The sequence below is a fragment of the Shewanella schlegeliana genome (genome assembly GCF_016765635.1).
Taxonomy (GTDB): Bacteria; Pseudomonadota; Gammaproteobacteria; order Enterobacterales; family Shewanellaceae; genus Shewanella; species Shewanella schlegeliana.
The window spans coordinates 56467-114137 of the sequence record NZ_JAESVD010000014.1; the positions used below are offsets into that span (position 1 = coordinate 56467).

The 57671-nt window shown below is 45.0% G+C and carries 54 protein-coding genes, 1 pseudogene and 1 riboswitch (1 of these 56 running past the window's edge); of the genes and pseudogenes, 31 read left to right on the forward strand and 24 right to left on the reverse strand.

Annotated elements, in window-relative coordinates; all coding sequences use genetic code 11:
• Nucleotides 1-257: the 3' end of a lipid IV(A) 3-deoxy-D-manno-octulosonic acid transferase gene (gene waaA, locus JMA39_RS19360; protein ID WP_202723530.1), read on the forward strand. The gene continues 1009 nt to the left of window position 1, outside the view; 257 of the gene's 1266 nt are visible here — the last part of the coding sequence; its start codon lies off the left edge, out of view; it ends in the stop codon at nucleotides 255-257.
• Between the two features lie 76 nt (nucleotides 258-333).
• Here waaA and JMA39_RS19365 read toward each other — a convergent pair whose 3' ends face one another.
• Entirely contained in the window at nucleotides 334-1065 is a 732-nt protein-coding gene (locus JMA39_RS19365; RefSeq protein WP_202723531.1) for a 3-deoxy-D-manno-octulosonic acid kinase, read from the reverse strand.
• 85 nt (nucleotides 1066-1150) lie between these two features.
• On the opposite strand from JMA39_RS19365, the gene JMA39_RS19370 reads away from it, so the two are divergent.
• The 4 genes from JMA39_RS19370 to JMA39_RS19385 all read left to right on the forward strand — a co-directional run bounded on the left by JMA39_RS19370 (nucleotide 1151) and on the right by JMA39_RS19385 (nucleotide 5592).
• Nucleotides 1151-2245 carry a glycosyltransferase family 9 protein gene (locus tag JMA39_RS19370; protein ID WP_202723532.1) on the forward strand — a complete coding sequence of 365 codons (1095 nt, stop codon included), beginning with the start codon at nucleotides 1151-1153 and terminating at the stop codon, nucleotides 2243-2245.
• Between the two features lie 148 nt (nucleotides 2246-2393).
• Nucleotides 2394-3398: a hypothetical protein gene (locus JMA39_RS19375; RefSeq protein WP_237732935.1), complete on the forward strand. Its 1005-nt coding sequence runs from the start codon at nucleotides 2394-2396 to the stop codon at nucleotides 3396-3398.
• Nucleotides 3399-4502, forward strand: coding sequence for a glycosyltransferase (locus JMA39_RS19380; RefSeq protein WP_202723534.1), 1104 nt, complete (start codon nucleotides 3399-3401; stop codon nucleotides 4500-4502).
• Nucleotides 4503-4542: 40 nt separating this feature from the next.
• Nucleotides 4543-5592 carry a hypothetical protein gene (locus tag JMA39_RS19385; RefSeq protein ID WP_237732936.1) on the forward strand — a complete coding sequence of 350 codons (1050 nt, stop codon included), beginning with the start codon at nucleotides 4543-4545 and terminating at the stop codon, nucleotides 5590-5592.
• A gap of 55 nt (nucleotides 5593-5647) precedes the next feature.
• Here the strand turns inward: JMA39_RS19385 and JMA39_RS19390 are convergent, their stop codons facing one another.
• The 4 genes from JMA39_RS19390 to JMA39_RS19405 form a co-directional block, all read right to left on the reverse strand.
• Nucleotides 5648-6622: a WavE lipopolysaccharide synthesis family protein gene (locus tag JMA39_RS19390; RefSeq protein WP_202723535.1), complete on the reverse strand. Its 975-nt coding sequence runs from the start codon at nucleotides 6620-6622 to the stop codon at nucleotides 5648-5650.
• Nucleotides 6623-6687: 65 nt separating this feature from the next.
• Nucleotides 6688-7407: a glycosyltransferase family 2 protein gene (locus JMA39_RS19395; protein ID WP_202723536.1), complete on the reverse strand. Its 720-nt coding sequence runs from the start codon at nucleotides 7405-7407 to the stop codon at nucleotides 6688-6690.
• A complete protein-coding gene (locus tag JMA39_RS19400; RefSeq protein ID WP_202723538.1) occupies nucleotides 7404-8987 on the reverse strand; it encodes a capsular biosynthesis protein in 1584 nt (527 codons plus the stop codon). The genes JMA39_RS19395 and JMA39_RS19400 overlap by 4 nt, the downstream gene beginning before the upstream one ends.
• Nucleotides 8978-9358 (reverse strand): HAD-IIIC family phosphatase, encoded by a 381-nt coding sequence (locus JMA39_RS19405; RefSeq protein WP_202723540.1) that lies wholly within the window; start codon nucleotides 9356-9358, stop codon nucleotides 8978-8980. The genes JMA39_RS19400 and JMA39_RS19405 overlap by 10 nt, the downstream gene beginning before the upstream one ends.
• Nucleotides 9359-9537: 179 nt before the next feature.
• Between JMA39_RS19405 and JMA39_RS19410 the strand changes: the two genes are divergently transcribed.
• The gene (locus tag JMA39_RS19410; RefSeq protein ID WP_202723541.1) at nucleotides 9538-9699 is read left to right on the forward strand and encodes a DUF2986 domain-containing protein; all 162 of its coding nucleotides are present in this window, start codon (nucleotides 9538-9540) and stop codon (nucleotides 9697-9699) included.
• A 151-nt stretch (nucleotides 9700-9850) separates the two neighbouring features.
• Entirely contained in the window at nucleotides 9851-11074 is a 1224-nt protein-coding gene (gene gltS, locus JMA39_RS19415) for a sodium/glutamate symporter (protein ID WP_202723543.1), read from the forward strand.
• Between the two features lie 154 nt (nucleotides 11075-11228).
• Here the strand turns inward: gltS and JMA39_RS19420 are convergent, their stop codons facing one another.
• On the reverse strand, nucleotides 11229-12095 hold the full coding sequence (locus JMA39_RS19420; RefSeq protein ID WP_202723545.1) for a DUF333 domain-containing protein: 867 nt from the start codon (nucleotides 12093-12095) through the stop codon (nucleotides 11229-11231).
• A 425-nt stretch (nucleotides 12096-12520) separates the two neighbouring features.
• Here JMA39_RS19420 and JMA39_RS19425 point away from each other — a divergent pair, with 425 nt between their 5' ends.
• Both JMA39_RS19425 and JMA39_RS19430 read left to right on the forward strand, forming a co-directional pair.
• Nucleotides 12521-14035 carry a catalase gene (locus JMA39_RS19425; protein ID WP_202723547.1) on the forward strand — a complete coding sequence of 505 codons (1515 nt, stop codon included), beginning with the start codon at nucleotides 12521-12523 and terminating at the stop codon, nucleotides 14033-14035.
• A gap of 204 nt (nucleotides 14036-14239) precedes the next feature.
• Complete coding sequence (locus tag JMA39_RS19430; protein WP_202723548.1) at nucleotides 14240-14791, forward strand: ankyrin repeat domain-containing protein; 552 nt, start codon at nucleotides 14240-14242, stop codon at nucleotides 14789-14791.
• 104 nt (nucleotides 14792-14895) lie between these two features.
• Here JMA39_RS19430 and moeB read toward each other — a convergent pair whose 3' ends face one another.
• Together moeB and moeA are read right to left on the reverse strand one after the other, a co-directional pair.
• Nucleotides 14896-15666, reverse strand: a complete 771-nt coding sequence (moeB, locus tag JMA39_RS19435) for a molybdopterin-synthase adenylyltransferase MoeB (RefSeq protein ID WP_202723549.1) — start codon at nucleotides 15664-15666, stop codon at nucleotides 14896-14898.
• Between the two features lie 34 nt (nucleotides 15667-15700).
• Entirely contained in the window at nucleotides 15701-16945 is a 1245-nt protein-coding gene (gene moeA / locus JMA39_RS19440; RefSeq protein WP_202723550.1) for a molybdopterin molybdotransferase MoeA, read from the reverse strand.
• 348 nt (nucleotides 16946-17293) lie between these two features.
• On the opposite strand from moeA, the gene ftnA reads away from it, so the two are divergent.
• Nucleotides 17294-17821 (forward strand): non-heme ferritin, encoded by a 528-nt coding sequence (ftnA, locus tag JMA39_RS19445; RefSeq protein ID WP_202723552.1) that lies wholly within the window; start codon nucleotides 17294-17296, stop codon nucleotides 17819-17821.
• 376 nt (nucleotides 17822-18197) lie between these two features.
• On the opposite strand, the gene JMA39_RS19450 is transcribed toward ftnA, so the two are convergent.
• Nucleotides 18198-21416, reverse strand: a complete 3219-nt coding sequence (locus tag JMA39_RS19450; RefSeq protein WP_202723554.1) for an EAL domain-containing protein — start codon at nucleotides 21414-21416, stop codon at nucleotides 18198-18200.
• 287 nt (nucleotides 21417-21703) lie between these two features.
• Nucleotides 21704-22342 (reverse strand): 3,4-dihydroxy-2-butanone-4-phosphate synthase, encoded by a 639-nt coding sequence (ribB, locus tag JMA39_RS19455; RefSeq protein WP_202723555.1) that lies wholly within the window; start codon nucleotides 22340-22342, stop codon nucleotides 21704-21706.
• Nucleotides 22343-22507: 165 nt separating this feature from the next.
• A riboswitch (FMN riboswitch) is annotated at nucleotides 22508-22775 on the reverse strand.
• Between the two features lie 188 nt (nucleotides 22776-22963).
• On the opposite strand from ribB, the gene JMA39_RS19460 reads away from it, so the two are divergent.
• Together JMA39_RS19460 and JMA39_RS19465 are read left to right on the forward strand one after the other, a co-directional pair.
• A complete protein-coding gene (locus JMA39_RS19460) occupies nucleotides 22964-25135 on the forward strand; it encodes a S9 family peptidase (RefSeq protein WP_373316358.1) in 2172 nt (723 codons plus the stop codon).
• A gap of 47 nt (nucleotides 25136-25182) precedes the next feature.
• Nucleotides 25183-25434, forward strand: a pseudogene (locus JMA39_RS19465) (GIY-YIG nuclease family protein); the annotation flags it as partial.
• Nucleotides 25435-25499: 65 nt separating this feature from the next.
• Here the strand turns inward: JMA39_RS19465 and lepB are convergent.
• Both lepB and JMA39_RS19475 read right to left on the reverse strand, forming a co-directional pair.
• A complete protein-coding gene (gene lepB, locus JMA39_RS19470; RefSeq protein WP_202723559.1) occupies nucleotides 25500-26159 on the reverse strand; it encodes a signal peptidase I in 660 nt (219 codons plus the stop codon).
• Nucleotides 26160-26308: 149 nt separating this feature from the next.
• Complete coding sequence (locus JMA39_RS19475) at nucleotides 26309-27064, reverse strand: DUF4097 family beta strand repeat-containing protein (RefSeq protein WP_202723561.1); 756 nt, start codon at nucleotides 27062-27064, stop codon at nucleotides 26309-26311.
• Between the two features lie 315 nt (nucleotides 27065-27379).
• Here JMA39_RS19475 and JMA39_RS19480 point away from each other — a divergent pair, with 315 nt between their 5' ends.
• Nucleotides 27380-28183 (forward strand): class I SAM-dependent methyltransferase, encoded by an 804-nt coding sequence (locus JMA39_RS19480; protein ID WP_202723562.1) that lies wholly within the window; start codon nucleotides 27380-27382, stop codon nucleotides 28181-28183.
• Nucleotides 28184-28264: 81 nt separating this feature from the next.
• Here JMA39_RS19480 and JMA39_RS19485 read toward each other — a convergent pair whose 3' ends face one another.
• From JMA39_RS19485 to hslR, 6 genes are all read right to left on the reverse strand, one after another.
• Nucleotides 28265-30106, reverse strand: a complete 1842-nt coding sequence (locus JMA39_RS19485) for a M14 family metallopeptidase (RefSeq protein WP_202723563.1) — start codon at nucleotides 30104-30106, stop codon at nucleotides 28265-28267.
• A gap of 217 nt (nucleotides 30107-30323) precedes the next feature.
• A complete protein-coding gene (locus JMA39_RS19490; RefSeq protein ID WP_012279224.1) occupies nucleotides 30324-30533 on the reverse strand; it encodes a helix-turn-helix transcriptional regulator in 210 nt (69 codons plus the stop codon).
• Entirely contained in the window at nucleotides 30530-30952 is a 423-nt protein-coding gene (locus JMA39_RS19495) for a hypothetical protein (RefSeq protein ID WP_202723564.1), read from the reverse strand. The genes JMA39_RS19490 and JMA39_RS19495 overlap by 4 nt, the downstream gene beginning before the upstream one ends.
• Nucleotides 30953-31259: 307 nt before the next feature.
• Entirely contained in the window at nucleotides 31260-32801 is a 1542-nt protein-coding gene (locus JMA39_RS19500; protein WP_202723593.1) for a phosphoenolpyruvate carboxykinase, read from the reverse strand.
• Nucleotides 32802-33032: 231 nt separating this feature from the next.
• Nucleotides 33033-33893 carry an Hsp33 family molecular chaperone HslO gene (gene hslO, locus JMA39_RS19505; protein WP_202723594.1) on the reverse strand — a complete coding sequence of 287 codons (861 nt, stop codon included), beginning with the start codon at nucleotides 33891-33893 and terminating at the stop codon, nucleotides 33033-33035.
• A gap of 28 nt (nucleotides 33894-33921) precedes the next feature.
• Nucleotides 33922-34320 (reverse strand): ribosome-associated heat shock protein Hsp15, encoded by a 399-nt coding sequence (gene hslR / locus JMA39_RS19510; protein WP_202723565.1) that lies wholly within the window; start codon nucleotides 34318-34320, stop codon nucleotides 33922-33924.
• A gap of 273 nt (nucleotides 34321-34593) precedes the next feature.
• On the opposite strand from hslR, the gene gspC reads away from it, so the two are divergent.
• From gspC to JMA39_RS19570, 12 genes are all read left to right on the forward strand, one after another.
• A complete protein-coding gene (gene gspC, locus JMA39_RS19515) occupies nucleotides 34594-35511 on the forward strand; it encodes a type II secretion system protein GspC (RefSeq protein ID WP_202723566.1) in 918 nt (305 codons plus the stop codon).
• A gap of 80 nt (nucleotides 35512-35591) precedes the next feature.
• Entirely contained in the window at nucleotides 35592-37739 is a 2148-nt protein-coding gene (gene gspD / locus JMA39_RS19520; RefSeq protein ID WP_202723567.1) for a type II secretion system secretin GspD, read from the forward strand.
• Nucleotides 37732-39303 carry a type II secretion system ATPase GspE gene (gene gspE / locus JMA39_RS19525; protein ID WP_202723568.1) on the forward strand — a complete coding sequence of 524 codons (1572 nt, stop codon included), beginning with the start codon at nucleotides 37732-37734 and terminating at the stop codon, nucleotides 39301-39303. The genes gspD and gspE overlap by 8 nt, the downstream gene beginning before the upstream one ends.
• 3 nt (nucleotides 39304-39306) lie before the next feature.
• Nucleotides 39307-40530 (forward strand): type II secretion system inner membrane protein GspF, encoded by a 1224-nt coding sequence (gspF, locus tag JMA39_RS19530; protein WP_202723569.1) that lies wholly within the window; start codon nucleotides 39307-39309, stop codon nucleotides 40528-40530.
• 64 nt (nucleotides 40531-40594) lie between these two features.
• A complete protein-coding gene (gene gspG, locus JMA39_RS19535; RefSeq protein WP_202723570.1) occupies nucleotides 40595-41029 on the forward strand; it encodes a type II secretion system major pseudopilin GspG in 435 nt (144 codons plus the stop codon).
• Nucleotides 40992-41624, forward strand: a complete 633-nt coding sequence (gene gspH / locus JMA39_RS19540; protein ID WP_202723571.1) for a type II secretion system minor pseudopilin GspH — start codon at nucleotides 40992-40994, stop codon at nucleotides 41622-41624. The genes gspG and gspH overlap by 38 nt, the downstream gene beginning before the upstream one ends.
• The gene (gene gspI, locus JMA39_RS19545; protein WP_202723572.1) at nucleotides 41621-41998 is read left to right on the forward strand and encodes a type II secretion system minor pseudopilin GspI; all 378 of its coding nucleotides are present in this window, start codon (nucleotides 41621-41623) and stop codon (nucleotides 41996-41998) included. Before gspH ends, gspI begins: the two co-directional genes overlap by 4 nt.
• Nucleotides 41979-42728, forward strand: a complete 750-nt coding sequence (gspJ, locus tag JMA39_RS19550; RefSeq protein ID WP_202723573.1) for a type II secretion system minor pseudopilin GspJ — start codon at nucleotides 41979-41981, stop codon at nucleotides 42726-42728. The genes gspI and gspJ overlap by 20 nt, the downstream gene beginning before the upstream one ends.
• Before the next feature lie 2 nt (nucleotides 42729-42730).
• Entirely contained in the window at nucleotides 42731-43711 is a 981-nt protein-coding gene (gene gspK, locus JMA39_RS19555; RefSeq protein ID WP_202723574.1) for a type II secretion system minor pseudopilin GspK, read from the forward strand.
• Nucleotides 43712-43757: 46 nt separating this feature from the next.
• A complete protein-coding gene (gene gspL, locus JMA39_RS19560; RefSeq protein ID WP_202723575.1) occupies nucleotides 43758-44948 on the forward strand; it encodes a type II secretion system protein GspL in 1191 nt (396 codons plus the stop codon).
• 1 nt (nucleotide 44949) lies between these two features.
• On the forward strand, nucleotides 44950-45426 hold the full coding sequence (locus tag JMA39_RS19565) for a type II secretion system protein M (protein WP_202723576.1): 477 nt from the start codon (nucleotides 44950-44952) through the stop codon (nucleotides 45424-45426).
• Between the two features lie 9 nt (nucleotides 45427-45435).
• The gene (locus JMA39_RS19570; protein ID WP_202723577.1) at nucleotides 45436-46194 is read left to right on the forward strand and encodes a type II secretion system protein N; all 759 of its coding nucleotides are present in this window, start codon (nucleotides 45436-45438) and stop codon (nucleotides 46192-46194) included.
• Nucleotides 46195-46250: 56 nt separating this feature from the next.
• Here the strand turns inward: JMA39_RS19570 and yrfG are convergent, their stop codons facing one another.
• On the reverse strand, nucleotides 46251-46919 hold the full coding sequence (yrfG, locus tag JMA39_RS19575) for a GMP/IMP nucleotidase (protein WP_202723578.1): 669 nt from the start codon (nucleotides 46917-46919) through the stop codon (nucleotides 46251-46253).
• Between the two features lie 87 nt (nucleotides 46920-47006).
• Between yrfG and nudE the strand changes: the two genes are divergently transcribed.
• The 4 genes from nudE to JMA39_RS19595 are packed head-to-tail and all read left to right on the forward strand — an operon-like array spanning nucleotide 47007 to nucleotide 50563.
• Nucleotides 47007-47561, forward strand: coding sequence for an ADP compounds hydrolase NudE (gene nudE / locus JMA39_RS19580; protein WP_202723579.1), 555 nt, complete (start codon nucleotides 47007-47009; stop codon nucleotides 47559-47561).
• A gap of 44 nt (nucleotides 47562-47605) precedes the next feature.
• Complete coding sequence (gene cysQ / locus JMA39_RS19585; protein WP_202723580.1) at nucleotides 47606-48418, forward strand: 3'(2'),5'-bisphosphate nucleotidase CysQ; 813 nt, start codon at nucleotides 47606-47608, stop codon at nucleotides 48416-48418.
• Nucleotides 48411-48872, forward strand: coding sequence for a GNAT family N-acetyltransferase (locus JMA39_RS19590; protein ID WP_202723581.1), 462 nt, complete (start codon nucleotides 48411-48413; stop codon nucleotides 48870-48872). Before cysQ ends, JMA39_RS19590 begins: the two co-directional genes overlap by 8 nt.
• A 5-nt stretch (nucleotides 48873-48877) precedes the next feature.
• A complete protein-coding gene (locus JMA39_RS19595) occupies nucleotides 48878-50563 on the forward strand; it encodes an MFS transporter (RefSeq protein WP_202723582.1) in 1686 nt (561 codons plus the stop codon).
• Nucleotides 50564-50581: 18 nt separating this feature from the next.
• Here the strand turns inward: JMA39_RS19595 and mnmH are convergent, their stop codons facing one another.
• From mnmH to JMA39_RS19610, 3 genes are all read right to left on the reverse strand, one after another.
• Nucleotides 50582-51679, reverse strand: a complete 1098-nt coding sequence (gene mnmH / locus JMA39_RS19600) for a tRNA 2-selenouridine(34) synthase MnmH (protein ID WP_202723583.1) — start codon at nucleotides 51677-51679, stop codon at nucleotides 50582-50584.
• Nucleotides 51679-52719 (reverse strand): selenide, water dikinase SelD, encoded by a 1041-nt coding sequence (gene selD / locus JMA39_RS19605; protein ID WP_202723584.1) that lies wholly within the window; start codon nucleotides 52717-52719, stop codon nucleotides 51679-51681. Before selD ends, mnmH begins: the two co-directional genes overlap by 1 nt.
• Before the next feature lie 191 nt (nucleotides 52720-52910).
• Nucleotides 52911-54017 (reverse strand): fatty acid desaturase, encoded by a 1107-nt coding sequence (locus tag JMA39_RS19610; protein ID WP_202723585.1) that lies wholly within the window; start codon nucleotides 54015-54017, stop codon nucleotides 52911-52913.
• A 139-nt stretch (nucleotides 54018-54156) separates the two neighbouring features.
• Between JMA39_RS19610 and fabR the strand changes: the two genes are divergently transcribed.
• Nucleotides 54157-54771 carry an HTH-type transcriptional repressor FabR gene (gene fabR, locus JMA39_RS19615; RefSeq protein WP_202723586.1) on the forward strand — a complete coding sequence of 205 codons (615 nt, stop codon included), beginning with the start codon at nucleotides 54157-54159 and terminating at the stop codon, nucleotides 54769-54771.
• Nucleotides 54772-54834: 63 nt separating this feature from the next.
• Here fabR and trmA read toward each other — a convergent pair whose 3' ends face one another.
• Nucleotides 54835-55932, reverse strand: a complete 1098-nt coding sequence (gene trmA / locus JMA39_RS19620) for a tRNA (uridine(54)-C5)-methyltransferase TrmA (protein WP_202723587.1) — start codon at nucleotides 55930-55932, stop codon at nucleotides 54835-54837.
• Nucleotides 55933-56128: 196 nt separating this feature from the next.
• Here trmA and murI point away from each other — a divergent pair, with 196 nt between their 5' ends.
• A complete protein-coding gene (gene murI, locus JMA39_RS19625) occupies nucleotides 56129-56959 on the forward strand; it encodes a glutamate racemase (RefSeq protein ID WP_202723588.1) in 831 nt (276 codons plus the stop codon).
• 10 nt (nucleotides 56960-56969) lie between these two features.
• Here the strand turns inward: murI and JMA39_RS19630 are convergent, their stop codons facing one another.
• Nucleotides 56970-57428 (reverse strand): RNA recognition motif domain-containing protein, encoded by a 459-nt coding sequence (locus JMA39_RS19630; RefSeq protein ID WP_202723589.1) that lies wholly within the window; start codon nucleotides 57426-57428, stop codon nucleotides 56970-56972.
• Nucleotides 57429-57671 lie beyond the last annotated feature (243 nt).

A 57671-nucleotide genomic window follows, 5' to 3' on the forward strand; every position in this document is an offset into this window, starting at 1 on the left:
AGCCTGCAGCTATGGGGCTACCTGTGATGGTGGGGCCGCATTATCGTGATTTTAATGAGATCACCGAGCTACTGGCATCGGCGGGTGGGTTGCAGGTTGTGGATTCTGGCCAGGCGCTAGCCAACAATTTGATCCGGTTGTTTGATGATAAAGAGGCTTATCGCCAAGCGAGCATCGCGGCAAAAAGTGTCGTTGAGCAAAACCGTGGTTCACTCACTAAACAGTTAGCTGTGGTGGAATCGTTTATTAACGGTTAGCGTCAATTTCGCTCAGGTAAAACATAAAAAGGTCTGCAGAATGTGCAGACCTTTTTTGTTAGAGGAGTTCTGAAAACTACCGATTGAGCTTGGCTTGATAGGCCTGATGCAGTTGCTGCCAATTATCTTCATTAAATGCCAAGGTCGGTAGCTTAGCTAGCTCCTTTCTGAAAGAGCGTAGTAGGCGGCTCATATTAGCCTGCTGCCATTGCGGGTTGGTTTGTCTCAGCTCGCCACGGTCAAAATCAATCAGGTAAAACTTATCTGCGCAGATAAGGATGTTTTTCGCATTGAGATCTGCGTGATAAACGCCGTGGTTGTGGAACTGGGCAATGGTTTCGCCCAGTGTTTGCCACAGGGCTTCGGACATAGCCGATTTGCTTAATCTGGCGACTAAATCTTCCGCCCCTTCTACCCGCTCTATGATTAAGTCTGCCCGATAGAACAGACCAGAGCGCTCAACATTGGCGGCGATCGGTTTAGGTACGGCAAAACCTTGATTAAATAAGGTTTCCAACAACGCTAATTCCGCCACTGCACGGGTTTTTTCTAAACCTGTAAATAGGTATTGGTCACGGCTAATCTTTTCTATCAAACCACCACGATAGTAGTGGCGAAGCACCCATTGGTTTTGTTCACTAGCAACACAGCTGGCATCGACGAACCAGGTGGTATAGCGCCCTTTAGATGAGCCTGTAATGGCAGATTGCTGACGCCAAAAATCGGCACCAAACCAGTTAGGTTCGATATCAGACGGCGTATGTTGGCAATAAGCGATGCTGCCTTTGGCTGTTTTTTTAAACTTCATAGGTAGAATTGTAAGCTAAAGCGTGGAACCTGCAGGCATTCTACATTAAGATCGGTAGATTGCGCTAAATAACCTTCGAGCACTAATGAGCTTATCTACTTCAAGTGACAACCAGAATCCTAAATCGAGCAGCATAGACTTAAGCAATGCAGAGTCTCTATGCCTATTAAGGCTGTCTGCAATTGGTGATGTTTGCCATGCTGTTGCCATGGTTCAGGCAATTCAACGTCGCTATCCACAGCTTAAGATCACTTGGATTTTAGGTAAGGTGGAGTATCAATTATTAAAGCACCTTGAGGGTGTTGAGTTTGTTATTTTCGATAAGTCGCAAGGTTGGCGTAGTTACTTTAACCTTAAGCGTGCGCTAAAAGGGCGCAAGTTTGATGTGTTGCTGCATATGCAGATTGCCTTACGGGCGACCATAGCTTCATTAGCTATCTCGGCCAAGGTGCGGATAGGCTTCGATCGCTTTAGAGCGAAGGAGGGGCAATGGTTGGTGACAAATTACCATATTGAACCTCAGGCAACGCCACATGTGTTGGAAGGTTTTATGGGCTTTGCCAAGGCTGTGGGAGTGATAGATTTGACTCCAAGCTGGAATATTCCAGTGCCAGCTGCAGATACCGAGTTTGCTAAGGCGCTCATCCCCGATGGTAGTCGAGTATTGGTGATCTGCGCCGCCGCTAGTAAAGCAGAGCGTAATTGGTTACCTGACCGCTACGCCGCCGTCGCTGACTATGCGGTAGCAAAGGGGTACCGTGTTATCTTATGTGGTGGCCCAACACCACTTGAGCGTGAACTTGCTGAGAATATACAGGCAGCGGCTAAATCAGAGTTAGAAAACCAAGTGGGCAAAACCTCATTGCTGCAACTGTTGGCAGTGCTTAAACAGGCGAGTGTAGTATTGGCACCAGATACTGGTCCCGCGCATATGGCGGTAACTCAAGGTACGCCAGTGATCGGTTTATATGCTCACTCAAATCCTGGACGCACAGGACCTTATACTTGCTTAGATTCTGTGGTTAGCGTTTACGGTGAAGTGATTGCGCAGCAGAAGCAAGGTGAGATCCCTTGGGGCACACGCGCTAAGGGCGAGGATTTGATGGCATTGATTGAAGTTGATGCAGTAATAAATGAGTTTGAGCAAGCTCATACAGCCATACAGAATAGGGCTAAGTAGTTTTCCGATACACTGAACTGACAGTGTTTGGATGGATCTAGTTATTTAAGCTATTTACGGCTGATTTGATAAGAGAGTTGATGATATGGCACCTGCGCCAGTTTTTCTTTTTATTCCTGTGTCCTCTAAAGAAGGGATTGGGGAGTATATGCGGTCACTGATTATTGCAAATGGCGTAAAAAACCATTGGCCAGATGCAGTGATACATTTTGCCTTAAGTAAGCATGCCCCATATGCCCAGTCATGCCCGTTTAATACCTTTATTTTAGAAGACTCTGCAACCAAGCAGGTGAAGGCTGTCAATAATATAATCTCGGAGCTTAAGCCTGATATTGTTGTCTTTGATGCTTCAGGCAGAAAGGCACAGCTTAAACATGCACATAAGGTTGGTGCCAAGGTTATATTTATCAGTCAGCATAAGAAAAAGCGAAGTCGTGGCTTAAAGATAGGTCGCAGCTTAGTGACCGATAGTCACTGGGTTGTGCAGCCTGAGTTTGCTATTGCTCCATTATCGCTATTTGAACGATTTAAACTTTGGTTAATAGGAAAACCTTTACCTCTTGTTACTGGCCCTATTTTTACCAATCCAAGTGCAATGGAAAAAAATAAGCTATTAACAGAATATAACTTGGTTGACGAACCCTTTATTTTATTTAGCGCTGGCTCTGGCGGGCATAAGTGTAGTTACGGGTATGCTGCTGATTTATTTCTTGATGTCGCTGTCGATACAAAGCGTCGCCACGGGATCAAGCCTGTAGTTGTTCTTGGTGATAATTATCCAAAAGAGTTACCAAATATCGAAGGCGTTATCTGTATTCGTTCACTAGATAATGCGGATTTCATTAATCTAGTGAGTAGCGCAAAAGCTGCAGTATTAAGTGGTGGCGGAACTCTATTGCAAGCTGTCGCTATGCATATTCCAACACTCGCAATTGCAGTTGCTAAGGACCAGCCCCCGAGAGTTAAGGCTTGTCTTGAACGTGAGGTTATTCTGTCGACGAGCTTAAATTATGACGAAATGTGTAAAGGTGTGAGTGCATTATTAGCCCCAGAAACATTAGCTAGACTGATGAATAAAACTAAGCAAATGAAGAGTGTTAATGGCTTAGAGGTCTGCATTACTGATATAACTCGTTTGCTGGAGGATAAATAAATGTCTAAGAAACGGATTGCAATTATTATTGACAGCTTAGCTGGTGGCGGGGCTGAGAAAGTCATGTTGACGCTAGCTAACGAATTAATTAAGCAAGGTCATGAACCACACCTTTTAGTGCTATTTGAAAATTGTCAGCATCATATTGAAAAGAATATTCCTGTCCATTTCTGCTTTGATAAAAAGAAAGATAAACATCTTGGCAGTTTCTGGAATACGAAGCGTTATGCTCGACGCTTAGATTGTTGGATAAAAGGCCTAGAGGGAGAGGTTGGCGATTTTGATCTGTTTATCTCAAACCTTGATAAAGCTAACTTACTCATGTCGCACTCAAAGGTGAGTCCTCTATATTTTGTAGTTCACTCGTCAATTGAAGAGCCGTTAAAGCGAACGAAAAAACTTGGTCCTATCGCCTATTTTAAGATGCTACGGGCAAAAAAAGCGCTCAATGGTAAACATTTAATTACCGTTTCTGAGGGGATTAAGCAGGAAATTGAGCGTGTTGGACGTATCGTACCAGCATCTATTACGACAATTTATAATCCTTGCGATCTAGAGGAAGTTAGAGACCTATCTCAAGAATCGACCGCAACACTACCAAAAGGTGACTACTTAATTCACGTTGGTAGATTTGCAAAACCGAAACGGCATGATGTTTTATTTCAAGCGCTTAAGCTTATGGATAATAATTTGCCGCTAGTTTTATTGTGCAACAATGTAAAAAAAGCCACAAAAATAGCTAAAAAATATGGGGTGCTTGATCGGGTTATCATGCCGGGGTTTCAACAGAACCCATATCCTTGGATCAAAGGCGCAAAAGTACTTGTTCTGAGCTCTGATTATGAGGGGTTAGGAATGGTTCTAATCGAATCTTTGGTTTGCCAAACACCAGTTGTCAGTACCGATTGTGAGCATGGTCCAAATGAGATACTGACGGGAGATTTGGCCCGTTTTCTAGTGCCTCGTCGTGACCCTGAATCTTTAGCGCTAAAAGTTGACGAAGCGCTAGACAGTTATCCGCAAATTACTGATATTGATCTACTGAAACAAGTTGATGCTCATCAAGTCTGTTTGGCTTACTTAGATTTAATTAACCAAAAGTGATTATAGATGACTGGTATAGCTATATTAAAAAGGTGTTTTAATGGATTTGTCTGCGCCTAAGTTTTTGTTTCTTCCAGTCTCTTCTGCTGAAGGATGTGGGGAGTACATGCGCTCTCTTATTATTGCTGATGCCATTATGGATAAGTGGCCTGATGCAGTTATTCATTTTGCTATTAGTCAGCATGCTTCTTACTCGAAAGACTGTCCTTACTACACACACGTTTTAGAGGATACTCCAACAAAGCTTGTCGATGTGGTAAATGAGTTGATAAGTAACTTTAAGCCCAGCGTTGTCATCTTTGATGCTTCTGGGCGGAAAGTGCAAATGCAACATGCAAAGTCTGTTGGCGCCAAAGTCATCTTCATTAGTCAGCATAGACGTAAAAGAGCTAGAGGTATGAAGATCGGTCGAGCCAAGGTGACAGATAGTCATTGGGTCGCTCAACCTGAATTTGTGATTGGGCCAATTAGTTGGTTAGATAGGAAGAAGTTGCAGTGGATTCGAAGTGCCGAACCGATAGTGATTGGTAGTGTCTTTAGCGCTCCTGATCCTATAAGGAAAAATACTCTTTTAGAAAAGTATGGACTACTAGACCAAAGCTATATTCTGTTTAATGCTGGTTCTGGAGGACATCAAACGGTAAAAGGGTTTACAGCAGATACCTTTTGGTCCGAAGCTGAGCGAGTTGCCTCAAAAACAGGATTGAAGTGTGTGATGGTTTTTGGTCCAAATTATCCGAGCCCCATACCTACGTCTGACTCAGTGATTTCGATTAAGAGCCTGGAAAATAAGGACTTCATTTGCTTGCTTGAAGGTGCAAAAGGAAGCGTATTGGGCGGCGGAGATACTCTTCTTCAGGCTATTAGTTTGAGGAAGCCTGTTGTTGCGATTGCAGTCTCAAAGGATCAGCCTAAACGTATTAAGGCGTGTCAAAAGCTGGATTTTGTTTTCTCATGCTCGATTGATGACGAAATATCTACAACAACAATTAAGATGCTAGAGTCAGTTGAAAACTCAGATTCAACTTCTTTTTGTGAGTCTGATGGATTATCGCTGGTGATTAAAGATCTCTCTCGTTTGCTTGCTTAGCGATCTTTAGCATATCTAACAATAGAGAGCACATTAATGTGCTCTCTATAAGCCTTTACTTTTTAATCTGAGTTAGCTGATGTTTTATATAGCTAAAAGGTAGCTTACACATTCGTTTCCACCCGATAGTCTTAAATATATCAAATTTCGAGATAGCAATGCTTGGATCGCAATATTGCTTATAGAGTAATAGCCAATCTTGGTGGCATATCTCATTTGGGCGCTTACTTTTAGGAATAAAACGTTGTATAAGCCCCAAGCCTATTTGTTCCGGTTCTAACACCACTAAATTAGAGGCAATAAATCGCTCCCAATAGGCAAGTAATTCAGGGGAGTTTTGGTGGCGGTGCTGTAGATAGGGAACGGTGCTATCAAGTTTTCTTAGCCAAGCATTACAATAGATCTGTTCTGCATGAGGGCCGACTTTCGGGGCTCCACGATATTGTGGGGAGCCTGCTTTTGTCGGGTCGAACTCTCTATCTGGGAAAAGCGGGATATCCCATATTTTTAGTAGGTCTTCGGTTAAACCAAAGTGAAAGAAATCGCTGGGCAGCATAACGATTTTCTGCCCATCGGCATAACGACGAAAATAACTCGTATTAGTGACAACCTTTTGTGTAAATAATTTACTTGCATCATTTCGAGCAGGAAAAGCTTGCTGGGCTGCAACAAAGTCATTACTGGTAAGAAAGTTATCAGAACGTATTTTTACTGCATAAGGTGTCGTTACCTGCTTAAGCCCTTCAGCGCTTGAAACTATTTGACGATTAAAGTTTAGTTTTCCAGGCTCACCTTTTGCGTTATAAGACACAATTGTTGCGCCAGGATCTTTATTTAACAGTAAAATATCAGGGTTTAGGCCGTGGCAGTCTTGCCCTTCCCAAGTTGATAGGATTATCGTCGCACCTGGTAGATGTGTTCTTATGCTCGCTATACATTTATGTGTGATTCCGGGCTCCTGTGAACGCCCTTGATAGGCTTGAACAGGTCCCTGTATAACTACGCTAATGTCTTTGAAATCTATACTCATATTTGCTTGGCTTAATGACAATGGATTGTGCTATCCCAAACGACTTAGAGCTCTAAGTCGTTTTACTATACGTTAATGAAGTCCAAGTACTCTTGAGGTACTCCGCAGAAGATCACTTCATCATGCTTAATTAAGTGATAACGAATATCTTTCCCTTCATTGATTAGGTAGTTATATAGAGGAGCGATGTAAAGCTCTTGTTTTTGCCATTCAGATACTGGTCTAGCAGCTTCTAATTTAAATATCCGTTTGAAATCTCCGGCATGGTTAAAGTGATAAAGTCCAGTGCTACAAAGATCAGATATAGGGTTTTTCTCCGCAGTTTCTACAACGCGGTCACTGGTAGCTGTTTCAGGTTTAGCATATGACCAATTACTCCCTTCTCCTTTAAAGACTTCAAGATAGCCATCGCATTCGTTAACGACTTTGGGAAAAATAAAGTCAGGTCTGAATGTGTCAATATTAAATATAGTAATAGGCAGGTGGTCTTCACAATCTTGAATGCCAAGGTACACAGTTTCAGCTTGGCCGCGAGTTTCAGCCTCTAACACTACGATGCGGTAGCTTTTTATCCCAAGAGCTTGGCAGCGAGACTCTACAAATTTAGGCGTGTCGTAATCACTACGCACAATGAAGAGGAATTCTGTCGTTTCAAAGTAAGCTTTGAAGCTTAAAACTGCATGGTCAAATAGGGGAATGCCATGAGCCGGAAGCATATATTTCGGCTCGTTATAACCCGCCTTAAAAAAGCGTGAACTTAAACCTGCCATTGGAATTACAATCATTGGATACTTCCTGTGTTTAATTGAATCTTGTCAAATAAGCGGTAAGCATTTCCGATAAAACCTAGCTGACGTTCTGGCTTATCACTGTGAAGCGGTAACATAGATAAAAACAGTTGGATTTGCATGGCATACAGCTCGTTTTCGGTGATCGCAAACTCTTCATTTATTAACTTAATAAAATCAGCAATGATTTGCTCTTGCCTTGGGGTTGAAGCGATACTAAAGGTTAAATCTTGATTCGTTAACTCGCTCTTAAAGTACCCCGCAATGATAGAATCGTAGAGGCCAATAACTGAATGTGCTAATTTGGCGATGTCATAGACAGTGTTACCATAGATCTCGACTTTTTCTGCTGCATTAATTCCTCTAGGATCGATGACTTTAATATTGCAGGTTCTAAAGTCATACAAAATATTGCTAAAACAAAAGTCTCCGTGCAACACATTCATTCTGCCAGTATCTGTCGGTAGGAAGTTAAGGCTTAACTGGGCTAATTGAGTCAAGCTAGGCTTTAATTTTCCATTAACTCTTAATGGACTATTTATATCTAGTTGCGCATCGGCAGCATAGGTTAGTAAACGCTGCTTAGTTTTGCTGGCAAAGAGTGCGTCTAGAGTTTGTTTATCTTTATCTTGATACTCGCTTGCGTGTTGCAGGAATTTGCAGCAGTTTTTTAAAATTTTTCGCCAGGCAAAAGCAGGTAACTGGCTGAAAACGTATAGCTCATTTAGCGCTGTCAGATGTAAATATTCAATGCTGTAACTAAAGCTATTTTCAGTCTCTTTAGTGGATAGAAGCTGTGGTACATAGCAACGCAATGGACCTGGAATCGTTTGATACCAGTTAGCCTCTGCTGAGAGCTTATTCTTCTTGTAACTGGTCTTTGTGACAACTTGTCCTGCAATGCACATTTCATTAAATGCTCGCTGGGTCGTCATCCGAGATTTCGATTGGTAGTAGGTGTGACTATGCCCAAAATCGTACCAATTTTGATAGATATGCGGAGCCATCCCTTTATCTTGGATGTAAGCATTGAGCCCCTGAATAAAATCCCACTTTTGGTTGATTATATGGCGAACGAGTGCTTTGGGAGCTGAGAAGCTAAAGAAACCATTTGAGATCAACTCACTACTTGGAGGCTGCTCTGATGAAAATGGACTTAACTTAGCAGTGTTAGGGTTATACTCAGCCCAATCATAATTGTCTTCCACTTGGCTTAAGCCAAGTTGATCCATTTCAGAGGATAGCTGATCGAAAAGAGTGTCACCATGTAGGATAAAAAGTGGCTCACTATGTTCAAACTCTAGTAAATTTAAGGTGTAGACGATCGATTCACCAAGACTAAGGTGAGTCGGTAAATATAAGAGTTCAACACTTCTACTTGCTAAAGCATCTAGATCATATTGGCTTGGCGTGAAACCTTCAGGTAAAGTTAAAATAATTCTTTCACCGTGAGGAATAAGTGCGAGCTGGTGATGAAATAAACGTTTATTACCCACAGGCAAAAAGCTAGGGGGAAGTGGCCCAAATTCTGATTGCAATTCAGTCGCGATCAAAGCCGCAGAGGTAATTAAATACATGCTTTGTCTTCAGTTATGAGTTGTTCAATTTCATCCTGAGAGAGTCGAACAAATTCTGACGGCCTTATAGCTCTATCATCAATATAAAACCCTTCATGGCCACACCAGGGTTTGCCAACTAAAATTTCATCATAGGGGACACAGTGTTTATCTAACCATGCAGTAATGACAGGCAAAGTGTGGATATTTATTTTGCCGACATTACCCTCAAAGGTACGCATATTCCGAGCCGTTGATATCACGATTTCAAAGCCTTTCTCTTGATACTCTTTGAGTTTATCTATTACCTCTTGGCGAGGAGATACTTCAGCATAATCACGGGTGTCAGCCATAGTGAGTGTACCGTCAAGGTCTACGATTAGTCTTTTCATAAAAGTGAATAATTGATGAGTCTATAAACGGGATACCTTACACTTTTTACCGCGAGAAGTCATATTGTTACTAGATGGTGAGCAAGTATGTTGGAGTCTGATTGCTCTTTTTTATACACTCAATATTAGTCAAATTGGGTTATAATTTCGCAAATATAGTTTAGTTTAAATAGATATCTATGAATCGCACCAAGAAGATTACCAAGAAACACATGAACAAGCTTAAGAAAGCCAATGCTAAGCTCAATACGAGTAACAAGCCTAAGTACATTTCTAAGGCGGAGCGGGAGAGGTTGGCTGCACTCGAGGCGGCTGAGGCTGTGCAAATTAAGAGCGAATAGGTTCTTTATTGCGCAATGAGTCGCTTTTCATGATCCAGATGCCATAATTCCGACACGGCTAATATTATTTACCCTAATGAATATGACAGAATAGCCGGCTAATTTTGGTTTTGTAGGTTTTTTACTACAAAACCTAACGGATAGGAGTTTCATGAATACTGTATATTCAATCGGAGAACTAGAATCATTTTTGATCGCCATTTTGGTGTTGTTTATCGGCCACTCAGTTAATCGCCACGTTCGTTTTTTCAAAAAATACAATATCCCAGAGCCCATTATTGGTGGCTTGGTTGTTGCGGCAGTCATTACTGTTCTTCATTTTCAAAATATTACGCTAGCGTTTTCTTTGCCAATGCAAAATACGCTTATGCTGATGTTTTTCAGCACCGTGGGTCTTGCTGCCAGCTATAAGCTGCTGGCTCGTGGCGGTAGAAAAGTCTTTATTTTTCTTGGTATCGCCTCTATTTACATCATATTGCAGAATGCTGTGGGAGTGAGTTTGGCTGCAGCCCTTGGCCTAGAGCCGTTGATGGGGTTGGTTGCAGGCTCAATAACCCTTTCTGGTGGACATGGTACTGGTGCCGCTTGGTCACAAACATTTGCCGAGCAGTACAACATGAACACGCTAGAGTTCGCTATGGCCGCCGCAACATTTGGCTTAGTGATGGGGGGGATCATTGGCGGTCCCGTAGCACAGAGGCTTATTGATAAGAATAAGCTGGAATCTTCTTACGGTATTGGTGGTAATCATCATAAAGACCACCCAGATCTCGTTACCTATGATCAGTTAGAGATTGATAATGTCACCGCTAAGAGTGTGTTAGAAACGCTGTTTATCATCATGCTATGTGTGGCAGGGGCTAAGTGGGTTGGCCAATTGGTTGCTAGTTTTGATATCAGCTGGTTGAAGATGCCTGATTTTGTTTATGCGCTGTTTCTTGGAGTGATGATCACCAATTTCACCGAGATGACCCGTGGTTACAAGATGAATAATGAGTGTGTCGACATCTTAGGTACGGTTGCGTTATCTCTGTTCCTTGCTATGGCGTTAATGAGCTTAAAGTTATGGGAAATTTTTGATCTCGCAATTCCACTGTTGATTATCTTAATGGTACAGACCGTAGTTTTAGCCTGCTTTGCTTACTTTGTTACCTTCAAAGTCATGGGCTCAAACTATGACGCCGCTGTGATGGCTGGCGGACACTGTGGTTTTGGCATGGGAGCAACGCCAACCGCTGTGATGAATATGGGCGCATTGGTTTCTCGTAATGGGCCCTCACCGCAAGCCTTTATGGTAGTTCCGATTGTCGGTGCTTTCTTTATCGATATCGTTAACCTAGTGGTATTGCAGGGCTATATAAAGTTTATCTTGTAGTGGGCAGTATTTATTAGAACAAGGCACGCATCTGCGTGCCTTTTTTGTTAGCTGTAATCTTGCTTATACTGCCCTCTATCTACTTTGATTGTTGCCAATAAAAGGTGGTGTATGAAGTGAGCCGTAAGCACTGGTGTTAAAGTTTAACCCTGTTTTAGTCGATAGCTTTATGATCTCGATGATACAGAGCCCATTGGTCGACTTTTTCACCACTAGGCAAGGTACAGATCCCTGTCGCTAAATCTACTTTCCCCTCGAGTGATAAGCAGTATTCTGCAGCAGGATTAGGGGCGTCTAAGATCCCAGCTTCACTTTTAGAATCTTTCTGATGCTGGCTGAACAATGACCATTGCTCAATTTTTTCACCGTTAGGTAGAGTACAGATCCCTGACATTGGGTCTACCTCTCCATTTAGTGATAAACAGTATTCTGTCGCAGGGTTAGGAATGTACGTAGTTTCAACTGCTTGCTGATGATTTTGACGATACAGTTTCCACTGTTCAATTTGTTCCCCACTGGGTAAAGTACACATGCCTGTAGCGACATTGAGCTGACCTTGTTGCGCTAAACAAAATTCTGAGGCGGGATTTGGGGCGCCAACTGAGTCTGCTGCTATTTTGTTGTCACGACGAAATAAGATCCATTGTTCTACTTTTTCGCCATTAGCCAAAGTACAGATGCTGGTAGCTAAATCGACTTTACCACCTTGCGCTATGCAATTTTCACTAGCAGGGTTGGTTAACTGCTGTTTAGTTTTTGCTAGGCTTTGCTTGGTCGAACTCCTATACAGGGTCCACTCTTCAACGCGTTTACCATTAGGCAGGTTACAGTAGCCGACCAGTCCGCTTTCATCATTCTCTATGACGATATCGCCACCGAGTGAAATACAAAACATTGATGCTGGGTTAGCGAGTGTTGCAGCATCTTTTTGGTTGAGATGTGGCTCTGGTTCTTTAGGATTACAAGCGCTTAATAATAAGGCTGTAGTAATCACTAAACTCATTATTAGGGGACTTTTCATATCTAATCATTCTCCACAGAGTTAATTTAGCTAAGGTTGACACTAATCGATATAAGAAGATGGTTAACTCAGAGCTATTTTTTGATGCTTAATTCATGGCGAATGAGTAAAGGCATACAGATCCCTTATGAACTCATGGAGCACAGAAGTTAGCAGTAAAAATACTTCTTTAGCATCTCAGCTATCGCGTTAGCGAGTTGATACATATTGTAACTATTAGTAACTATACTCTTCATTGGCTAAGCGTAAAGAAACATTTTTGCTGGGTAATTCATCTAATTTAGGGTTAATTAGCAGTATTTAACACTTGTGTAATAGGTTTTTACGATTTATTCAATCGATAAAGACCATTTCTTTTAATTGTGATTATCGCTCACACTGTTTTTAGGCAGAAAGAGCGTGCGTTGTTAATTAAGAGAATACTCATGGAAATAGTAAAAAAGGCAGGTTTAGCCCTATCGTTGAGCTTGGTCGTTGTTAATGCACAGGCTGACACGTTAACTCGTGACAATGGTGCTCCGGTAGGAGATAACCAAAATTCAATCACGGCTGGTAGTAATGGCAGTGTACTTCTACAAGATGTCCAGTTGATCCAAAAGCTACAAAGATTTGCGCGCGAGCGGATCCCTGAGCGTGTAGTTCACGCCAGAGGTACTGGTGTACATGGGGAGTTTATTGCTAGTAGTGATTTGAGTGAGTTAACACAGGCCGCACCGTTTGCTGACAAAGGCAAAATTACTCCCGTCTTCGTACGCTTTTCAACAGTTATTCATTCAAAAGGTTCGCCAGAAACTCTACGGGACCCTAGAGGTTTTGCGACTCGTTTTTACTCAGATCAAGGTAATTGGGATCTCGTAGGGAACAACTTGCCGGTGTTCTTTATTCGTGATGCGATAAAGTTTCCAGATATGGTGCACTCACTTAAGCCATCACCTATTACTAACCTACAGGACCCAAACCGCTTTTTTGATTTCTTTAGCCATGAAGCCACGGCGACAAATATGCTGACTTGGGTTTATACCAACTTAGGTACTCCTGCTAGTTACCGAAAAATGGACGGTTGGGGAGTGCATGCATATAAATTTATTAATGATGAGCATCAGGTTAAATACGTAAAGTTTCACTGGAAAAGCCAGCAAGGTGTTGAAGGGCTAAGGCCTGATGAAGTTATTAAAACTCAAGGTCAGAATTTTAACCATCTAACAGACGACCTTTATAGCGAGATTAACAAGGGTAACTTTCCAAAATGGGATCTTATGGTCAAGGTATTGAACCCAGAGGATTTGAACAAGTTTGATTACAACCCACTTGATGCAACAAAAATGTGGCTTGATGTGCCAGAGACTAAAGTGGGAACCATGACGCTTAATCGCGTCCCGGCAAACTTCTTTCAGGAAACAGAACAGGCGGCATTTGCACCTTCAAACTTAATACCCGGCATTGAACCTTCGGAAGATAAGTTGCTTCAGGGACGTATTTTTTCCTATGCCGATACTCAGCTTTATCGTTTAGGTGCCAACTTGTCTCAATTGCCAATTAACCAGCCTAACGTGGCAGTGGCAAATCATAATCAAGAAGGGGCAGCTAATTATGGTCATACAAGCTCTGATGTGAATTATCAACCTAGCACAAAGCTCCCATTAGCTGAGGATCATCGTTATCGAGCCGTGCAAACACCCCTATCGGGCACAGTTCAGCAAGCGGTTATTGCTAAACAAGATAATTTCACTCAGGCGGGCGTGCTTTACCGTAGTTTGACTAAACAAGATAAGCGCGATCTTATTACCAATTTATCTGCTGACTTAGGCAAGGTGACAGACAGTCATGTTAAGCATCAAATGTTGAGTTATTTCTATCAAGCAGATAAGGACTTTGGTAAAGGTTTAACGCAAGCTGTGGCGGGTGATTTAAATGAAGTGAAAAAACGCGCCAATATGTAGCTAGTAACTAACTCTATAGGTTAACGCTTAATGGGCTGGCGTTAACTGTTCCCGAGTCAGTCTCTTGATTAGGTTCCTCGAGTAAGTCCCGTAAGGCGTGTTTTTGCTCTTTTCTGCCCAGGTTAGAGTGCGCCTTACGGGCAACCTAAACTTCAACTGAAAGTCCTAAACAGAAAACGTTAATTCGTTATCGAGGTCGAGCTCATGCAGCGTACTTTTTCATTGAAACAAACCATTCCCCTATTGTGGCTGGCTCTAGTAGTGAGCATTTTAACAGCTATATTCTGCACCAATAACGCTCAGGCTAACTCGCCTGAAATCGAAAATTCAGATAAGCGCCTTGGGTTACAAGTTAACAGCCAAACCGAACAAATGCGGCTATTGGTCGACTATTTCTTTGCTGCAGCAAGAACGGGTGATATTGAGGTGTTAAATCACTTTATCGAAGCGGGCTTTCCCATCGATCAGCGTAATAATCAAAGTTACAGTGCGCTGATGGTTGCTGCATACAATGGCCAAGCACAGGCAACCTCTGTTTTACTTGAGCATGGGGCGAATGCCTGCCTTCAAGATAAGCGTGGTAATACCGCGATGATGGGGGCTGTAATTAAGGCTGAGTTCGGGATTGTAAAACAGCTATACAGTCAGGAGTGTGATGCAGAGTTGACCAATAAATCGGGGATTACTTTGCAGGAATTTGCTCAATATTGGGGGCAAAGCAGTAAGTTAAGGGAAGCGAGCTTAGCGGCAAAGTAATACTGATTGGTACTCTTAAAAAACAAACGCAACCATAGGGTTGCGTTTGTTAGTTTATCGGCAAGCACATATGATTGCGACAAGAGTACGATAACAGGAATTGACTAGCTACAGACAGAACAACTCGGTAGCTTTGGTAGTTTCATTTCTCGAAACTCCATGGTCATCGCATCGATCATCAGGATGCGTCCTGCTAGAGTCTGTCCCATATTAGCAATCACCTTGGTGGCTTCGACTGCTTGCAAACAACCGATCATGCCAACTACAGGCGCTAAGATCCCTGACTCGACACAGCTAAGCTGTTGCTCGCCAAAAAGCTTACTGAAGCAGTGGTAGCAGGGCGTATCGCCTTGGTAATCAAATACCGTGACCATGCCTTCCATACGAATTGCCGCAGCCGAAATTAGTGGTTTTTTATGCTTAAAGCAGCTTTGGTTTAGCTGTTCTCGCACGGCAACATTGTCGGTGCAATCCATCACGATAGAGTGTTGCTCAACGAGGGCATCGATTTCATGATCATCGAGTACCGCATTGATTGTCTCTATCTGAATGTGCGGGTTGAGTGTGGTTAAGCTCTGCTTAGCCGAGTCTACCTTAGCTTGGCCGACGTTAGCGTCTTGATGTAAGACCTGTCTCTGTAGATTTGAAATCTCAACGGTATCAAAATCCACTAAGGTCATCGAGCCTGCACCTGCAACCGCCAGATATTGGCTCGCAGCGCAGCCTAAACCGCCAGCACCGATAATGAGCACTTTAGCTTGTTTGAGTTTTTCCTGGCCTTCAAAGTCCATCGACTTGATCGATATTTGGCGGCTATAACGCAATATTTCTGCATCAGATAAAATTTCATCTGTTGCTGCTTGTTCGGTCGACATCAATTTGGTCTCATATATTTAGGCTGTGCAGAGCTTAGCAAAGCACGCTATTAAAAGGCTCAACGCTAACTTGGCTGCCATCGCTTAAGCCATCGCAATCTTGAGCTAAAATAATGAAGCAGTTAGCTAGGGTCATCGATGTCAGCATGCCAGAACCTTGGCCGCCTGTGACCGCAACTTCGGCTTCACCTTGTGCGTTATAACTTAAGATTGCACGTTGGTATTCGACTCGACCTGGGAACTTACGAATCTCACCCTTGAGTGTGGCTTTCAGTGTCACAGGCTTAACCTGAGGCAGACCTTGCATCTTATTGAGTAGCGGCCATACAAGTTTGTAGAAAGTCACCATCGATGAGACTGGGTTACCTGGCAGTCCACAGAAGACGGCATCACCTAGGTGGCCAAAGGCAAACGGTTTACCTGGCTTGATGGCTAGTTTCCAGAAGGTGATTTGACCTTCTTCATCTAAAATTTGTTTGGTGTAGTCAGCATCACCAACAGACACACCACCAGAAGTTAGTACCATATCGGCACATTCTGATGCCGTTTTAAAGGCTTGACGAATGGCTTCTTTATCGTCTTCGATAACACCAAGATCGATCCATTCAATATTACCGCGGCTCAGTAAACCTTGGATGCTATAGCGGTTAGAGTCGTAGATCTGCCCCGGACCTAATTCGCTGCCTACTGGGCGCAGTTCGTCACCCGTAGAGAAGAAAGCAACTTTAACGATACGCTTAACACGTAACTGGCTTACACCGATTGTTGCCAGTACGCCCATTTCTGCAGCGCCAATTAATGTGCCTGCTGTTAATACCTTAGTTCCACTGGTGAGCTCTTCACCACAATAGCGCACATTAGCCCCAAGTGCTTTAGGGGCTTCAATGGTGATCAGCTCACCATCAACAGTGACTTTTTCCTGCATCTGTACAGTGTCATAGCCGCTCGGTACGGGGGCACCTGTCATGATGCGAATACAGCCACCCTTGACACATTTACCTGTAAAAGGGTGACCCGCGAAAGATTGACCAATTAACTTTAGTGGTGCGCCTGCCTCTAAGTCTGCATAGTTGAAGGCATAACCATCCATTGCTGAGTTATCGAAAGGAGGAAGATCGATATGAGAGGCAAGATCTTCAGCGAGTACTCGGCCTAAAGCGTGCGGTAGTGTCACGACTTCTGAGTCTGTGATGGGGTTTACTTGTTCTAATAATTTAACGATAGCCTGATCGGGATGCATTAGGCTAGGTTGCGAACATGGATCTGCATGAGTCTGCATCTATCTATCCTTGAGACGTGAATCGGAACGTTAAGTAAAAACGAATATAGCGCATTATGCCATGGTGAACGTAGATGGCTATGATCTGCGCGGCAGTTTTTAAACACAGTTAAAATAGAGTCGCAATTAATAATAAACATCTAACGACTACTAATAGGAGGAACTCTATCCTTTAAGGTTGATCTAGCTGGTTTTTTTGTTAAAAACAATCGTAGCCACGGTAACTTAAAATCCTGTAAATGAAAACCATTATTATTTATTTAACAATCACTTAAGTAAATTTTATTGCAATTGTTAGCTAGCTTGATAACAATAACCGCCACAAACTGAAAGTCCTAAGGAATTGATATGTTAGCCCAGAAGATGATTGACCAGTTAAATGACCAGATCAATATGGAGTTCTTCTCCTCTAATCTGTATCTACAGATGAGCGCATGGTGCGAAGACAAAGGCTTTGAAGGTGCAGCTAAGTTTATGCGTGCTCACGCCGAAGAGGAAATGGGCCACATGCATCGTTTGTTTACCTATGTGAGTGAAACGGGTGGTATGCCACTTCTAGGCACTATCGAGGCTCCACAAGCTGAGTTTCCGTCACTATTGGCACTATTTGAATATACCTATGAACATGAACAGCTGATCACCAAAAAGATCAATGAGCTGGCGCATGCGGCTTTCACTAATCAAGATTACTCAACCTTTAACTTCCTGCAGTGGTATGTGTCAGAGCAACATGAGGAAGAGAAGCTATTTAAATCTATCGTCGATAAAATCCGCCTAGTGGGTGAAGATGGCAAGGCGTTGTTCTTCGTCGATAAGGATCTGGCGCAGATGGCGATTGAAGAGTCGGCGAGTGTGATGACCAGCGAAGCGGTTTAACGAGATTAGCCGATAAAGAAGAGCAGCTAACGCTGCTCTTTTTGTTTCTAACAATCTCCAGCCTAAACAGCGTTAAGCTCAGTTCCAATATTGAGAAAGTGAAATGGTTTTGCGTGTGTGCGTGCCTTAAAAGCGCGACTAGCTGTTCCTTCGATAGCGGTTTGGGCATTAAAGAACTTTGGGTATTCACAGCCTAAGTTATGTCTAACTGCCTCTAGCCTAAACAGCGTTAAGCTCAGTTCCAATATTGAGAAAGTGAAATGGTTTTGCGTGTGTGCGTGCCTTAAAAACGCGACTAGCTGTGCCTTCGGTAGCGGTTTGGACATTAAAGAACTTTGGGTATTCACAGCCTAAGTTATGTATAACAGCCTCTAGCCTAAACAGCGTTAAGCTCAGTTCCAACATTGAGAAAGTGAAATGGCTTTGCGTGCCTTAAAAACGCGACTAGCTGTGTCTTCGATAGCGGTTTAGACATTAAATAACCTTGGGCGTAATCACAGCCTAAGCTGTGTAAGAATTGCCACTGCTCTACGGTTTCAATTCCTTCTGCCACAAGTGGCATCTCTAGGCTTTGCGCCATCATCACGATCGCTTTGATCAACTTTGCATCAGATGGATTGCTTAGCACGTTATCGATAAAGCTCTTGTCGATCTTAATGACTGAAATGGGGCATTGAGTTAGGTAGCTGAGTGCTGAATAACCGGTACCAAAGTCATCGAGATAGATATCGATACCGAGCTGTTTGATATCCTCCAAGGTCTGTAGGCAGCGAGGTTTATCTTCGATCAACATGCTCTCGGTGATTTCGATATGTAGATCTTTTGCGGCGATACCATGTTTAGACAGAGCATCTTTAAGTACGTTATAAAAGCTGATATCTCGTGAGTTTAAACATTGGCGCCCCGACACATTAATAGCCATCTTGAGCATCAATCCCTGAGAATGCCATTCGGCAAGATCTGAAAGGGCTTGGTGTAGGATCCATTCGCCTAATGGCTCGATCAATCCGGCCTCTTCGGCGATAGGAATGAAGGCATGTGGCGAGATGGTGCCGAACTCTGGATCCTTCCATCGTACTAAGGCTTCGACACTGATGACGGCTCCGCTGCGCATATCAACGACAGGTTGATACTCAAGGTAAAACTCTGATTGCTTGACCGCTCTACGTAATCTCTGCTCGAGGTGCATTCGTTCCAGCATCTCAACGTTCATCTCGGGAGAAAAGTATTGATAATGGGCTCTGCCGTCACGTTTTGCTTGGTACATGGCTGTTTCAGAGTTATGCAGCAGCATCTCAATATCTTGGCCATCTTCAGGGTAAAACGCGATGCCAAGGCTAGAGGAGATATTGGTCTCTTTATTATCGATGATAAAAGGCTTAGATAGCGCATCACTCAGCTTCTGTGCTAATTGCTCGGTACTAATGCTGCCAGTTTGTGGGGCAATAATAACAAACTCATCACCGCCAATACGGGCGATAGAGTCCTCGGCTCCTAGTGCGGCTTCGAGTCGTGTGGCCGACTGTTTTAACACCTTGTTACCCGCGGCGTGACCGTGAAGCTCATTAATAAACTTAAATCTGTCTAAATCGATGAAGAAGATAGCGACTTGGCCATCGGTATTCTTCGCAGTATCGATAGCTTGCTGCAGCCTTGAGGAAAACAGGTGGCGGTTAGGCAGTTTGGTTAAAGAGTCAAAGTTGGTCTTATACCAGAGATCTTGTTCATACTGTTTATTATTACTGATATCGAGAAATAGCCCTATGTATTGGGTCACCTCATTCTTACTATTTTTAACCGCAGTAATTTTTAGGTACTCTGGATAGATTTTGCCATCCTTACGTTTATTCCAAATCTCTCCTTCCCAGCTGCTCTTACTGATTAGTGTTTGCCATAGCTTTTGGTAAAAACTCTGCGGGTGATGGTCTGAGTTTAAGATGCTAGGTGTCTTGCCTTTGACATCCTCTAAGCTATAACCAGTAATCTTGGTAAAGGCGGGGTTGACTAGTTCGATGCGGTTGTTAGCATCGGTGACGATAATCCCTTCTGCCGAGTGTCTAAAAACGGCAGAAGCTTGGTGTAGAGCGCGCCTAGACTTCATGCGCTCCGATACCATTTGGTTGACCGCTACTGCTATCTGCGCAAGTTCATCTTTGCCCTTAACTTCAAGATCTAATACTAGGCTTGGGTCTTTTGCTAGTTTTTCCACGTCATCAACTATGCCTCTCACTGAGTCGATGAGGTCATTGGCGATGTTTCTACCGACGAAATAGACAATACAGAAGAAGAGTAATCCGGCAAAAATGCTGATATAGAGATAAGAGAGGATCTGTTGCTTCTCAATCTCATTTTGACGAGCTATGTTTGCTGTCAGCTGAGTATTGAGCTGATGTAGGTTATCAATGCCTACGGTTGCCGCGTGCCACCAAGCTTCGCTATCGACCATGGGAGTTTGATGTTGTAACTGATACAAGCTGTCATGTAGGGCGATATCTTGGCCAAGTAGCGCTAATGTTGCCCCGGAAGCGGGTAGCTGGGTCAATTCGGCTTTTGCGACATACTCTTGGTAGTTTGTGGCGGTTTGCGCAATGCTTTTAACCAACACTTGCTGTGCAGGTGTTAGAGCATGGTGATTAATTAAATTATCTAACGCATTTTTTAAGGTGAAGTAATTTTCTCGAAAACTCGATAAATACGCAGGGTTGAGTGTCGTGAGGTAACCGTTAAAGTTATAGCTAAGACCACCATAGCCGATAAGGTCGTCGATAATTTCTGTTTGCTCTACCAGATTAACCTGTTGCTGCAGTTGCGTGCGGTAACTTGAGATTAGCTGCTGCGCAGGGCTATCCATCAATTTACCAAAGCTACTAAGGTTATCAGGGGTCATCACCGACATCGCATTGGCAATGACACCATCGAGTTGTGCTCTAACCTGTGCGATCTGTTTGAAGGCGTTAGGGTCTAATGTCTGCGCTGACAATAATTGGTTGACTAGCCCCCGTTCTTGACCTGCGAGCTCTTGAATTTTGAGCATGTTAATCAGATCGGACTGCACTAGTACTTGATATGAATTCTCGCTCTTAAAGCGTAACTGTGAGATAAAATTAATGAGTTTTTGGGTCAGTTGTGAGTAGAAACTGAAGTATTCAGGAGTATTTAATTCGATGACTTTCTGTCGAGCAATCTCTAGCTGCTGTCTTGCTAAACTGGCTTTCTGAATTTGATCTTGTAAGGCATGAAATAGTTCCGTGTCACTCTTTACTGTATTGATCGTTTCAACGAGAGCTGAGTTGAAAACTAACTCTTGGAACATTTTGTCAGTGGTTAGCCATTGCTGTTGCAGTTCAGCTTTAAAAAGGCGGCCATTACTACTGAGGTATCCTGCGGAGAGGCCACGTTCTTTTTGTAACTCGTAGATGACATTTTCTATCCCTAAGGTGATCTTGGTGGTGAGCACGTTTGCTGAAGCGTGTTGGTATTGCTTGATGAGAGTTGATGCGCTTAGTACTGCAAGTAATACCAATATAAACATAGGTAAAGATGCAGATAGGAATAATTTCTGTTTTAAGCTCAATCGACTTAACACGGGTAGCATTCGGCGATGATCCTCAGCAGGAGATAATGTGGACTCAGTAATGCAATGAAGCGAGATGAAGTAAAAAAGTGCTAAATAATAACCATAGAAATATGGGTACGTCTCAGTATGTTCACCAAAGTAACGCCTATGTCACGAATTTATCAAAATACAGCAAACATTTTCTAAATCAAAGGTTTTTATACTGTGTTCGTTATTCCAGATGGCTATAAGTAAGTGATTGGTAGTGACTGTTAACGAGTATGGGGAGCAGCCGCATATCACCGCGGCTGCTAGTTCAGGGGGATTTATTGTGTGTTGCGGTAGCTAACAATGTCTTCGATAGTCAGTACTGGCATATCATGTTGTTGAGCAAATTCGACAATTTCCGGTAACCGGGCCATGGTGCCATCGGCAAGGGTGACTTCACAAAGTACACCGTAGGGCTTAAGGCCTGCGAGCTTCATCAGATCGACGGTGCCTTCGGTATGGCCACGACGCTCCAATACGCCACCGGGGCGAGCACGCAATGGGTAAACATGGCCTGGGCGTGCTAAGTCATCGGGTTTAGCATTATCGGCGATTGCGGTTTTAATGGTAGTGACACGGTCGGCAGCAGAAACGCCAGTGGTTACACCTTGTTTGGCTTCGATGCTCACGGTAAAGGCGGTACCATATTGGCTATTGTTGTCGCTTACCATTGGGGGAAGCTGAAGCTGCTCGATGCGTTCATCGGTCAGACACAGGCAAACAATACCACTGCATTCGCGAATAAGCAGTGCCATCTGTTCGTTGGTGAGGGTTTCAGCTGCATAGATTAGATCGCCTTCATTTTCGCGATCTTCATCATCAACAACTAACACACCTTTGCCTTGGCAAAGTGCCGTTAATGCCGCATTAACACGTTCGATTGCATTGCCATAAGGGGCAAGTAAAGACTGATTCATGGATAACATCCTTAAAATACTACATTGGGTTGGCCAGAATCAGGGCGTACAGAAAATGGCACATATCTTCAGCCGAACCGGTCGACATAAGATAATGTGCATAATAAGAGCTGAGCAAAATCCACCACGAAGACTAGTCTGCTTCATGGATTGTTTGCTTAAATCTTATATTCTCTTTCATCCGGACTTAGCGTACTAACAATGTCGTTGAGTACCCATTACCGTCGGCTCTGGAGTAGGTGCAACCTTATGGCTGACAGGTGTCATTGATAAGGTCTGTTTACCAGATCTGCTGACCCTAGTTAATATTCGCAGCTATTTATATTGATATTTAATAGCGTAAACTAGGCGCTCGCGGGCTTTTATGAGGTGATGCTTTATCACTGCATAACTTACCGCCGGTGGGGAGTTACACCCCGCCCTGAGAATTATACTTGGCTGAATATGAATGAGTTGATTAACAAACCAGCCAAGTGGCGCAATATTGCGCCTATTTAAATTAAATGACAAGCTGAGACATCAAAATGGCGAGATAGGCCAAAACTGTCGGCTAAGTTATTAATGGATCGCCCCTAATCAAAGTACGGATAGCTTCGATTAAGATTGCACAAGGAATGTTAGATGAAAATGGCTCCCCTCATACTGAGCGCTGTACTGCTATTTGGATGTAATAATATGACCACCACCCAAGCTGTTAAACCTCCTCAAGCCGATAAAGTCCCACATAGCATGACACTCCACGGAGTAACACGTGTCGACGATTATTACTGGATGCGCGATGACGAGCGCAAAGCGCCAAAAGTGATCAGTCATTTAAACGCAGAAAATGCTTATACCAAACAAGAGTTCAAACCATTTAATGACCTTAAGCAGCATCTGTTTGATGAGCTGGTGGGGCGTCTAGATAAAGACGAATCGAGTGTGCCTTACTTCTGGCATCAGCATTGGTATTACCGCTATTACAAACAGGGATTCGAATACCCAGTCATCGCCCGTAAAACCGCGTTAGAGAGCGATAGTGAGCACATTCTGCTGGATGTAAATGAGCGTGCAGAGGGAAAGGACTTCTATGGTTTGGGCGGGGTGTCGGTGAGTCCCGATGAAACTAAGCTGGTGTTCGGTGAAGATCTACTTAGCCGGCGGATCTACACCCTGTACTTTAAAGACTTAACCTCAGGTGAGCTCATGGGCGATAAGCTTGAGGGGACCGATGGTAGCATCGTTTGGGCCAGTGACAATCAACACCTGTTCTATATTGCTAAAGATCCGCAGACACTGCTGGGCTATCGAGTGTTTCGCCACAAGTTAGGTACGGCGCAATCGGAAGATGTACTGGTATATGAAGAGCAAGACGATACCTTCTATATCAGCTTAGGCAAATCGCTAGATGAGTCGGTGATTGTCTTGCATGCCGAAAGCACTGTGACCAGCGAAGTTAGAATGCTAGATGCCAAGCTGCCCCTAGGCCAGTTTGAACCTGTGCTACCAAGAGAGGAGGGGCATGAGTACTCGGTGTCTAAGTTAGGCGACAGCTATTACATCCTCACAAATTGGCAGGCGAGTAATTTCCGTTTGATGAAGGTGGCAATTAGTCAGGCTGCCGATAAGAGCGCTTGGCAAGATGTTATCGCCCACGACCTGAACTCACGCATCGAAGATGTGCTGCTGCTTAGCGATTATATGGTAGTGCAAACCCGCGAGAGAGGCATTAGCCGCATTCGAGTCTATCCGCTTATTGGCCAAGCAGAGTTTGAGCTGGCTTTTAATGATCCCGCCTATGTGGTTGGCTTCGATATTAATGCTAACCAGCAGAGCGACAAGCTTAGAATTTATTACTCTAGCCCTACGACGCCAGAGTCTGTGTATGAATATGCACTGGCTAAGCCAAACGAGCGTAAACTGCTTAAGCAAGAAAAAGTGCTAGGTGAGTTTAATGCCGATGATTATCAAGCAGAGCGTCTGTTTATTGAGGCGCGCGATGGTAAAGAGGTCCCTGTGACCTTGGTCTATCGTAAAGATAAGTTTAACAAGGATGGCACCAATCCACTGTATCAATATGGCTATGGCTCATACGGCTATACCGTAGAGCCCGACTTTAGTTCATCGGTCTTGAGCCTACTGGATCGCGGTGTGGTATATGCTATCGCTCATGTGCGAGGCTCTGAGATGCTTGGCCGAGCCTGGTATGACGATGGCAGGATGCTTAATAAGCAAAATAGCTTCAATGACTTTATCGATGTCACCAAGGCGCTAACTGAGCAAGGCTATGGCGCTAAAGACAAGGTGGTGGCCGCTGGTGGCAGTGCGGGTGGTCTACTTATGGGGGGGGTTATCAATCAGGCGCCTGAGCGTTACTTTGCCGTGGCCGCCCATGTGCCGTTTGTCGATGTGGTTACCACCATGCTCGATGAGTCTATCCCCTTGACCACTAACGAGTATGACGAGTGGGGCAACCCAAATGAGAAAGTCTACTTCGACTACATGCTTAGCTATGCCCCTTACGATAATGTCAGGTCTCAGAACTATCCCCACTTGTTGGTGACAACAGGCTTGCATGATTCACAAGTGCAGTATTTCGAACCTGCTAAGTGGGTGGCTAAGCTGCGTGAGGTTAAGACTGACGACAATATGCTGCTGTTCGATACTGACATGGAAGCCGGGCATGGCGGTAAGAGTGGTCGCTATCGTCAGTATGATGATACGGCGAAAGAGTATGCTTTCTTCCTTGGCTTGTTAGGCTTAGATGATAAGGCAATTCAACCAAGCGATATAACAGAGAGTGCTAGTCGTTAATGGCCGATATTGTTCAAATACCGGAGACTAACAGCCCAGAGCCGACTTGGTTTCTGTATATGGTTCGTTGCGCTAACGGTCACCTCTATACCGGGGTGACCACAGATGTGGCTCGGCGTTTTGCCGAGCATCAGAGTGGTAGTGCTAAGTCGGCTAAATACCTACGAGGCAAAGGGCCGCTGACATTGGCCTACTCGGAAACCGTAGGCAGTCGCTCCGATGCGCTTAAGCGTGAGATAGCATTGAAGAGATGGCCTAGATCTAAGAAGCTCGCCTTGATAGAGGGGGTAGTCGAATAGTCACTAGCGCCACGCTATCTTGTACCTGTACTATTACAGCCACAGCGGCGCTCACTATCAGTTATTTAATCCGAGTATAGATTAGTGAAAAACCGCTCTTCTCGAGGAAGGTAGTGGTTTTCATAGTCCAGAGAGAATGCGACTCTGGTTGCTTTACCTCTGAGTTCACCCCTAGGGACAAAACCATACACCCGTGAATCGGCGCTGTTGCGGCGGTTATCGCCCATGACCAGATAGTGCCCCTCGGGGACGGTCACCGTTTCGAAGCTACTCAACTGAACGCTAGCATCCTTCTCAATACGGATGCTATGGGATAAGCCATTCAGGTTTTCTGTGGCGATTAACTCCCGCTGATCACTCGTTACCAGTGAGTAATCTAACGCTTTGCCATTAATAACTAGGATTTCATTGTTTAAGCCGACAGTATCGCCAGGTAGCCCGACAACACGTTTGATTAAGCGACTGTCTGCGGCTTTTGATTCAAAAATGACAATCTCTCCCCGTTCTGGCTCGCCGGTAGTTAGCAGTGATATCTGAGTAAAGGGTACCCGTAAGTCATAGGCCATCTTATCCACTACAATGCGGTCACCCTCTTTAATCGTGGGTTGCATTGAGCCAGTCGGTACTGTGTACCAGTCCGCGATAGCACTTCTGCAAACAGACATTAAAATAATGAATAGCACTAGCTGGCGATTATCTTTCCAAAGTAGTTTCACTTTATTCATAAAGCACTCTTATTCAATTAGTTGGGCAGGGCACTGTTGCCGTTAGTACTCTTGCTGTCACTATATCTGACCGCTAGGCACACTAGTCGACAACAAGCCCTGCGCCGGGAAGGTGTTTACTCTGTCGAGGTATCTTTATAGCGGTAGAACTAGTGCATGCTGACTGAGCCGTTGATGTTATCTATGCTTAAATCACCTGAACCGGATTCGATAATGCTTAAACCCAGAGTGTTATCGACATCGATATCACCAGAACCATCATCAATCACCACATGGCCATTGACGTTGTTAACGCTTAAGTCGCCCGACCCGTCATCGATGTGGGTATCGCCGCCAATACCGGATAGGGTGATAGAACCCGAGCCATCTTCTAGGGTGAGTTTGCCTGTGGTGTTGCTGACCTCGACAGAGCCAGAGCCATCTTGGATATTGATGTCGTGACCGCCCTTGATCCACAAATCGCCAGAGCCATCGTCTAAGGTAATATTCGCCTGAACATTGTTGATCTCTATGTCGCCAGAGCCATCATCGATATCTAGCATCATGCTGCTGGGAACTTGAATGGTGAGATCGATATAGGGTGAGCGTTGAAAATTAATGCTGCTATCGAACTCGGCAGTCAGTGTGGCTTTAGAGCCGTTTTGCTTGAGACTGAGATTACTTTCGATATCGCCATAGGTGTAGATATCGGCGGTAACCATGATTTGTGAAAGCCCTTCGACGCCTTGAATGTTGAGATCGCCAGCGCCAGTCTCGGCAACTAAGCTTTCAATGTGAGTAGCATCAATTTGTAATTGTTTCTTCTGGTGGTTTAGTGGTCCCGCGCTGGTGCCGTTAACATTGATGATGCAGCCGGAAAGCGAAATGGCAATGACGGTGGCAAGTAGAGTCGAGGTCGATTTCATTGGGTTAACTTCCTTTTATTATTTTGATCTTAAGGTCTAAGAGTCTCAAGATCTAAGTGCAGACTTAACAAAGCTGCTTTTAATGTTTATCTGTCTCTGAATAAGCAGTAACCATGCCAACAAGGTATCTAATTGTTTTAAATGTGTTATCTTTGTGTTGCGTCCTGTTTTGGGTGGTAAATTAACTCAATTACTATGATGAAAGCACAACTATTAGTTAATTTACTCAATGGCTTGGCTGAAAGTGCAGAACCTAGAACCTTCTAATTACACGAGCCTAGAATCTAGAATATAAAATCAAGTAGGGAAACAGAGATGGATTATTTATCGGTTAACCAGCAAGGTTGGGATCGACGTGTACAGACTCATGTGACATCTAAGTTTTATGATGTAGCTGGTTTTCTTAAGGGAGCGAGTTCACTGCAAGAGATAGAGCTAGCTCACTTAGAGGTGAATGGTAAAAGCCTATTGCATCTGCAGTGTCATTTTGGCTTGGATACCTTGTCATGGGCACGCATGGGCGCCGAAGTAACGGGTGTTGATCTATCACCTGCGGCCATCACACAAGCTGGCTCGCTGGCCGAGCAAGCAGAGCTGAACGCAGAGTTTATCTGCGGCGATGTTTATAGTGTGACAGACAGTGTAGCGCAGCAGTTTGATCTGGTTTTTACCTCCTACGGTGCGATTGTTTGGCTACCGGATCTGGATAAGTGGGCACAAGTTATCGCGAGTAAGCTGGTGGCTGGTGGCCAGTTTTATATGGTGGAATTCCATCCCGCTCAGGCGGTATTTGAGGGCTATAGCTACTTTCATCAAGATGCGCCAGACGTAGAAGACGAAGTGACCTATACGGAAAACGCTAATGACGATACCAACACCTTCATGAGTTGGTCACACTCGTTATCCGATGTGATTAATGCCCTCATCAAGGCAGGCCTAGAGATAAATAGCTTCGATGAATATCCCTTTAGCCCCTACAACTGTTTCGAAGGCTTAACTGAAGAGACTGTAGAGGTGGAATTGCCGCAAGGCGTAGAGCAACGTCAACGTTATTTTGTTGAGCAGAAAGGGCAGCGTCTGCCATTGACCTACGCAATATCTGCCACTAAGAAGCCATAGAGGTATGTGAGTTAACGGGTTATCCATAATGTAAAAACAGCGCCTAAAGGCGCTGTTTTGCTATGGTTGAATCTAGTGGTGCTAGTTCCCCCTAAGCACTGGGTACTTTAGGTATTGATTGTCAAAGTAGGGGCTACGCTCATAGAACCAGCGCAATCGTGCTCTTGGGTTTGCAGCAAACTCAGGATCTGTAAGTGCCTTATCAAACTCGGCTTGCAGTGCCGGATCATCCTTTAGCATCTTTGCTGCCAACGGCTCTACCGCATAGTTTTCAATATATTCGGTACGGGTGAATATTGGATTAAAGAAGCCCCACTGGAACAGTGAGTCTGGCGATTGCGGCTCAAGCAGTAAGATGGCGAGATCGCCTAAGGGCTGCTTGGTATCAATACGTACCGTACCCGCAGGCAATTTTACATCGACTGCTTGGCTAGTGACCTCGGCCTTGACCTGTTGACGCCCTTCATAATCACTGTTGTTAAAGCTTGGATTGCTAAATTGATATTGCTGCAGCTTAAGCTGAGTCGGCTTATCTAGCGTGGTCATACGTATGCCATGAACACTCAGGCGTTCAATCACCTCTTGCCACTGCGATGGAATATAATAAGCATCTGGGCGGCTCACTTTGATATCGGCCTTAGTCCCACCAATAACAGGCAAGTTTGGGTACAGTTGTGGTAGGCCATTCCAGCGCACAATCTCGTTACCACTAATAGCGCTTTGTTCTAACGTGTAACCGATCCCCTTAAAATCCCAACCTTGTGCTTGCTGCTCCTGTTGCCAAGTGAGGGTCACTCTTGGGGAGTAGCGATACTTATCTTGCTGAATAGCTGATTTTAACTTGGTGCTATCGTCTGCTATCGCTTTAAGGCTGGATTCGAGCATCACATAGGTGCCTAGCACTCGTTGTTTAAAGGGTTTTAGGCTGTGATTTTCAATCAAAATTGTGGGTAGATGGCGGGCGTCACCGTAACCGTTAGAGAAGCGCGGGCTAGCGTTCCATAAAGACATCCCCTTAGTGATATCGGTATTGTCGATGGCAAATACTAATGGGCCAGGAATATGCCCTTGTTCAGAGAGGGCCGATTCAATCTTTGGTCGATAGCTGCTCTCTAGCCAATGGTAAATTGATGGGCTTTTGCCTTGTGGTAAGTTATAGCCAAAAGTCACGTCATATTGATAGTCGATGCCGTCGGTGACATGCACGTCGATATAAAGATCGGGTTGCCAAACATTGATAGCCCGTAGCATATGCTGCATCTCTGGCGTGTCGGCTTTGGCATAATCTCGATTTAGATTGAGGTTTTGCGCTGTGGTGCGCCAGCCCATGTTAACCGGACCTCGCTGATTTACGCGGTTATATTCGGTTGAGCGTTCATGGCCATCAACACTGAAAATCGGCACAAATAATAGGTTGGCGTTATCAAGTAGCTCAGCCTTGCCGTTAAATACCATATCGCGTAGTAACATCATGCCAGCATCTTTGCCGTCAATTTCCCCTGAGTGGATCCCTGCCTGTACCAGCAGGGTTGGTTTACCATTATCCGCTAAAGTAGTTGCGTCTTCCGCTCCCTCTTTGGAGGCGACAATCATCCAGATCTCACGACCTTGTGGGCTCTTGCCTATGCTCACCTTCTTAAGCATCTCACTCTCGGCTACTAGGTTGTCTAACCAGGCAAAGGTTTCATCATAGCTAGGGCTCGTCTTTAGGCCGTTTTGCTCAAATGGCGTAGCCCATTTTGAGTCTGCTGCGAGGATGAGTGATTCACTGCCACCGTGCCATGCGATGATAGGCGGCAAAATATCATCGTTGATATAGGTGTTTGCTAGTTGAGGTGTCGTACTTGTTTGATCTGCTTCGAGACAGTAGCCACTGGTGCTGGCCGCCAATAAGGCGATGGCTGATAGAGAGGTTAAGCGCATGGTCGGGTACCCATTTTTTAGCTATTTGAATTATTATTAGACAGTTATCTTTCAATAAATTATCGATAAGTGCAACTGGGTAACTGTTTCAAAATATGCGCTTTGGTGATCTTATGTAGCGAGTCGGTAGGCCTTAGACTTCACGGTGAAATCTAAGGCCTATCTATCTCTACAATTCGAAAGACTATGCATCAAGTCGTACTTAAATGTCATTCGTCTAACTCATGGTGAGTTCAGTTTCGTCCTCAAAAATGGCTTCAATTGGCATCTCAAATAACCGAGCGACTTTAAAAGCTAAAGGCAAACTTGGGTCATACTTTCCTTTTTCAATTGCATTGATGGTTTGCCTTGAAACTTCGAGCTTTTCTGCCAAGTCGGCTTGAGTCCAGTCGCGCTCTGCTCTGAGCACTTTTAGACGGTTTTTCATCGGTAACTGATCCTTCCTTTAATAATGCCAACGATATAGGTCAAAGCGATTAATACGATAAGGTATGCGGCATTGAGCGGCGGCACAATAGCGTTATTTTCCAGTATTGAATAGCTAGAAAAGCTAATAATAGCGACCCCCACAGACAAAGCGAGTGCATCTAGTTGAACCTTGCGCTCCATCTCATCGAGCTGTACCAAAAAATGGCGATAGGATACCAACATGGCGATACCGATAAGCGTGTGTATGCAGAATGCTAAGGTGATTAATAGTCCGCTGTTTAGCAATTCATTCTCACTTAAAAAGGTGCTTATCATTAGTGTGAGTGCCCAAAAGAGCGCCAGTAGGTTAACTCGATTGGCGTTTTTCAGGTCGCGCTTTGGCAGGCCTTTGGCACAGATAGCTTCGATGATCTTCATGGTTACAGTTCCTTATGTATTGCGTGTTTTCTACTCTATCGATGTAAAGTAAGCTTGACTTAAACTTAGAGGGTTATTAATTGCAAGTCAAGCATGCTTTACTTTAAGTTTGTGAGGCTTTACATGTTGGAGTTGGAGAGGAATATGGTTTTTTTGATATTTTTATCTATTTATAAGTAGGTTACGCCGCTCGGTATTAAGCAATAAAAATCCCAGCCTGGGCTGGGATTTTTTATTCTCGAACGCAATCTAGAATGTCATCTCTAATATGAGTTACGCTCAATATTGAGCACTAGACATAAGACCTTTAAGCGTTAGGACCTGCATTCTTGATGGAGTCTGGCACCTGATACTTCTCGAAGTTAGCCTTAAAGCTGTCAGCAAGACGCTGAGCAAACTCGGCATACTGAGCCTTATCTTCCCAAGTATTGATTGGGTTTAGCAGCTTGCTGTCTACGCCAGAAATTGCAACCGGCACATGAAGGTTTAGCTTCTCTAGGTACTCGGTCTCTACGTCTTTTAGCTCACCCGACACGATGGCATCAACAATGGCACGGGTCGTTGGGATATCAAAACGCTTACCAATACCATGTGGTCCGCCGGTCCAGCCTGTGTTGACTAGGTAAACTTGACTGCCGAAAGTCTCGATACGCTTCATCAGTAGCTCGGCGTAAACCCCCGCCGGGCGTGGGAAGAACGGCGCACCAAAACAGGTAGAGAAGGTCGATTGAATCGCGGCAGTAGAGCCCATCTCAGTAGAGCCCACCTTAGCGGTATAACCCGACAAGAAATGGTAAGCCGCTTGCTCTTTAGTGAGCTTAGATACAGGCGGTAATACGCCTGAAACATCACAAGTTAGAAACACGACTGCGTGCGGCTCTGCGCCGCAGTTATCGAGTTTACGCTGTGCGATATGCTCAAGTGGATAAGCAGCACGGGTGTTTTCGGTTAGGCTCGAGTTGCTGTAATCAGGGACTCGATTTTCATCGGTCACGACGTTTTCAAGCACAGTTCCAAAGCGGATAGCATCCCAGATCACAGGCTCATTTTTCTGGCTTAGGTCGATACATTTGGCGTAGCAACCACCTTCGATGTTGAATACGCCGCCAGGTGCCCAGCCGTGCTCATCATCGCCGATTAAGAAGCGCTTAGGATCCGCTGATAGTGTCGTTTTCCCCGTACCAGATAGGCCGAAGAACAGAGTGGTATCGCCATCTTCGCCAACATTAGCCGAGCAGTGCATAGGTAGCACGCCTTTAGCGGGTAGCAGGAAGTTTTGTACCGAGAACATCGATTTCTTCATTTCACCAGCGTACTTAAGGCCCGCTAAAAGTACTTTGCGCTCAGCGAAGTTGATAATGACGGTTGCATCAGAGTGGGTGCCGTCTCGCTCAGGAACACACTCAAACCCTGGTGCATTCATTATCTGCCATACAGGCTTGTCGGCGACGTTAAACTCTTCTGGCACGATGAATAGGTTGCGAGCAAATAGTTGATGCCAAGCATACTGAGTGGTGACTTTAACTGGCTGGTAGTGTTCTAGGCTTGCACCGACTTCGAGGTTCGATACAAAGGTGTCTTTATCAGCGAGGAAATCTTCAACTCGGCTCCAAAGCGCGGTAAAAGCATCGGCTTCGAAAGGCTTGTTGACTGGGCCCCATTCGATATCGGCTTCAGAGCTTGGCTCTTTGACGATAAAGCGATCGTTAGGAGAACGGCCTGAACGTTCACCAGTCTTTGCAACTAAAGCACCATTCGCAGTCAATTGGCCTTCACCGCGTGCTAACGCAAGTTCGACTAACTGGCCTGTTGAAAGGTTAAGGTACTCGCGGTTTGATCCATCCGCCATAGGTAAGGTCTCCATCTGTGAGGTCATGATTAGGTGCTGATCTATCGTGCCAGCTTTTAATTAGGGCGATTGTAACGTATGCGGTTATGAATATGTGTACTGGATCAAAAAAAACATTAAAAAGAGATCTAAAAACACTTTTCTTGAAACATTTGTATGTTTATAAGTGGAATTTAAGCATAAAAAAGGCGCTCGATGAGCGCCTTTGATTTAGCTTGTCACTCTCAACAATTATTGAGTCACATCGCTACTTGCTGCATTGGCAAAGATAGCTTCAACATCAATTGCATCGAAGACATATTTGCTGTTGCAGTACTCACAGCCCATTTCTACTTTACCTTGCTCGGCGATGATCGCATCGACTTCATCTTTCGATACGGTGCGGATTGCTTGAGCGCTACGCTCTTTAGAGCAAGTACACTTAAAGGTAATTTCCACAGGCTCGAATAGACGCACCTCTTCTTCGTGATATAGACGGTGAAGTACTTCTTCGGCTGGCAGTGTAAACAGTTCTTCTTGCTTAACGGTTTCAGTTAGCACAGATAGATGCTCGAACTCTCCGTTGTGATTGCCGTCAGTTGGCAACACCTGTAAGAACATGCCAGCGGCTTGCTTAGTGTCAGCAAACAGCTTGATCTTTGTCGGTAGCTGCTCTGATTGCTTGAAGTAATCTTCTAAGCACTCGGCAAGCGTCTCTTTATCTAATGCGACAACACCTTGGTAACGTTCACCGATATCAGGTGTTAGAGTAATCACCATGTAGCCTTTGCCAAACATCTGCTTAAGACTTGCATCGTTGCTAATCTCGCCTTCCCAGCGCGATACGCCACGAAGCTGTTGTAGATTATTACCGTTGATTACCGCTAATGATACCGGGCCGTCACCTTGCAGTTGGATGCTGATATCACCGCTGAACTTCAAGGTTGCAGTCAATAATGAGGTTGATGCCATTAGCTCGCCCAATACTTTCTGGATAGCTAACGGGTATTCGTGTGCGGAAATTACTTCCTGGTAGCTATTTTGTAGCTGCACCAATTCGCCGCGAACGCTCGCGTTTTCGAATAAGTAACGATATAGATTATCTGTGGTCATCTCTGTGTTCATTCTGTGTTTCCAATTTTTAGCTTTCTTTAAAGCGCATAATTTGTCGACGTTGCTTCTTATCCGGCTTCTGATCAGGAGCGGGATTATTAAGAATATTCAGACGTCGTTGCTCAGCATAAGTCTCTCGTTTGGCTATACTTTGCGGTGTCTCTTCATAAAGGGTTTGTGCTATCGACCCTTTTTGTCGGTATTCTGACAGTTTAGCGATGACAATCTCTTTTTCGTCATAGCCCTGTCTTAATCTGATGGTGGCACCTACCTCGGCATATTTGCTCGATTTCGTGCGCTGGCCGTTATAGTGTACTTTACCACCATTAATCATCTCTTTTGCGATGGCTCGCGTCTTATAAAAACGCGCGGCCCAGAGCCATTTATCAAGCCTTACTTGAATGGCTTGTTGCTCGTTGTTATTCATGAGCGACTCCAGTGATTAGATTAATTTAAATTAAAATGCTGGGTGAAGCTCACAAGCTCGGCAGTAATATACAAATCTTTACTTTCTCGCTGGTAAAATAGTGGCAGGCTTCACACCCTTTTTAGGCGCGTAAAGTTAGCATATTCGGTCAATTATCGCCAACATTGCTGCTGTTATGGGCTTGTTGCCAAAAGCAGTGTAGGTTAGCATGAGTCAGGATTCGCTAAATTATCATAATCAGAACAGAGACCTGTACAGAGGGTCCACTTAAATATGGATTTATTAGATAAGTTTTTAACTAAGGCCGCTGGCGTGCCTCAAAAGCCTATTAGCACTGCGATATTTAGCTTTGGGCTATTGATCGCTCTGTACCTATTAGCGCAAATAACTTGGAAGTTAATTCCCGATGACTCGGCGACCGCTCGCTGGGTACCGACTCCTGTCACAAGTAGCTCCACTGGCGCTGTCAACGTTGCCAGCCTGCAACAGCTGTCTCTTTTTGGTAAGCCAGATGCGACTGGCGCCAAGCCAAAGGTTGCACCAGTTGAAGAGATCATTACCGATGCACCCAAAACCTCACTGTCTATCCAGCTAACTGGTGTAGTGGCTTCAACAACCGAAAAGAAAGGTTTAGCGGTTATCGCTTCGAGTGGCAGCCAAGATACTTATGGTTTAGGTGATAAGATCAGAGGCACTTCAGCTTCACTTAAAGAGGTTTACGCCGATCGTATTATTATCACCAACAGTGGTCGTTACGAGACTTTGATGTTGGATGGTCTAGAATACAATACTAATGGTGCGGCTAATCAGCAGCTACAGAAAGCTAAGAGTGTTTCTAAAGGCAAGACGATCGATAACCGTAAGAATCGAGCCGTGGCTACTGAACTTAGTCAGTCTCGTGAAGAGATTTTAGCCGATCCGAGTAAGATTACCGATTATCTGTCGATTTCCCCGGTCAAAAGTGGCGGAGAACTGGCGGGTTATCGCCTCAATCCGGGAAAAGATCGGGAACTGTTTAAGCAAGCAGGCTTCAAAGCCAATGATTTAGCAAAATCGATTAATGGTTATGACTTGACCGATATGGGTCAGGCACTAGAGGTTATGGCGCAGCTGCCAGAGATGACTGAAGTTGCTTTAATGGTTGAGCGTGATGGCCAACTGATAGAGATAATGTTTAGTCTGCCTGAATAATCGCAGCAGGAATAACAATAAAATTTGCAGTAATACGATTTGAATTTGCCGCAACGAAAGGGTTTAGGGGAAGTATAACAATGAATAATAAGCAGATTAGACGCAGACTAATCGCCGGTATGGTTATGGGGGCTTCATTGCTAGCACCTCAGCTTGCTTGGTCTGAACAATATGCGGCTAACTTTAAAGGCACCGATATCCAAGAGTTTATCAACATTGTTGGTAAAAACTTGAATCGAACAATTATTGTCGACCCAACCGTTCGCGGTAAAATTAATGTTCGTAGCTATGATCTTCTGAGCGATGAACAATATTACCAATTCTTCCTTAACGTATTGCAAGTTTACGGTTATGCCGTTGTTGAGATGGAGAATAATATCATCAAGGTGATTAAAGATAAGGACGCTAAAACTGCGTCTATTCGTGTCGCTGATGATAATACTCCAGGCCTTGGTGACGAGATGGTTACTCGCATCGTCGCCCTCTATAACACCGAAGCCAAGCAACTTGCCCCATTGTTGCGCCAACTCAATGATAACGCTGGCGGTGGTAACGTCGTAAACTATGACCCTTCCAACGTATTGATGATCTCTGGCCGCGCGGCCGTGGTAAATAAGCTAGTTGAAATTGTACGCCGTGTTGATAAGCAAGGCGATACCGCAGTTGAAGTGGTTAAGCTTGAGTACGCTTCAGCAGGTGAAATCGTACGTATTATCGATACCCTTTATCGCTCAACTGCTAACCAGGCACAGATGCCGGGGCAGGCGCCAAAAGTCGTTGCCGACGAGCGTATCAATGCGGTAGTGGTCAGTGGTGATGAGAAGAGCCGCGAGCGTGTGGTTAAACTCATTAAGAAACTCGATGCAGAGCAAGCCAATACCGGTAATACCAAGGTTCGTTACCTGCGTTATGCCAAGGCTGAAGATCTAGTTGAAGTATTAACGGGTTTTGCTGAGCAACTTGTCGATGATAAAGGCACGCCACAAGGCGGGGCTAGTAAGCGTCGCAACGAAATTAATATTATGGCTCACACCGACACTAATGCTTTGGTGATTAGCGCCGAGCCTGATCAGATGCGCACTATTGAGAGTGTCATTAATCAGCTCGATATTCGTCGTGCACAGGTACTGGTTGAAGCGATTATCGTAGAAGTTTCTGAAGGTGATGATGTTGGCTTTGGTGTGCAGTGGGCAACCGAAGCTGGCGGTGGTACTCAGTTTAATAACCTAGGCCCAACTATCGGTGAGATTGGTGCTGGTATTTGGCAGGCCCAAGGTGAAAAAGGTTCTACAGTTTGTAACGACGGTACATGTACCGAGAACCCAGATACCCGTGGTGACATTACCCTGCTTGCGCAAGCATTGGGTAAAGTTAATGGTATGGCATGGGGCGTGGCCATGGGCGACTTTGGTGCACTGATTCAAGCGGTTTCAAGCGATACCAAGTCAAATGTATTAGCAACACCATCAATTACTACCCTAGATAACCAAGAAGCGTCATTTATTGTGGGTGATGAAGTGCCGATTCTGACCGGTAGCCAAAACTCCAGTAACGGAAACAGCAACCCATTCCAGACTGTTGAACGTAAAGAGGTCGGTGTGAAGCTTAAAGTAGTACCACAGGTTAACGAAGGTAATGCGGTTAAGTTGACTATTGAGCAAGAAGTATCGGGTATTAACGGTAAGACTGGTGTCGACGTCACCTTTGCTACTCGTCGTTTAACGACAACGGTAATGGCTGATTCTGGCCAGATCGTGGTGCTGGGTGGTCTGATTAACGAAGAAGTGCAAGAGTCGGTGCAGAAAGTGCCTTTCTTAGGTGATATCCCGATTATCGGCCACCTGTTTAAGTCTTCTTCAAGCGGTAAGAAAAAGAAAAACCTGATGGTGTTTATCAAGCCGACGATTATTCGTGATGGTATCACCATGGAAGGCATTGCAGGCCGTAAGTATAACTACTTCCGTGCATTGCAGCTTGAACAGCAGGAGCGGGGAGTGAACCTGATGCCAAATGCTGAAGTGCCTGTGCTAGAAGAGTGGGATCAAGAGGCATACCTGCCAGCAGATGTGAACGAAGTGCTTAACCGTTATAAAGAGGGGAAAGGCTTAGACACTAAGATGCGCGAAACCGATCCAACGCTAAAGAGTATCTCTAATAGCAAGAATAACGACGCTGCTGAAGCGGATAAGCAAAGCACTGGCACGGATAAAGATTCAAGCGATGAGTGATAATCAAATTCCGGTCGATGAAGAGCTAGCGCAAGTCTCGAGTGAGCTTGGGCCAGTGTCTGAGGAAGAGGCCGATCAAGTCTTCCATTCGAGTAGCAAAGAGCGATTACCATTTGCTTTCGCCCATCGCTTTAAGGTTGCGCTTGCTGCCGATGATGAGGGCGAGTTGTCGCTATATTATACCCAAGGTACGCCACTAAGTGCCTTGCTCGAGGTGCGTCGCTACTGTGGTAAAGAACTGCCACTGTTCAAGCTTGAAGATGCTGCCTTTGAGGCGCGATTGACACAGGCTTATCAGGCTAACTCCTCTGAAGCGCAGCAGATGATGGAAGATATTGGTAACGAGATGGATCTATTCACGCTTGCCGAAGAGCTGCCGCAAACAGAAGATCTGCTTGAAGGTGACGATGATGCCCCGATCATTAAGTTAATCAACGCCCTCTTGTCTGAAGCCATTAAAGAGGAAGCCTCAGATATCCATATCGAAACTTACGAGAAGCAGTTGATTGTACGCTTCCGTGTCGATGGCATATTAAAAGAGGTCCTTAAGCCTAACCGTAAGCTGTCATCTCTGCTGGTGTCACGCATCAAGGTTATGGCACGTCTCGATATAGCAGAAAAACGTGTACCACAAGATGGTCGTATTTCATTGCGTATAGCTGGTCGTGCCGTTGATGTGCGTGTATCTACCATGCCATCGAGTCATGGCGAGCGAGTCGTATTACGTCTATTAGACAAAAATGCCGGTAACCTAGATTTAGAACAACTAGGAATGACGGAGTCTGTGCGCCATCAATTTGATGAGCTTATCCGTAGGCCCCACGGTATTATTTTGGTGACTGGTCCCACAGGTTCGGGTAAGAGTACCACGCTCTATGCGGGTCTTACCGAGATCAACTCAAAAGACACCAATATTCTTACCGTTGAAGATCCTATTGAATATGAGCTTGAAGGTATCGGTCAGACCCAGGTTAACACTAAGGTCGACATGACTTTCGCTCGTGGCTTGCGTGCTATTTTGCGTCAAGATCCTGATGTGGTGATGATCGGTGAAATTCGAGATCTTGAAACGGCGCAGATTGCGGTTCAAGCTTCACTTACTGGTCACATGGTGATCTCTACACTGCATACCAATACGGCATCGGGTGCGATTACCCGTCTGCAAGATATGGGGGTTGAGCCTTTCCTCGTGTCATCAAGTCTACTGGGTGTGCTTGCTCAGCGCCTTATCCGTACTTTGTGCCCAAGCTGTAAAGAGGAGCACACGCCGGATGATCGTGAAAGAGAGCTATTAGGCATTACCGCTGACGATCCGCGTGTCATTTTCCGCGCTAAGGGTTGTCAGTCATGTGGTCATAACGGTTATCGTGGTCGTACTGGTATTCATGAGTTATTGGTCGTCGACGATACAGTGCGTGAGCTTATCCACACTGGTCGAGGTGAACTCGCTATCGAGAAACACATTCGCCAATCTGTGCCTAGCATACGCCATGACGGTATGAGTAAGGTGCTTGCGGGTAAAACCACCCTAGAAGAAGTGCTGCGTGTCACTCGAGAGGAGTAAGCCGTGCCAGCATTTGAATACAAAGCGTTAGATAAAACCGGTAAGCAGAAAAAGGGCGTTGTTGAAGCTGATACTGCGCGGCACGCTCGTACTCAGTTAAGAGAGCAGCGTTTGATGCCGCTGGAGATCACTCCAGTCGTTGAGAAAGAGAGTAAGAGCAAGTCCTCTGGTCTGAGCTTTCTAAAGCGCGGTATCTCTACTGCTGAGCTTGCGCTGATCACCCGCCAAATAGCAACTTTAGTCGCTGCTGGTCTACCCGTAGAAGAAGCATTAAAGGCCGTAGGTCAACAGTGTGAGAAAGACCGTTTAGCCAGCATGGTGATGGCGGTGCGTTCACGCGTGGTTGAGGGTTATAGTCTTGCCGATTCGATGGCAGAGTTCCCGCATATTTTTGATGAGCTATATCGCGCTATGGTGGCGTCTGGCGAAAAGTCAGGTCACTTAGAGGTGGTGCTGAATCGCCTTGCCGATTACACCGAGCGCCGCCAGCAGCTCAAGAGTAAAATGACTCAAGCGATGATCTACCCTATCGTACTGACTGTGGTAGCGATAGGCGTTATTGCCATTTTGCTCGCTGCGGTAGTGCCGCAAGTCGTTGGTCAGTTCGAGCATATGGGGCAGGAACTACCTTGGACAACGGAGCTGTTGATAGCATCATCTGACTTTATTCGCGATTACGGTCTAATTGTGCTCGCGGTTATTGTTGGTCTGTTCTTTATCGCTAAACGTTTGTTGGTTTCTCCTAAAAACCGCATGAAATACGACAGTATGCTGTTGCGTTTACCCGTCATTAGCAAGGTGAGTAAGAGTCTTAACACGGCACGTTTTGCTCGTACCTTAAGTATTCTGACCGCCAGCTCAGTACCTCTACTCGATGCGATGCGTATTGCAAGTGATGTACTGGTGAATGTCAAAGTGAAAGCAGCGGTTGAAGAGGCAACACTACGGGTACGAGAAGGTACCAGTTTAGGCACTGCACTAGCCAACACTAAACTTTTCCCGCCAATGATGCTCTATATGATTACCTCAGGCGAAAAAAGTGGTCAGCTTGAGCAGATGCTTGAGCGAGCCGCCGATAACCAAGACCGAGAGTTTGAGTCTAACGTGACGATAGCTTTGGGGGTGTTTGAACCTATGTTAGTTGTCAGCATGGCTGCGGTGGTTCTATTTATTGTTCTTGCTATTTTGCAGCCGATTTTGGCGCTAAATAATATGATTAGTGGTTAATACTCACTTTCAGCTACCACTTATCTGGCGGCTGTGTGGTTTTTTTAGTTTAAGGAAGTAGTTAATGCAAACTCGTAATAAACAAAAAGGTTTTACCCTTTTAGAAGTGATGGTAGTTATCGTTATTTTAGGTATTTTAGCCTCTATGGTTGTACCTAACCTGATGGGTAACAAAGATAAAGCCGATCAACAAAAAGCGGTTTCAGATATCGTTGCATTAGAAAATGCCTTAGACATGTACAAGTTGGATAACAGTGTTTACCCAACAACAGAGCAAGGACTGGAAGCGTTAGTACAAAAGCCAACTATCTCTCCTGAGCCACGTAACTATCGTGCCGATGGTTATGTTAAGCGTCTACCACAAGACCCATGGCGTAACGATTACCTGCTATTGAGCCCAGGTGAAAACGGTAAGCTAGATATCTTTAGTTCAGGCCCAGATGGTCAGCCAGGTACTGAAGATGATATTGGCAACTGGAATCTACAGAATTTCCAATAAGATGATCTTGCCGCGAGTTAAGTTAGCGCGCCAAACGGGCTTCACCTTAATGGAGGTGTTGCTCGTTGTTTTGCTTATGGGGCTTGCTGCCACGGCAGTCACATTAGGCATGGGGGGCGCCAGCAAAGAGAAGGCGCTCGAGCGAACTGCACAGCAATTTATGATGGCTACCGAAATGGTGCTGGATGAAACTGTGCTGAGCGGCCATTTTGTTGGCATAGTGATAGAAGACTCCAGTTACAAATTTGTTTATTACGATGAAGGAAAGTGGAAGCCTTTAGAGCAAGACAGATTGCTGGCCGAGCGTCAGATGGAACCCGGCGTCGAGATGGTGTTGGTGCTAGATGGGCTGCCATTAGTGCAAGAGGATGAAGAGCAAGACTCTTGGTTCGATGAGCCGCTTATTGAAAAGTCTGCCGACGAAAAAAAGAAATTCCCCGAGCCGCAAATCATGTTATTTCCTAGCGGTGAGATGAGTGCATTTGAACTCGCTTTTGTCAGCAAAGATGAGATGCAACAAGATATCGAAGTCGTTGTCTTTGGCGATGCTTTGGGGCGCTTAAGAATGGGCTTTGAAGATGAAGACGTTCTATGACTAGGCCTCGTAAACAAGCAGGCATGACACTACTCGAAGTGATTGTAGCCCTAGCGGTATTTTCTATCGCCGCAGTATCAATCACTAAGAGCCTAGGTGATCAGATCGCCAACATGCCGATTTTAGAAGAGCGTACCATGGCACAATGGGTGGCTCATAACCAGATGGTCGATGCTCGTTTAGAACCTAAATTTCCAGAACTTGGCCGTAAAGACGGGCAAGTTGAGCTAGCCAATAAAGATTGGTATTGGCGTAAAGAGGTCATTAAGACCACTGATGATAATTTTAGAATGATCCGTATTAGTATCAGTGATGACGAACGGTTTTCTCGCGTTATCGCTGAAGTGAGCAGTTATGTACTCAAAGCAGATTAAAGCGCCGCAGGGCTTTACCCTGTTAGAGATGCTGATAGCCATCGCCATTTTTGCGATGCTAGGTTTGGCCGCCAATACCGTGCTGAGTACCGTGATGAAAAACGATACCGCCACTCGGGACTTTGCCACCAAGCTCAAGGCGATGCAGCAAGGTTTTGGTGTCATTGAGCGAGACTTGAATCAGATGGTGGCGCGTACGCCAAGATTATTAGAGGGCGGAAGGGGAACCACAGTCTTCCAGACTGGCAGTAATATGCTCGACTCGGAATCTGAGTCGTTAGTATTTTTTCGTCTAGGCTGGCTCAATCCCGATGGTTTACTACCAAGAGGCAGCTTGCAGTCGGTAGCTTATGTCGTGATGGAAGGGCAGTTGCAGCGTTGGTATTACCCCTATCCAGAGCCAGAAATTGGAGCTGAGCCGATTAAGACGGTGATCATGGATAAGGTACTCTCTGTTGAGTACGCGTTTTTCACCGATGACAAGTGGGAGCGTAAAACTGACGCCACCAAATTGCCTAAGGCGATCGCCATAGAAATTGAATTTGAAGATATTGGTAAAGTGCAGCGTAAGTTCTTAGTACCGACAGGTGCCCTTGCTGGTAGTGATGACAGCAACAATGGCGGCAATAATAACGGCGGTAACAACAACGGCGGCAATAACAATAACGGAAATAATAGCGGTAACAGCAATAATGGCGGTAGTAACAATGGTGACGGGAAGGGTGAATAGAGATGCCTTCTAAGCAGCGCGGTGTCGCCCTTATCGTCGTGTTATTGATTGTGGCTATGGTAGCGATTATTGCCACCAATATTACTTCACGTAACCAGCTGTCGGTTAGACGCACTTTGAACATGGCGCAGTACGATCAAGCCTATTGGTATGCGATTTCTGCCGAAGAGATTGCTAAAAAAGTACTGAAGCAAGACTTAGAAGACTCAGATACTGTGCACCTGCAGCAGTATTGGGCACAGGCTGATGTGGTATTTCCCGCTGAAAAGGGCGAGATCGCCGGTAAAATTAGTGATATGCGGGCGTGTTTTAACGTGAACTCGTTATCGGCGCCCAGTGAAAAAGTTGAGAATGGTCAACCGAAAATGCCTTTGCCTGCGGTGCAATTTAAAGGGTTATTGGTTGCATTAGGGATGGATGAGTTTGCTGCTGAACGATTGGCACAAACAGCAAAAGATTATATCGATGAAGATCAGACTGCAGGGCCTTATGGCGCAGAAGATGCGGAATATGAATCACGTAATGTGCCGTATCGTGCAGCGAATACCTTGATGAGCCATAAGAGTGAACTGCGTGCTGTGATGGGCTTTACCCAAGATATTTACTTAAAGCTTGCGCCATACGTGTGTGCAATACCAGGCAATACCACGCAGGTGTTAAACGTCAATACGATACCAGTGGAGCAGGCCGCGTTAATTGCTGGTATGTTTGATAATAAGATTTCGGTGGGTGAAGCTGAAAGTATCATCAATCAACGCCCACTAGACGGTTATGACAAGATAGATGAGTTTTGGGAAAACTCCTCCATCGCTTCATTAGCCAGTGATGCCAAGCTTAAGTCGAGCTTTGGCGTCACGAGTAAATATTTTTTACTCGAGGCTGGGGCAAAAGTCGATACCGCAGTATTTAGATTAGAAAGCGTGCTTTATGGCGATAGTAATAAATTAGAAGTGTTATCCCGCCAGTCTGGTGGGCAAAAATAACAACGGTCCTTTAAACGAGCTTAAAGAGACTTGTGGAGACAGATCAGTGAGTGAAAGACTATTCATCCGCTTAGGGCAAACTGCCGAGCAACCTTGCTCTTGGCTGGTTTGGTCTGAGCAGGAACAAGAAATTATAGGCTCTGGCGAGCTTAGCGACGCCAGTGCACTATCGACTCTTACTGAAAGGGCGGGTAATCGTGCGGTTGACATATTAGTACCCGCTTCAAGCATTACGTTAACCCAAGTAGAGCTACCAGAGAAGAGTCAGCGTCAAGCGGTTAAGGCACTGCCTTTTATGCTGGAAGAGAACCTTGCGCAAAATGTGGATGAATTGCATTTTGTCACCGGACCTCGCAGTGGCGACTTGCTCAGTATTGCCGTGGTTGCTCATGAACAGATGCAGGCGTGGATCGAATGGCTTGCTGATGCAGGACTAAAGGCAAAATCTATCATACCAGATTGTTTAGCGCTGCCATTGGCTGAATGTGACTGGGCTGCGATGAGTTTTGGCAAAGAGATCTTGCTGCGTACCGGTGAAGGTAGCGGCGTAAGTTTAAGCGAGAGCTGGCTGGATATGGCTTTGCCGCAGTTGATTGGCAATGAAGATACGGCAACGACAGTAGCGGGTTATACCGAGCTGCAACTTGCTGGTACTGAAGTCAAAGTGCAGCCGCTTGACCTGCCAATGCTAGTGTTAGCTAAAGGCGTGTTGAATGCACCGATGAACCTGCTTTCTGGTATTTACAAACCAAAGAAAGAGTATGGTAAGCATCTCACTTTATGGCGTAACGCCGCTATCGCATTTGCTGTGGTTATTGTTTTAGCACTGGTAAATAAAGGGCTAAACATTCATCAGATGAATAGTGAGGCCGATAAGTTAAAGGCTCAGAGTGAGCAGATCTACAAGCAAGTGGTACCAGGCAGTTCAAGAGTGGTTAACCTACGCTCTCAGATGGAAAGTTATGTTCGTACACTTCAAGGTGGCGGCAGTGGCAGCGAGTTCTTTGTCATGCTTAGCGGTATGCAAGACGCCTTTGCTCAAGTGCCAGTTCTTAAGCCGACCACGTTACGTTTTGACAGTAACCGCAACGAAATTCGTATGCAGGTCACAGCCAAAAACTATGAGCAAATTGAGAAGTTCAAAGAGATCATTTCGCGCTCTTACAAGCTCGATGGTGGTGCAATGAACAGTGGTGAATCGCAAGTCACCAGCACCTTAACCATAAGGAGCAAATAAGATGGAAAACTTTAAAGCTTGGTGGAATGGACTGGTTCTTCGCGAACAACAGATGGTTGCCGCCTGTGGTGTGGTGTTAGTCATCGGTATTTTGTATTGGGGCGTCTGGACGCCAATCGCCAATGCCGAAGACGAGGCGGAGCGTAATCTCGAAGGCCAACAAAGCACCTTAAATTATGTTAAGCAGACTGCTAACCGCATTGCAGGGCTTAAACAGAGCGGTGGTAGCAATGCTTTTAGAGGCAGTTTAAGTGCGGCGGTTAATCAGACCGCTGGCGCGTTCGGGTTGACGATTACCCGCATGCAGCCTCAAGGTAATAAGATCCAGGTTTGGATGGATGAAGTACCGTTTGATACCCTGTTGAACTACTTGAATGAATTGGTGCAAAACAAGGGATTGTCATTAGAGAGCCTAGACTTAGCCGAGTCTGATACTCCAGGTTACGTTAACGTTCGTCGTATTCAGCTATCTAAATAAGGTGTTGTAGTGAAATTAGCAAAAAAGATAGCCCTTGGCTTTTTGGTTTATTTGGTCTTTTTAGTGGTGCTATTTCCGGCCAGTGTTGCAGTTAAATTGGCGCCCATTCCGAAAAACATCAGTATCAGTGGTGTCAGCGGCACTATCTGGGCTGGCAGCATCGATACGCTGAGCGTACAGAAGCGCCAAGTGGAGATGATAAGCTGGGATCTTAATGTTTGGTCATTACTGACAGGCACTGTTAAGGCCGATGTCGTTATTGGTAACAGAGCCAGCGCGGTAAACGGTAAGGGAACGCTAGCCTATTCGCTAAGTGGATTAGATGTTAGCGGTTTAAGATTTGAGGCACCAAGCAGCTTCCTGTTAGGACGTACTAACTTACCCTTTAGAACGAAAGTAAATGGCGAGTTAAGTGTATTAGTTGATAACTTTGAACAGGGCTTGCCTTGGTGTGAACAGCTGTCGGGCAAGTTATTCTTGAATCAAGTGAATGTGACTAACCAGTTTGGTAAATACCCGTTAGGCGATATTGCCCTTGGTCTAGCGTGCCTTGATGGAAAAGTTGAATTAACCACAGATGAAAAGCTTAACGCTTTAGGTCTCGATGGTAATATTGTATTAGCCGATAACAAGATGGTGCAGGTGAACGCGAAAATTCGTGAAGTGAACACTCAGCCTGATGATCTTAAGAAAGCACTTTCTTTCTTAGGTAAGAAAGACAGTCAAGGTTATTACCCGATAACCTATCAAGGGCGTTTGCCTATCTAGAGGTTAATCTATTTCGTTAATAGCAAAAGGCGCCATATTGGCGCCTTTTTTGTGTTTTACGATGACTTTATGAGTTCATCTAATAGGTGGTGATAGTCTTCAATGGCAGGGAAGTCATCGAAGATCTTGTTGGGTTTCTGGCTATCTGGGTTAGCTATGCCTAACTGATAACCGACGCCTGCGAGTCTTGCCGCCTGAAGTATGGCTTCGTTATCATCGATAAACAGGCAGCGGCTTGGGTCGAGTTTGTATTGCAGAAACAGATGCTGCCAAAATAACGGATGCTCCTTTGGGTAGCCTGTTTCATGGCTCGAGATCATATGATCTAGGCCTAAGCTTAAATCTGTATGTTCTAACTTCAGCGCGAGATTCTTAGGGTGGGCATTAGTGACTAGGATCCGTGATTTATTCGCGCGTTTTAGGGCGTCTAGAAAGGGCATGCTGTCTTGGCGTAGCTGGATCCGTTCAACCAACTTGCGATGCAACGCCATAATATCTAGTCCCATCTGTTGCTGCCAGTAATCGAGACAGTACCAGTTTAAGGTACCCTCGACATTGGCATAACACTGCTCAACCCATTCACTCGCTTCTTTTACCGATATGTCACGCTCTTGGCTCAACTCATGGGGGATAATCTGTAACCAGAAGTGGTTGTCAAAGTGCAGATCGAGCAAGGTGCCGTCCATATCGAGTAGAACGGTATCAATTTCATTCCATGGAAACATAGATTAGTGATCCTAGAAAATTCATGTTGTAGATTGGGAGAACAATAGTAAGATTATACTTGAATTGGCAGCCGCCCCGAGACCCGTATGACTAAAAAGAATGATAAGCCTGAGATTTTGCATGCCGAAGTGGTTGCATCGAGCCGACTATTTCAAATAGAGCAGGTGCACTTGAGGTTTTCCAATCAAGTCGAGCGTCAATATGAGCGCATGAAGGGCAATAATCGGGGCGCGGTAATGGTTGTGCCAGTGTTAAGCCGAGAGCAGCTACTATTGGGCCGAGAATACGCTGCTGGTACTCATAGCTATGAGCTTGGCTTTCCTAAGGGGTTGATCGATCCTGGTGAGGAGGCTCATGAAGCTGCGAATCGTGAGCTGCAAGAAGAGATTGGTTATGGGGCGAGAAAGCTAACCCATTTAATGGAATTAAGCTTAGCGCCGGGTTATTTCGCCAGTAAAATGCAGATATTTTTAGCCGAAGATCTCTATGAGAGTCGCCTCGAAGGTGATGAGCCTGAGCCTATCGATTTGGTAACTTGGCCGATAGCAAACTGGCAGGAACTGCTCGAAGAGGAAGATTTTTCCGAATCTCGCAGCGTAAGTGCTTTATTTTTAGCATTAAAACATCTACAACTAAGTTAGTAAAAGTCGACGTAGGTCATGGGTATTAGGCTGTTGGAGTAGTTATGAAGCCAGAGAATTATGTAGATCAAGTCATTGAGATCGCCACGTTAGCCGGTAAGAAGATCCGCGATATCTATCAGAAAGGTGATTTTCAGCGCGAGATAAAATCTGATAATACCCCTGTGACTTCTGCCGATCTTGCTGCCCATGAGATTATTACTACAGCTTTACAGGCATTAACGCCTGACATTCCTGTTCTGTCTGAAGAAGATGCCGATATCCCCTTTTCTGAACGCTGTGATTGGCAGCGCTACTGGTTGGTCGATCCGCTGGATGGCACTGGTGAATTTATTGCTGGCAGCGGTGACTTCTCGGTCATTATTGCCTTAGTTGAGCATAACCGTCCCATTCTTGGCGTGGTGTATGCACCTATGACCGAAGTTTGTTATTACGCCATCGCCGGTTTGGGCTCCTATAAGCGTAAAGGCGGCAACGAAGTGCGTATTTGCAGTAAGCAGCTAACTCGTGATACCTCCGACTCACTGCGTTTAGCGGTAAGCCGTCGTCAAGACCCTCAGTCTGTGATTAAACTCTTTAATCAGAATAAACACTGTGAATTAGTGGTGCTCGGTGGTGCTGCACTCAAGAGTTGCCTAATTGCCGAAGGGCGAGCCGATTGCTACGTACGTATTGGGCCTACAGGTGAGTGGGATACAGGTGCGGCGCAGATCATTGTTGAAGAAGCGGGGGGGCAGATCATGGATCTTAACCTGCAACCGCTGACCTACAATGAACGCGAAAGCCTCGAAAACCCGAATTTTATCGTGGTTGGCGCACCAGCACTTGAGTGGGACCAAATTCTAATCAATGAGTGATTCAATTCAACTCAGTATTGCCACAAAGCAAGACTTAAAGGCGATCGATGCGCTCGAGCAACAATGTTTTGCCGGGCATTGCTACCCTGACTTTTTCTTTAGACAGGCATTAGACTGTTGGCCTGATGGTTTTCTGGTAGCTAAAAATGCCGACGCTAGAGTGATCGGTTATCTACTGGCATCCAATAGTGCTAAAGCTGATGTCGCTTGGATTCTATCGATCGCGGTATCGGACAGTGCGCGCGGTAAGGGCATTGGCAGCAAGCTTATCTCACAACTATTAGCCACTCTTCCTTCTGAGGTTAATCAGATCAACTTGACCGTCGCGCCAGATAACCCGGCAAGGGCATTATATCTGCGCTGTGGTTTTACAGAGATGGGCTTCGAGGCTGATTACTTTGGAGAGGGCGAGCCAAGGCTGTTGATGAGTTACTTCAAACAGGAACATTGCTAAGGCCGATGTTATTTAGCCGACGTTTCTTACCTTACTTTGTGACTCAATGCCTAGGTGCATTGAATGACAATGTATTTAAGAACGTTCTATTGCTGTTAGTGAGCTACTCTCAGGTCGACGAATTACCCATAGATGTTCACCTATTTGTAAACTTAGCCGCAGGCTTGTTTATTCTGCCTTTCCTGCTGTTTTCTGCCCATGCTGGGCAGGTGGCTGACAGTGTCGATAAAGCCTTGTTGATCCGCCGGCTTAAGGTTCTTGAGCTAGTGATTATGACGGTGGCGATATTTGCCATTATCAGCCACAGTTATCTAGTGATGTTGCTATTGTTGTTTTTGACTGGAGTACAATCTGCCTATTTTGGACCAGTAAAGTACTCCCTGTTACCTAGAGTGCTGCGCGACAGTGAGCTGGTCTCTGGTAATGCGTGGGTCGAGATGGGCACCTTCTTGGCTATTTTAGCCGGTACCATTTCAGCTGGAATGATAGTTGCCAGTGACTATGCAACTTATTGGGCTGCAGCCACGGTATTTATTCTAGCATTGATAGGTATGACGGCCAGTTGGTTTATTCCTAGCATTCCCGCTCATTCAGATGTGAAGCCACGCTTTGCTATTATCTCCGCTACGATGGCCAATATAAAAAAGGTGCGCCAATCTCCCGAGATCTGGACTGCCATCTTAGCTATTAGTTGGTTTTGGTTTGTTGGCGCGACTTATCTCACTCAGTTTCCAAACTTTGCTCGTATTACGTTAAACGCCGATCCCACCGTTGTTTCGCTACTCTTGCTGCTGTTTTCGGTGGGGATCGGTACAGGCTCCTTTATCTGTGAGCGCTTGTCTTGTCGGCAGGTCGAATTGGGGGTAATGCCATTAGGCTTGATGCTATTAGCCATTTTTGGCATCGACCTCTACTTTGCGCTACCCGCTATGACCAGTGTTGAAACGCTCTATAGCCTACAAAGCTTCATTGTAGAGGCGGAGCATTACCGCCTGATGCTTGATCTATTTATGATCGGCGTAGGTGGTGGTTTGTTTATTGTGCCGCTTTACACCTACATTCAAGCACGAGCCAAAGAGGGCGAGTGCGCGCAGGCGATAGCCAGCAATAATATTATTAATGCCCTGTTTATGGTGAGCTCGGCTATCTTTGCCATGCTGGCACTCAATGTATTGCAATGGTCGATAGCGCAGCTGTTTTTGCTCTTAGCGAGCGCCAATCTTGTGGTGCTTGCTTACCTGCTCTGGCGTTGGCCCGAATTGCTCTTGAGTGTTATTAGCTACTTAATTCGTAGAGTTAGGTATACCACTAAGCTGCTTGATACTGGAGAGCTGCATAAGTCTCCTAGGTTGTTAGTGGTGGTTGAGCAAGCGACTTGGCGTGACTTGGCGGTTATCTTCGGTAGTTTTAGCCATCCACTCTTATTTGCGCCGGAGGTTTACCAAAAAACTGCTAATCACGGCTTGGCTAGCTGGATACTATCTAGACTGACTTGGTATGCGGAGCGTCATATCGATATTGATAGCGTGATCTGCGGGGATAAGTCCTCTGTGGACAAGCTTAAAACCCGTGCAGAGTTTGTTGACTTTAAAGTCGTGCTCGTTAAGTTTGATGCCGTTGCAGGAAGAGTGCAGAAGGTAGAAATAACCCCGTTAGCAGCCGAAGGTGACAGGCTAACGGGATTCGCTTAAAGCTTGTACTGATTGGTATTAGTGGTTATCTAGCCACTGATGCATCGCTTGGTGATCACCTTTAAAGATGATGCGTTGAGCCTTCTTATCAATTTGATATTGATACATAGGGTCGTAGTATTTTACCAATAGCAATTCAATCCACTCTAAATGGGCACTGGTGTCGTTTTGGCTCGCCTGAATATTTAGGGCGTTAGTGATTATTGCCTGAAACTCATCGTGCTGTTTGTTACCTAAGCGTTTTTTGATGCCTGTGATGCTCTGGGCTAAGTACTGGGCAAACGCCTCAAAGCCAGCCTCTTCACCGAGTCTTTCGAGGTAACCACTATGCATCTTATGTACGTACTCATTGAGTAGACGTGCCAATCTTGCATCTAAGCTTTCTTCGAGTACCAATACGTTAGCACTTTGCATTCCGGCATAAAAAGCTTGTGGTAGTGCTGAACGACCAATCAGATAGCTCTCATCTTCAAGCAGTAGATGTTTTGCATCGCTATCTTGATGCTTCAATAGTGCCACCGCCAGAGAGTTTTCGAAGTTGATCTGGCTAGGCTGTCCCTCGTGGTAGCGGCCAAAGCTTGAGCCCCTATGGTGGGCCAGCCCCTCTAAATCTACTGCTTCTTTTCGCTGTAGCAGGAAATCGGTTTTACCACTACCAGTGATCCCGCTCAGAATAAGCATGGGTTTGACGTTTGGCGCATCATCGATGGTTTCAATCAGATACTGGCGCATTGCTTTATAGCCGCCTTCAATAAAGGGGATATCTAGGCCAGCTTCCTTTAGCCATTGCTGGGTTAGCTGTGAGCGAAGGCCGCCACGAAAACAGTAGAGGTAGCCATCGGGGTTTTTCTCAAAAAAGCGTAGCCAAGTGTCAATTCTCTGTTGCTTCACTTCACCATGAACCAAGGAGTGCCCCAGTTCTATGGCAGCAGCTTGGCCTCGCTCCTTGTAGCAAGTACCTACAAGTCTGCGCTCTTCATCTTCCATTAGGGGATGATTGACGCTGGCAGGGAAGGCCCCTTTCTCAAACTCTACTGGTGCGCGCGCATCCATTATAGGATGATCGTTAACGAGTATTCGGCGATATTCGCTTGCGTGCACTTTGTTGAGTGACATTAAATTAGCTCCACGGTGTTAAGCATATTCTTTTCGACTAATTGGCCGATACAAACTGGCTCAATACCATTTTCAGCCAGCAGACTTTGTAGTGCTGCTTCGCCTTCTGTAGAGATCGCTATTAACAAACCGCCACTGGTCTGTGGATCACAGATAATCGCTTTTTGCTCATCAGTTAATCTAGGTAAGTGCTCACCATAACTGTCGAAGTTTCTGTGAGTGCCTCCAGGAATGCAGCCTAGCTCTAGATAGTGACGAGCATTTGGCAGTAGTGGCAATAGGCTGACATCAAGCTTGGCACTCAAGTCTGCACCATGACACATCTCTAGTAGATGGCCAGCTAGACCAAATCCTGTGACATCGGTAAGTGCATTTACTTGTGGGATCTTAGCGATTTTAGGGCCAAGAATATTGAGCTGACACATGGCCTCAGCAGCGGTGTTTAGATCGGCGTCGGCAAGCTTCTTCTGTTTCTGGGCGGTTGTTAAAATACCAATACCGAGAGGCTTAGTGATATATAGCTTGTCTCCTGCCTTCGCAGTATCGTTTTGCTTGAGTTCATCTAATGGGATCTGCCCCGTTACCGCGAGACCAAAAATAGGCTCTGGCGAGTCGATACTGTGGCCACCGGCTAGCATGATGCCTGCGTCGGCACAGGCTTTACGGCCTCCGTCGACGACTTGCTGAGCAACCTCGGCTGGTAGCTTGTTTACAGGCCAACCTAAAATTGCGATAGCCATCATAGGTGTGCCACCCATAGCATAGATATCGCTGATAGCGTTTGTCGCAGCGATGCGGCCAAAGGTAAATGGGTCGTCAACGATTGGCATAAAGAAATCAGTGGTACTAATAATGCCAGTGGTCTCGTTTAGCTTATAGACAGCGGCATCATCACGAGTCTGGTTACCCACCAGTAGATTCGGATCGTCAAATACAGGTAGCTGGCTGGCGAGTATGGTGCCGAGCACTTTTGGTGAAATTTTGCAGCCGCAACCTGCGCCGTGGCTATACTCGGTAAGTTTGATTTCTGAATCTGACATGAGCTTAAAACGCCCTGAAAATAGTAAGTAGCCGATCATAATAGACCCATAACCTAGGGACTTCAATCGGCCTCCGCCACAAGTTGAGACTTGAACCTTATCATCGATAGCAATATTTGTTAGGAATGGGAAAACATGACCCGTAAAAACAGCAAAGCCGCTGACGTAGCGGCTTTGTCTCTATAATGGGTCTAGCTAAAGCTTGCGGTTAAACTGTGCCAGCTTTTTTGTTGCTGCTTGAAACGTAGTTTTAGCTCTTTCACTTGGCTAAGCAGATGCTTGTCTGCCAGTTGTTTGCGCTTGGCTTCAAGTAACGCCTTCTTGGCATCGTAATACTCGCCTAGATGAGCCTTCAACGTTTCATATTCTGTTTGTAACTTTTCGATTAGCTCTTCGCTATTCGGGAGGTGAGCCACTTTACTTTGGGTGCGTTTTAGCTGCATCTGCAATCGAGCATATTCGATTCGCTCTTGTGGTACCACTCGGCGACTATCGGCTAATCCCATCCAGGCTAAGGTGTTAATCAGCCATTTGGTTGGATCGTACTGCCACCAATGGATCCCATTTCGGTAATCATTCTCAAAAATATGGTGGTAGTTATGGTATCCCTCACCATAGGTTAACAGTGCAATGAAGCCGTTATCACGAGCGGTATTTTTGTCTGTGTAGGGCTGTGAGCCCCAGACATGCGCTAGAGAATTAATGAAAAAAGTACAGTGGTGAACGACAACCAAGCGCAGCAATCCGGCTAACAACAGCATGCCCAAGATATCACCGTTTAGCCAACCTAATAGTATGGGTAAGCCAAAGTTCATAACGATTAGAAGCGGTAAGTAGTGCTTGTGCTGCCACATGACGATTTTATCATTTTGAAGATCGCGAACGTTTTTGTAGTCATGATAACGCTGGGCCTGATACTCACGTAGCATCCAGCCAATATGGCTGTACCAGAATCCCATTTTGGCAGAGTAGGGGTCCTTATCGTTATTATCGACATGCTTGTGGTGTACTCGATGGTCTGAAGACCAGTGTAGTGCGCTGTTTTGCAGGGCTAACGCTCCACCTAAAGCATAGAGGAATCGCACTGAAGCATGGGCTTTATAGGTACGATGAGACCAGAGCCTATGGTATCCACCAGTAATCGATAGGCCGCTCGCAAAGGCGAGCACGACAAAAGCAACCCATTCGATGGCGTCAAAGCCATGGGTAATGCCATACCAGGGAACGAAAATTACTGCGCAGATGAAGGTGATGCTAAACAGGCCCACATTCATCCAGATGATTGGAGGTTTTTTCATTATATTTATAATCTCAAGTTGAGCGTACATCTGTACGCCAATTTAACTTGGATAGTGATCTGGGTCAAGTTTGTTGATGCTGCGTTTTGTGTTAAAAAGCGGTATTATTCAAGGAATAATTTTTGTAAGTAGGTTCAACATGGGCATTAGAGCACAACAAAAAGAGAAAACGCGGCGGGCACTTGTCGATGCGGCATTTAGTCAGCTAAGTGCTGAGCGTAGCTTTTCTAGCCTGAGTTTGCGTGAAGTTGCGCGTGAAGCGAATATTGCCCCGACATCTTTCTATCGTCACTTTAAAGATATGAATGAGCTCGGTTTGACCATGGTAGATGAAGGTGGTCTTACGCTAAGACAGATGATGCGTAAAGGACGTCAACGTGCTGAAGCCGGTGGTAGCGTAATTCGTATTTCTGTAGAAACCTTTATGGAAGTGCTTGAGTCTAATCCTAACGTATTCCGTATTTTACTGCACGAACGTTCTGGTACATCAGCCCCCTTTAGAGGTGCAGTAGCCCGTGAAATAGAGCACTTTATTTCTGAGTTAGCTCATTATACCGAGGCTACGGCAAACCGTTCACCAGAGCTCGCCCATGCACAAGCCGAGGCGCTAGTGACACTTGTGTTTAATGCCGGAGCTGCAGCACTTGATATGAAGCGCGCGGATCGTAAAATCTTAGCTGACCGTTTAGTTATCCAGTTGCACATGATTGCAAAAGGGGCCGAAGCGCTACAGCATAAGAAAGAGCAGAAGTAATTTACTATAAACAAAAACGGCATCCTGAAGGATGCCGTTTTTTGGTTAGGTTTTCGCTTAGAGCTATCTCTTCTCGAGGAAGACACCCGATTCCATATGATCGGTATAAGGGAACTGATCGAACAAGGCGAACCGAGTGATCTTATGGGTCTTGCTCAGCTCAGACAGGTTATCGATTAGGGTGTGGGGGTTACATGAGATATAAACGATACGCTCATAACCTTGTACTAGCTTAACTGTGTCGGCATCCAAGCCTGCGCGTGGTGGGTCGACAAAAATGGTATTACAGTTATAGCTATCTAAATCGATACCTTCCAAACGTCTGAAGCTGCGCTTCTTTGCCATAGCTTCGGTAAAGTCTTCTGCTGACATTCTGATGATCTGCAGGTTTTCGACTTGGTTAACCTCAATATTATATTGTGCTGACTCAACAGACGGTTTGGCGAGTTCCGTTGCTAATACACGATCAAAGTTTTGTGCCAAAGCGATAGAGAAGTTACCGTTACCACAATAAAGCTCCAGTAGATCGCCAGTGCTATTTTTGGTGACATCGATAGCCCACTCCAGCATTTTTACTGACACATTACCGTTAGGTTGCGTGAAGCTGTTCTCTATTTGATGATACTGTAGCTGTTTGCCTGCAACATTGAGCGACTCCACTACGAAGTCTTTATCTAATACGATCTTCTGCTTACGGGCACGACCAATCAAGTTCATATTGAATTGAGTGCTAAGCGTTTGCTTAAGGATTTTCGCTTGCTGCTCCCATTCGCTGTCGAGCTGCTTGTGGTACAAGAGCGACACTAAAATTTCACCACTCATTGTGGATAGGAAGTCAATTTGAAATAAGCGATGACGCAAGATCGTGTTCGGCTTTAATAGTTCAACCAGAGCTGGCATCATCTTGTTGATCAATTCGCTCGCGGGTAGAAACTGATCACAACGAACTTTACTATTAAGTTCTTTATCGAACATATAGTAGTAGAGATCTTCGCCCTCATGCCAAACTCTAAACTCCGCACGCATACGGTAGTGGGCAGGTTGAGAGCTGAATGTCTCAAGTTCCGGGGTATCAAAATCAGCAAATAACTGCTTTAACTTGACGCGCTTTGCTTCGAGTTGCACATCATAGGTTGTAGGATCCATTGCTGCTAAATTCATATCTTGATCACCGTTGGCATTAATTAGGGGCGGAATATTATACTAGATAGCTGGGATGTCCAGTTTCTCACTTCCGATTTTACCTAGCTTGTGGGAAAATTCTAAAGCAATATTGCAGCTCCTGCTGTCTACCTCGGACAAACAGTAGCTCTTTTAAGCTTATCACTGTCATTTAACTCTATCGCGGAGAATACTTTTGTTTGGACCTATTCTTATTTTTGATTCTGGGATCGGTGGCTTATCGATCTTCGATGAGATCAGAAAAGTATTACCCGACCAAGATTGTTGCTACTTATTTGACAATGCACGCTTGCCTTATGGAGAGTTAGAAGAGTCTGTTCTTATTGAGGGCTGTGTTGAACTTATTTGTGAGCAGGCACAGAGAATAGCTGCCGAACTTGTGATTGTTGCTTGTAACTCGGCTAGTACATTAGTGCTTCCCAGCTTAAGGTCACAACTTTCGATTCCTGTCGTAGGTGTTGTACCTGCAATTAAGCCAGCAGCAAAAGTATCGCAAGCAAGACATATAGGCTTACTCGCAACGCCAGGAACGATAAAACGCTCTTATACCCTAGAATTGATTGAACAGTTTGCCGATGGCTGCAAGGTAGAACTATTTGGATCATCAGAACTTGTAATGCTAGCCGAAGCAAAGCTGGCTGGAGATAAGCTTGACCTTAAACTGCTTGAGTCTCAGCTTAGGCCGATAAAGGAATCGCAACTAGATACCTTGGTTTTAGGCTGTACGCACTTCCCTATATTAGCGCAAGAGATGCAGCAAGTTCTCGGGCATGGAGTGAAGTTACTTGACTCTGGAGTGGCTATTGCGCAAAGGGTGGCATATCTGCTGAATGAGATATCACTAGAAAGAGGGCAAAATAGGGGGGACGTAAGAGCTGATAAGAATAAAGAAAAGAGTTTAACGGCTATTTATACTACGGAAGATATTTCGGCGGGTTTAACAACCAGACTAGCTGAAAAAGGGTTCACAACAATAGTGTCACGCTCTTCAGCCAATCTAGGTTAGTTATATATCTTTATGCGTTGTTATCACTTTTATCTGAGTCTTGTGATTTAGCTTCACGCACTTTCAATGTTCTTTCCTGAAAGTCGAACTCGTTTAGCTTAGCCATGGCTTTTTTTGCGCCGGCTTCAGACATTTCAATAAATCCAAATCCTTTACGGCGTCCTGTTTTGCGGTCACGAACCAAACGTACCGAATTTACAGGACCGAATTCACCGAATAATGATTTTACTTCACCTTCATGAACACGATATGGAAGGTTACCTACATATAGTGTCATTGTTGGACCGCTATATGGTTCGTTGCTGTTAGTTGTAGAGGCAGGCGTTTTAGATTGAAGAGAAAAAATAACGCTTGCGATGATAGCACCAGTAAAGAACGCTATGGCACCGTTTAGATCCGGTGCAATCTGAAAAATGGCTAATGCACCTATAATGGCTACCGCCAATACGATCAAGAATGACTTCTGCATAAATATAATCTCTAAAGAGTTAATAAATGAATTGATAACTAACTGTTAATAACCTGCATATGGTAATGAATTATTAGCCAATACTCTAGTGTGTTGCTGAAAAAATGAACTTTATCTAAGGTTTGGCATTAAAATGGTGAACTTATAGGCAATAAAAGTGGAATAAATAGCCTTGAAGGCGGGCTTTGATGAAAAGTTCAGCATGCGAACAATTTCCTTATAAAAAGCGCTTGCGCTCTTTTT

Excerpts from the sequence above, each read along its gene's own strand:
- moeA (WP_202723550.1), bottom strand. The coding sequence starts at position 16,945 with ATGCAGACTCATGCAGATCCATGTTCGCAACCTAGCCTAATGCATCCC.
- cysQ (WP_202723580.1), top strand. The coding sequence starts at position 47,606 with ATGAAGCCAGAGAATTATGTAGATCAAGTCATTGAGATCGCCACGTTA.
- gspJ (WP_202723573.1), top strand. The coding sequence starts at position 41,979 with ATGTACTCAAAGCAGATTAAAGCGCCGCAGGGCTTTACCCTGTTAGAG.
- JMA39_RS19490 (WP_012279224.1), bottom strand. The coding sequence starts at position 30,533 with ATGAAAAACCGTCTAAAAGTGCTCAGAGCAGAGCGCGACTGGACTCAA.
- JMA39_RS19475 (WP_202723561.1), bottom strand. The coding sequence starts at position 27,064 with ATGAAATCGACCTCGACTCTACTTGCCACCGTCATTGCCATTTCGCTT.
- JMA39_RS19385 (WP_237732936.1), top strand. The coding sequence starts at position 4,543 with ATGGATTTGTCTGCGCCTAAGTTTTTGTTTCTTCCAGTCTCTTCTGCT.
- JMA39_RS19610 (WP_202723585.1), bottom strand. The coding sequence starts at position 54,017 with ATGAAAAAACCTCCAATCATCTGGATGAATGTGGGCCTGTTTAGCATC.
- JMA39_RS19480 (WP_202723562.1), top strand. The coding sequence starts at position 27,380 with ATGGATTATTTATCGGTTAACCAGCAAGGTTGGGATCGACGTGTACAG.
- JMA39_RS19380 (WP_202723534.1), top strand. The coding sequence starts at position 3,399 with ATGTCTAAGAAACGGATTGCAATTATTATTGACAGCTTAGCTGGTGGC.
- JMA39_RS19485 (WP_202723563.1), bottom strand. The coding sequence starts at position 30,106 with ATGCGCTTAACCTCTCTATCAGCCATCGCCTTATTGGCGGCCAGCACC.
- gspH (WP_202723571.1), top strand. The coding sequence starts at position 40,992 with ATGATATTGGCAACTGGAATCTACAGAATTTCCAATAAGATGATCTTG.
- gspE (WP_202723568.1), top strand. The coding sequence starts at position 37,732 with ATGAGTGATAATCAAATTCCGGTCGATGAAGAGCTAGCGCAAGTCTCG.
- fabR (WP_202723586.1), top strand. The coding sequence starts at position 54,157 with ATGGGCATTAGAGCACAACAAAAAGAGAAAACGCGGCGGGCACTTGTC.
- JMA39_RS19410 (WP_202723541.1), top strand. The coding sequence starts at position 9,538 with ATGAATCGCACCAAGAAGATTACCAAGAAACACATGAACAAGCTTAAG.
- JMA39_RS19395 (WP_202723536.1), bottom strand. The coding sequence starts at position 7,407 with ATGATTGTAATTCCAATGGCAGGTTTAAGTTCACGCTTTTTTAAGGCG.
- gspD (WP_202723567.1), top strand. The coding sequence starts at position 35,592 with ATGAATAATAAGCAGATTAGACGCAGACTAATCGCCGGTATGGTTATG.
- JMA39_RS19425 (WP_202723547.1), top strand. The coding sequence starts at position 12,521 with ATGGAAATAGTAAAAAAGGCAGGTTTAGCCCTATCGTTGAGCTTGGTC.
- selD (WP_202723584.1), bottom strand. The coding sequence starts at position 52,719 with ATGTCAGATTCAGAAATCAAACTTACCGAGTATAGCCACGGCGCAGGT.
- moeB (WP_202723549.1), bottom strand. The coding sequence starts at position 15,666 with ATGTCGACCGAACAAGCAGCAACAGATGAAATTTTATCTGATGCAGAA.
- mnmH (WP_202723583.1), bottom strand. The coding sequence starts at position 51,679 with ATGTCACTCAACAAAGTGCACGCAAGCGAATATCGCCGAATACTCGTT.
- JMA39_RS19365 (WP_202723531.1), bottom strand. The coding sequence starts at position 1,065 with ATGAAGTTTAAAAAAACAGCCAAAGGCAGCATCGCTTATTGCCAACAT.
- gspC (WP_202723566.1), top strand. The coding sequence starts at position 34,594 with ATGGATTTATTAGATAAGTTTTTAACTAAGGCCGCTGGCGTGCCTCAA.
- gltS (WP_202723543.1), top strand. The coding sequence starts at position 9,851 with ATGAATACTGTATATTCAATCGGAGAACTAGAATCATTTTTGATCGCC.
- JMA39_RS19375 (WP_237732935.1), top strand. The coding sequence starts at position 2,394 with ATGCGGTCACTGATTATTGCAAATGGCGTAAAAAACCATTGGCCAGAT.
- JMA39_RS19590 (WP_202723581.1), top strand. The coding sequence starts at position 48,411 with ATGAGTGATTCAATTCAACTCAGTATTGCCACAAAGCAAGACTTAAAG.
- gspI (WP_202723572.1), top strand. The coding sequence starts at position 41,621 with ATGACTAGGCCTCGTAAACAAGCAGGCATGACACTACTCGAAGTGATT.
- lepB (WP_202723559.1), bottom strand. The coding sequence starts at position 26,159 with ATGAATAAAGTGAAACTACTTTGGAAAGATAATCGCCAGCTAGTGCTA.
- ribB (WP_202723555.1), bottom strand. The coding sequence starts at position 22,342 with ATGAATCAGTCTTTACTTGCCCCTTATGGCAATGCAATCGAACGTGTT.
- JMA39_RS19370 (WP_202723532.1), top strand. The coding sequence starts at position 1,151 with ATGAGCTTATCTACTTCAAGTGACAACCAGAATCCTAAATCGAGCAGC.
- hslR (WP_202723565.1), bottom strand. The coding sequence starts at position 34,320 with ATGAATAACAACGAGCAACAAGCCATTCAAGTAAGGCTTGATAAATGG.
- hslO (WP_202723594.1), bottom strand. The coding sequence starts at position 33,893 with ATGACCACAGATAATCTATATCGTTACTTATTCGAAAACGCGAGCGTT.
- JMA39_RS19430 (WP_202723548.1), top strand. The coding sequence starts at position 14,240 with ATGCAGCGTACTTTTTCATTGAAACAAACCATTCCCCTATTGTGGCTG.
- yrfG (WP_202723578.1), bottom strand. The coding sequence starts at position 46,919 with ATGTTTCCATGGAATGAAATTGATACCGTTCTACTCGATATGGACGGC.
- nudE (WP_202723579.1), top strand. The coding sequence starts at position 47,007 with ATGACTAAAAAGAATGATAAGCCTGAGATTTTGCATGCCGAAGTGGTT.
- gspG (WP_202723570.1), top strand. The coding sequence starts at position 40,595 with ATGCAAACTCGTAATAAACAAAAAGGTTTTACCCTTTTAGAAGTGATG.
- gspK (WP_202723574.1), top strand. The coding sequence starts at position 42,731 with ATGCCTTCTAAGCAGCGCGGTGTCGCCCTTATCGTCGTGTTATTGATT.
- JMA39_RS19495 (WP_202723564.1), bottom strand. The coding sequence starts at position 30,952 with ATGAAGATCATCGAAGCTATCTGTGCCAAAGGCCTGCCAAAGCGCGAC.
- JMA39_RS19420 (WP_202723545.1), bottom strand. The coding sequence starts at position 12,095 with ATGAAAAGTCCCCTAATAATGAGTTTAGTGATTACTACAGCCTTATTA.
- JMA39_RS19400 (WP_202723538.1), bottom strand. The coding sequence starts at position 8,987 with ATGTATTTAATTACCTCTGCGGCTTTGATCGCGACTGAATTGCAATCA.
- JMA39_RS19460 (WP_373316358.1), top strand. The coding sequence starts at position 22,964 with ATGAAAATGGCTCCCCTCATACTGAGCGCTGTACTGCTATTTGGATGT.
- JMA39_RS19565 (WP_202723576.1), top strand. The coding sequence starts at position 44,950 with ATGGAAAACTTTAAAGCTTGGTGGAATGGACTGGTTCTTCGCGAACAA.
- JMA39_RS19450 (WP_202723554.1), bottom strand. The coding sequence starts at position 21,416 with ATGCTACCCGTGTTAAGTCGATTGAGCTTAAAACAGAAATTATTCCTA.
- trmA (WP_202723587.1), bottom strand. The coding sequence starts at position 55,932 with ATGAATTTAGCAGCAATGGATCCTACAACCTATGATGTGCAACTCGAA.
- JMA39_RS19500 (WP_202723593.1), bottom strand. The coding sequence starts at position 32,801 with ATGGCGGATGGATCAAACCGCGAGTACCTTAACCTTTCAACAGGCCAG.
- ftnA (WP_202723552.1), top strand. The coding sequence starts at position 17,294 with ATGTTAGCCCAGAAGATGATTGACCAGTTAAATGACCAGATCAATATG.
- JMA39_RS19630 (WP_202723589.1), bottom strand. The coding sequence starts at position 57,428 with ATGCAGAAGTCATTCTTGATCGTATTGGCGGTAGCCATTATAGGTGCA.
- JMA39_RS19595 (WP_202723582.1), top strand. The coding sequence starts at position 48,878 with ATGTTATTTAGCCGACGTTTCTTACCTTACTTTGTGACTCAATGCCTA.
- JMA39_RS19405 (WP_202723540.1), bottom strand. The coding sequence starts at position 9,358 with ATGAAAAGACTAATCGTAGACCTTGACGGTACACTCACTATGGCTGAC.
- JMA39_RS19390 (WP_202723535.1), bottom strand. The coding sequence starts at position 6,622 with ATGAGTATAGATTTCAAAGACATTAGCGTAGTTATACAGGGACCTGTT.